At 68.1% G+C, this 55,779-nt stretch carries 54 protein-coding genes and 1 pseudogene (2 of these 55 cut by a window edge); 30 read left to right on the top strand and 25 right to left on the bottom strand.

Annotated elements, in window-relative coordinates; translation table 11 throughout:
- Window positions 1-1,712: the 5' portion of a PacR family protein gene (pacR, locus tag AC5P8R_RS18740; protein ID WP_032956973.1), read on the bottom strand. The gene continues 610 nt to the left of window position 1, outside the view; only the first 1,712 of its 2,322 coding nucleotides appear in the window; its start codon is at window positions 1,710-1,712; its stop codon lies beyond the left edge, outside the window.
- A 331-nt stretch (window positions 1,713-2,043) separates the two neighbouring features.
- Between pacR and AC5P8R_RS18735 the strand changes: the two genes are divergently transcribed.
- From AC5P8R_RS18735 to AC5P8R_RS18720, 4 genes are read left to right on the top strand one after another with little or no spacing between them, the layout of a single operon-like run.
- Complete coding sequence (locus tag AC5P8R_RS18735; RefSeq protein WP_014646012.1) at window positions 2,044-2,625, top strand: nitroreductase family protein; 582 nt, start codon at window positions 2,044-2,046, stop codon at window positions 2,623-2,625.
- Window positions 2,622-3,557 carry a 5'-3' exonuclease gene (locus AC5P8R_RS18730; RefSeq protein WP_049408486.1) on the top strand — a complete coding sequence of 312 codons (936 nt, stop codon included), beginning with the start codon at window positions 2,622-2,624 and terminating at the stop codon, window positions 3,555-3,557. The genes AC5P8R_RS18735 and AC5P8R_RS18730 overlap by 4 nt, the downstream gene beginning before the upstream one ends.
- Window positions 3,554-4,108, top strand: coding sequence for an NUDIX hydrolase (locus tag AC5P8R_RS18725; RefSeq protein ID WP_024957736.1), 555 nt, complete (start codon window positions 3,554-3,556; stop codon window positions 4,106-4,108). Before AC5P8R_RS18730 ends, AC5P8R_RS18725 begins: the two co-directional genes overlap by 4 nt.
- A complete protein-coding gene (locus tag AC5P8R_RS18720) occupies window positions 4,101-4,898 on the top strand; it encodes an N-formylglutamate amidohydrolase (protein ID WP_014646009.1) in 798 nt (265 codons plus the stop codon). The genes AC5P8R_RS18725 and AC5P8R_RS18720 overlap by 8 nt, the downstream gene beginning before the upstream one ends.
- Before the next feature lie 136 nt (window positions 4,899-5,034).
- On the opposite strand, the gene AC5P8R_RS18715 is transcribed toward AC5P8R_RS18720, so the two are convergent.
- Complete coding sequence (locus AC5P8R_RS18715; protein WP_495223721.1) at window positions 5,035-6,453, bottom strand: MFS transporter; 1,419 nt, start codon at window positions 6,451-6,453, stop codon at window positions 5,035-5,037.
- Window positions 6,454-6,558: 105 nt separating this feature from the next.
- Between AC5P8R_RS18715 and AC5P8R_RS18710 the strand changes: the two genes are divergently transcribed.
- On the top strand, window positions 6,559-7,443 hold the full coding sequence (locus AC5P8R_RS18710) for a LysR family transcriptional regulator (RefSeq protein WP_495223728.1): 885 nt from the start codon (window positions 6,559-6,561) through the stop codon (window positions 7,441-7,443).
- Window positions 7,444-7,756: 313 nt separating this feature from the next.
- On the opposite strand, the gene pip is transcribed toward AC5P8R_RS18710, so the two are convergent.
- Both pip and prmC read right to left on the bottom strand, forming a co-directional pair.
- Window positions 7,757-8,698, bottom strand: coding sequence for a prolyl aminopeptidase (pip, locus tag AC5P8R_RS18705; protein ID WP_495223720.1), 942 nt, complete (start codon window positions 8,696-8,698; stop codon window positions 7,757-7,759).
- 48 nt (window positions 8,699-8,746) lie between these two features.
- Window positions 8,747-9,604 (bottom strand): peptide chain release factor N(5)-glutamine methyltransferase, encoded by an 858-nt coding sequence (gene prmC, locus AC5P8R_RS18700; protein WP_495223719.1) that lies wholly within the window; start codon window positions 9,602-9,604, stop codon window positions 8,747-8,749.
- Between the two features lie 322 nt (window positions 9,605-9,926).
- Between prmC and ahpC the strand changes: the two genes are divergently transcribed.
- From ahpC to AC5P8R_RS18675, 5 genes are all read left to right on the top strand, one after another.
- The gene (gene ahpC / locus AC5P8R_RS18695; protein WP_005408159.1) at window positions 9,927-10,490 is read left to right on the top strand and encodes an alkyl hydroperoxide reductase subunit C; all 564 of its coding nucleotides are present in this window, start codon (window positions 9,927-9,929) and stop codon (window positions 10,488-10,490) included.
- 224 nt (window positions 10,491-10,714) lie between these two features.
- A complete protein-coding gene (ahpF, locus tag AC5P8R_RS18690) occupies window positions 10,715-12,307 on the top strand; it encodes an alkyl hydroperoxide reductase subunit F (RefSeq protein WP_014646004.1) in 1,593 nt (530 codons plus the stop codon).
- A gap of 85 nt (window positions 12,308-12,392) precedes the next feature.
- Window positions 12,393-13,355 (top strand): LysR substrate-binding domain-containing protein, encoded by a 963-nt coding sequence (locus AC5P8R_RS18685; RefSeq protein ID WP_014646003.1) that lies wholly within the window; start codon window positions 12,393-12,395, stop codon window positions 13,353-13,355.
- Window positions 13,356-13,478: 123 nt separating this feature from the next.
- On the top strand, window positions 13,479-13,883 hold the full coding sequence (rnk, locus tag AC5P8R_RS18680; protein WP_014036052.1) for a nucleoside diphosphate kinase regulator: 405 nt from the start codon (window positions 13,479-13,481) through the stop codon (window positions 13,881-13,883).
- Between the two features lie 50 nt (window positions 13,884-13,933).
- Complete coding sequence (locus tag AC5P8R_RS18675) at window positions 13,934-14,890, top strand: transaldolase (protein WP_100449361.1); 957 nt, start codon at window positions 13,934-13,936, stop codon at window positions 14,888-14,890.
- A gap of 559 nt (window positions 14,891-15,449) precedes the next feature.
- Here the strand turns inward: AC5P8R_RS18675 and msrA are convergent.
- On the bottom strand, window positions 15,450-16,115 hold the full coding sequence (gene msrA / locus AC5P8R_RS18670; RefSeq protein ID WP_032956996.1) for a peptide-methionine (S)-S-oxide reductase MsrA: 666 nt from the start codon (window positions 16,113-16,115) through the stop codon (window positions 15,450-15,452).
- 30 nt (window positions 16,116-16,145) lie between these two features.
- Window positions 16,146-16,409: a putative signal transducing protein gene (locus AC5P8R_RS18665; RefSeq protein ID WP_014646000.1), complete on the bottom strand. Its 264-nt coding sequence runs from the start codon at window positions 16,407-16,409 to the stop codon at window positions 16,146-16,148.
- 224 nt (window positions 16,410-16,633) lie between these two features.
- On the opposite strand from AC5P8R_RS18665, the gene AC5P8R_RS18660 reads away from it, so the two are divergent.
- From AC5P8R_RS18660 to AC5P8R_RS18635, 6 genes are all read left to right on the top strand, one after another.
- Window positions 16,634-18,382, top strand: a complete 1,749-nt coding sequence (locus AC5P8R_RS18660; protein WP_014645999.1) for a glutamine--tRNA ligase/YqeY domain fusion protein — start codon at window positions 16,634-16,636, stop codon at window positions 18,380-18,382.
- Between the two features lie 43 nt (window positions 18,383-18,425).
- Window positions 18,426-19,079: a hypothetical protein gene (locus AC5P8R_RS18655; RefSeq protein ID WP_053495535.1), complete on the top strand. Its 654-nt coding sequence runs from the start codon at window positions 18,426-18,428 to the stop codon at window positions 19,077-19,079.
- Window positions 19,080-19,127: 48 nt separating this feature from the next.
- Complete coding sequence (locus AC5P8R_RS18650; protein WP_495223718.1) at window positions 19,128-19,850, top strand: DUF6348 family protein; 723 nt, start codon at window positions 19,128-19,130, stop codon at window positions 19,848-19,850.
- A 98-nt stretch (window positions 19,851-19,948) separates the two neighbouring features.
- A complete protein-coding gene (locus AC5P8R_RS18645) occupies window positions 19,949-20,509 on the top strand; it encodes a nucleoside deaminase (protein WP_004154307.1) in 561 nt (186 codons plus the stop codon).
- Window positions 20,493-21,560 carry a 23S rRNA (cytidine(2498)-2'-O)-methyltransferase RlmM gene (rlmM, locus tag AC5P8R_RS18640; protein ID WP_046428937.1) on the top strand — a complete coding sequence of 356 codons (1,068 nt, stop codon included), beginning with the start codon at window positions 20,493-20,495 and terminating at the stop codon, window positions 21,558-21,560. The genes AC5P8R_RS18645 and rlmM overlap by 17 nt, the downstream gene beginning before the upstream one ends.
- 64 nt (window positions 21,561-21,624) lie before the next feature.
- Window positions 21,625-22,023 carry an EF-hand domain-containing protein gene (locus AC5P8R_RS18635; protein WP_169412714.1) on the top strand — a complete coding sequence of 133 codons (399 nt, stop codon included), beginning with the start codon at window positions 21,625-21,627 and terminating at the stop codon, window positions 22,021-22,023.
- Between the two features lie 68 nt (window positions 22,024-22,091).
- Here AC5P8R_RS18635 and AC5P8R_RS18630 read toward each other — a convergent pair whose 3' ends face one another.
- Window positions 22,092-23,273: a UbiH/UbiF family hydroxylase gene (locus AC5P8R_RS18630; protein ID WP_495223717.1), complete on the bottom strand. Its 1,182-nt coding sequence runs from the start codon at window positions 23,271-23,273 to the stop codon at window positions 22,092-22,094.
- The gene (gene ubiH / locus AC5P8R_RS18625) at window positions 23,270-24,478 is read right to left on the bottom strand and encodes a 2-octaprenyl-6-methoxyphenyl hydroxylase (RefSeq protein ID WP_014645993.1); all 1,209 of its coding nucleotides are present in this window, start codon (window positions 24,476-24,478) and stop codon (window positions 23,270-23,272) included. Before ubiH ends, AC5P8R_RS18630 begins: the two co-directional genes overlap by 4 nt.
- 109 nt (window positions 24,479-24,587) lie before the next feature.
- Here ubiH and AC5P8R_RS18620 point away from each other — a divergent pair, with 109 nt between their 5' ends.
- The 10 genes and pseudogenes from AC5P8R_RS18620 to AC5P8R_RS18575 all read left to right on the top strand — a co-directional run bounded on the left by AC5P8R_RS18620 (window position 24,588) and on the right by AC5P8R_RS18575 (window position 34,471).
- A complete protein-coding gene (locus tag AC5P8R_RS18620; RefSeq protein WP_495223716.1) occupies window positions 24,588-25,172 on the top strand; it encodes a hypothetical protein in 585 nt (194 codons plus the stop codon).
- A gap of 8 nt (window positions 25,173-25,180) precedes the next feature.
- Window positions 25,181-25,735, top strand: coding sequence for a cob(I)yrinic acid a,c-diamide adenosyltransferase (locus AC5P8R_RS18615; RefSeq protein WP_049404150.1), 555 nt, complete (start codon window positions 25,181-25,183; stop codon window positions 25,733-25,735).
- 9 nt (window positions 25,736-25,744) lie between these two features.
- Complete coding sequence (locus tag AC5P8R_RS18610; protein ID WP_014645990.1) at window positions 25,745-26,683, top strand: histone deacetylase family protein; 939 nt, start codon at window positions 25,745-25,747, stop codon at window positions 26,681-26,683.
- Between the two features lie 89 nt (window positions 26,684-26,772).
- Window positions 26,773-29,274 (top strand): LPS-assembly protein LptD, encoded by a 2,502-nt coding sequence (gene lptD / locus AC5P8R_RS18605; RefSeq protein ID WP_197602846.1) that lies wholly within the window; start codon window positions 26,773-26,775, stop codon window positions 29,272-29,274.
- A pseudogene (locus AC5P8R_RS18600) lies at window positions 29,271-30,602 on the top strand (peptidylprolyl isomerase); the annotation flags it as partial. The gene lptD and the pseudogene AC5P8R_RS18600, both read left to right, overlap by 4 nt.
- 18 nt (window positions 30,603-30,620) lie before the next feature.
- Complete coding sequence (pdxA, locus tag AC5P8R_RS18595) at window positions 30,621-31,601, top strand: 4-hydroxythreonine-4-phosphate dehydrogenase PdxA (protein ID WP_046428925.1); 981 nt, start codon at window positions 30,621-30,623, stop codon at window positions 31,599-31,601.
- Complete coding sequence (gene rsmA / locus AC5P8R_RS18590; RefSeq protein WP_014645986.1) at window positions 31,598-32,401, top strand: 16S rRNA (adenine(1518)-N(6)/adenine(1519)-N(6))-dimethyltransferase RsmA; 804 nt, start codon at window positions 31,598-31,600, stop codon at window positions 32,399-32,401. Before pdxA ends, rsmA begins: the two co-directional genes overlap by 4 nt.
- A gap of 13 nt (window positions 32,402-32,414) precedes the next feature.
- Window positions 32,415-32,798, top strand: coding sequence for a Co2+/Mg2+ efflux facilitator ApaG/CorD (apaG, locus tag AC5P8R_RS18585; protein WP_008268668.1), 384 nt, complete (start codon window positions 32,415-32,417; stop codon window positions 32,796-32,798).
- Window positions 32,799-32,813: 15 nt separating this feature from the next.
- Window positions 32,814-33,830 carry a symmetrical bis(5'-nucleosyl)-tetraphosphatase gene (locus AC5P8R_RS18580; protein WP_014645985.1) on the top strand — a complete coding sequence of 339 codons (1,017 nt, stop codon included), beginning with the start codon at window positions 32,814-32,816 and terminating at the stop codon, window positions 33,828-33,830.
- The gene (locus tag AC5P8R_RS18575; RefSeq protein ID WP_495223715.1) at window positions 33,827-34,471 is read left to right on the top strand and encodes a DUF1287 domain-containing protein; all 645 of its coding nucleotides are present in this window, start codon (window positions 33,827-33,829) and stop codon (window positions 34,469-34,471) included. The genes AC5P8R_RS18580 and AC5P8R_RS18575 overlap by 4 nt, the downstream gene beginning before the upstream one ends.
- Window positions 34,472-34,560: 89 nt before the next feature.
- On the opposite strand, the gene AC5P8R_RS18570 is transcribed toward AC5P8R_RS18575, so the two are convergent.
- The 9 genes from AC5P8R_RS18570 to AC5P8R_RS18530 form a co-directional block, all read right to left on the bottom strand.
- On the bottom strand, window positions 34,561-35,052 hold the full coding sequence (locus AC5P8R_RS18570; RefSeq protein ID WP_495223727.1) for a dihydrofolate reductase: 492 nt from the start codon (window positions 35,050-35,052) through the stop codon (window positions 34,561-34,563).
- A gap of 5 nt (window positions 35,053-35,057) precedes the next feature.
- Entirely contained in the window at window positions 35,058-35,852 is a 795-nt protein-coding gene (locus tag AC5P8R_RS18565) for a thymidylate synthase (protein ID WP_014645982.1), read from the bottom strand.
- The gene (gene lgt, locus AC5P8R_RS18560; RefSeq protein WP_014645981.1) at window positions 35,849-36,736 is read right to left on the bottom strand and encodes a prolipoprotein diacylglyceryl transferase; all 888 of its coding nucleotides are present in this window, start codon (window positions 36,734-36,736) and stop codon (window positions 35,849-35,851) included. The genes AC5P8R_RS18565 and lgt overlap by 4 nt, the downstream gene beginning before the upstream one ends.
- 95 nt (window positions 36,737-36,831) lie before the next feature.
- Window positions 36,832-37,326, bottom strand: a complete 495-nt coding sequence (locus tag AC5P8R_RS18555; protein ID WP_032955917.1) for a TPM domain-containing protein — start codon at window positions 37,324-37,326, stop codon at window positions 36,832-36,834.
- Window positions 37,326-38,213 (bottom strand): TPM domain-containing protein, encoded by an 888-nt coding sequence (locus AC5P8R_RS18550; protein ID WP_049420663.1) that lies wholly within the window; start codon window positions 38,211-38,213, stop codon window positions 37,326-37,328. The genes AC5P8R_RS18555 and AC5P8R_RS18550 overlap by 1 nt, the downstream gene beginning before the upstream one ends.
- A 3-nt stretch (window positions 38,214-38,216) precedes the next feature.
- Complete coding sequence (locus AC5P8R_RS18545; protein ID WP_032960128.1) at window positions 38,217-38,834, bottom strand: LemA family protein; 618 nt, start codon at window positions 38,832-38,834, stop codon at window positions 38,217-38,219.
- 545 nt (window positions 38,835-39,379) lie between these two features.
- Complete coding sequence (locus AC5P8R_RS18540; RefSeq protein ID WP_495223714.1) at window positions 39,380-40,540, bottom strand: MFS transporter; 1,161 nt, start codon at window positions 40,538-40,540, stop codon at window positions 39,380-39,382.
- Window positions 40,541-40,769: 229 nt separating this feature from the next.
- The gene (locus tag AC5P8R_RS18535; RefSeq protein ID WP_005408127.1) at window positions 40,770-41,519 is read right to left on the bottom strand and encodes a TerC family protein; all 750 of its coding nucleotides are present in this window, start codon (window positions 41,517-41,519) and stop codon (window positions 40,770-40,772) included.
- Between the two features lie 33 nt (window positions 41,520-41,552).
- The gene (locus AC5P8R_RS18530) at window positions 41,553-41,948 is read right to left on the bottom strand and encodes a diacylglycerol kinase (protein WP_014036025.1); all 396 of its coding nucleotides are present in this window, start codon (window positions 41,946-41,948) and stop codon (window positions 41,553-41,555) included.
- A gap of 213 nt (window positions 41,949-42,161) precedes the next feature.
- Here AC5P8R_RS18530 and AC5P8R_RS18525 point away from each other — a divergent pair, with 213 nt between their 5' ends.
- Window positions 42,162-42,863 carry an SGNH/GDSL hydrolase family protein gene (locus AC5P8R_RS18525; RefSeq protein ID WP_014645976.1) on the top strand — a complete coding sequence of 234 codons (702 nt, stop codon included), beginning with the start codon at window positions 42,162-42,164 and terminating at the stop codon, window positions 42,861-42,863.
- 135 nt (window positions 42,864-42,998) lie between these two features.
- On the opposite strand, the gene AC5P8R_RS18520 is transcribed toward AC5P8R_RS18525, so the two are convergent.
- The 3 genes from AC5P8R_RS18520 to AC5P8R_RS18510 form a co-directional block, all read right to left on the bottom strand.
- Window positions 42,999-44,270, bottom strand: a complete 1,272-nt coding sequence (locus AC5P8R_RS18520) for a sensor histidine kinase (protein WP_014645975.1) — start codon at window positions 44,268-44,270, stop codon at window positions 42,999-43,001.
- Between the two features lie 154 nt (window positions 44,271-44,424).
- A complete protein-coding gene (locus tag AC5P8R_RS18515) occupies window positions 44,425-45,138 on the bottom strand; it encodes a response regulator transcription factor (RefSeq protein ID WP_002811889.1) in 714 nt (237 codons plus the stop codon).
- Between the two features lie 87 nt (window positions 45,139-45,225).
- Window positions 45,226-45,867, bottom strand: a complete 642-nt coding sequence (locus tag AC5P8R_RS18510) for an arylesterase (RefSeq protein WP_032956728.1) — start codon at window positions 45,865-45,867, stop codon at window positions 45,226-45,228.
- A 75-nt stretch (window positions 45,868-45,942) separates the two neighbouring features.
- Between AC5P8R_RS18510 and AC5P8R_RS18505 the strand changes: the two genes are divergently transcribed.
- Entirely contained in the window at window positions 45,943-46,590 is a 648-nt protein-coding gene (locus AC5P8R_RS18505; RefSeq protein ID WP_075076551.1) for an ABC transporter ATP-binding protein, read from the top strand.
- On the top strand, window positions 46,587-49,097 hold the full coding sequence (locus AC5P8R_RS18500; RefSeq protein WP_495223713.1) for an ABC transporter permease: 2,511 nt from the start codon (window positions 46,587-46,589) through the stop codon (window positions 49,095-49,097). The genes AC5P8R_RS18505 and AC5P8R_RS18500 overlap by 4 nt, the downstream gene beginning before the upstream one ends.
- A gap of 102 nt (window positions 49,098-49,199) precedes the next feature.
- Here the strand turns inward: AC5P8R_RS18500 and AC5P8R_RS18495 are convergent, their stop codons facing one another.
- The 5 genes from AC5P8R_RS18495 to AC5P8R_RS18475 form a co-directional block, all read right to left on the bottom strand.
- Window positions 49,200-50,135: a DUF6607 family protein gene (locus AC5P8R_RS18495; protein WP_495223712.1), complete on the bottom strand. Its 936-nt coding sequence runs from the start codon at window positions 50,133-50,135 to the stop codon at window positions 49,200-49,202.
- A gap of 73 nt (window positions 50,136-50,208) precedes the next feature.
- On the bottom strand, window positions 50,209-50,808 hold the full coding sequence (locus AC5P8R_RS18490; RefSeq protein WP_169411154.1) for a Hemin transport protein: 600 nt from the start codon (window positions 50,806-50,808) through the stop codon (window positions 50,209-50,211).
- 4 nt (window positions 50,809-50,812) lie between these two features.
- Window positions 50,813-53,005: a TonB-dependent hemoglobin/transferrin/lactoferrin family receptor gene (locus AC5P8R_RS18485; RefSeq protein WP_495223711.1), complete on the bottom strand. Its 2,193-nt coding sequence runs from the start codon at window positions 53,003-53,005 to the stop codon at window positions 50,813-50,815.
- A gap of 153 nt (window positions 53,006-53,158) precedes the next feature.
- Window positions 53,159-53,353, bottom strand: a complete 195-nt coding sequence (hemP, locus tag AC5P8R_RS18480; protein ID WP_005412278.1) for a hemin uptake protein HemP — start codon at window positions 53,351-53,353, stop codon at window positions 53,159-53,161.
- A 193-nt stretch (window positions 53,354-53,546) separates the two neighbouring features.
- Window positions 53,547-54,518 (bottom strand): aldo/keto reductase, encoded by a 972-nt coding sequence (locus AC5P8R_RS18475; RefSeq protein ID WP_329890038.1) that lies wholly within the window; start codon window positions 54,516-54,518, stop codon window positions 53,547-53,549.
- A 193-nt stretch (window positions 54,519-54,711) separates the two neighbouring features.
- Between AC5P8R_RS18475 and AC5P8R_RS18470 the strand changes: the two genes are divergently transcribed.
- Window positions 54,712-55,779 carry the 5' portion of a NupC/NupG family nucleoside CNT transporter gene (locus tag AC5P8R_RS18470; protein WP_014645968.1) on the top strand. The gene runs 231 nt beyond the window's last position, so 1,068 of the gene's 1,299 nt are visible here — the first part of the coding sequence; it begins with the start codon at window positions 54,712-54,714; its stop codon lies off the right edge, out of view.

Raw genomic sequence — 55,779 nt, 5'->3', positions numbered from 1 at the left:
CCTTCTTCGCCCTCGCGCAGCAGCGCCAGGGTCAGGTGGTGCTGCCAGGGCTGGCGCAGGAACTCGGCAATGGCCGGCGGAAGGGTGGCATCACCGATGCGACGATCCAGTTCCGCGCTGGCCCGGCTGCGGGCCATCTCCAGCTTTTCCTGCCCACGCTGCGTCTCCGCGGCACGGCGCTCGGCGATTTCCACGCGGCGGCGATGCTGCACCAGGAACTCGCGGAATTCTTCTTCCAGGGTCAGGAAGATCGCCAGGTTCTCGTTGAACTCGGCCACCAGGCGCTCGATGATCTCCTCGACCTTGGCCATCAGCATGCGCTCGGCCTGGCTCTCGCCGGTGTTGCCCTCGCAGGCCTCGGCCAGCGAATTGAGCAGCTTGCGCGCCGGATGGGTCTTCTGCACGAACATGCGGCGGTCGAGCATGGCGACCTTGACGAAAGGCACGACCAGGCGGCCGATCAGTTCGCGCGAGCGGCCTTCCAGTTCACGTTCGTCCAGCATCACGTCGAACAGCATGCCGACCAGGTCGATGGCATCCTCATCCTGCGGGTCCAGCCGGGTCTGGCCCGGATCGACGCCGAGCTGGGTGGCGCTGGACAGCACTTCGCTCTTCAGCCGCTGCGCCAGCGATTCGCCGTCCTCGCCGATGGCTGCACGCAGCGTCGCGCTCGGCGTGGCCTGCAGCAGCGACAGCACCGACATCATTTCGCGCTGGCTGAGCGGGCGCTGCTGGCCGACCGCCACCTGTGCCGCAGACGTGGCGTCCTCACGCACATGGCGGGTCTGCTGCAGCAGTTCGTGCAACGCTTCCAGCAGCATGCCTTGCTGGCCGGCGTAGGCCTCGCCGGCGGCGCCATCATCGCCGCCCAGGTGCTGCTGCATATGCCCGCGGCGCTCGGACCAGCGGGCGGCAAAGCGCTGCGCCCAGGCCGGTGCGGCCTGCTCGTCATCGCTGAACCCCGGATCGACGCCCGCGCCGTGGCGATGCTCGACCAGGTCATCCAGCATCCCGGTCATGCGCGGATCCGGTGCCGGTGGTTGTGGGCGCTGCGGAGCCCCCATCTGCGACATCACGCCGGCTGCGGCCAGCTGCTCGTCCAGCTTCTCGTAGATGCGGCCGACCGGTGCACGCAGGTCGCGCTCGCACAGCTTGATCAGCACCAGATGCACTTCCGGGGCCAGTTCGCAGCCGGCAAAGGCCTCGTGGATGGCCACGCCCAGATGTTCGGGGCTGATGGGATTGTGGTCGGCGTCCAGTTCCACGCCGCCGATCAACCGGCCCAGGCGGCGGTCCAGCCGCGCCAGCACCGGCTTGAAGTCACGCAGCAATACAGTGGCGAAATTGCGCACCGCCAACCGCGATTCCAGTACGTGTTCGGCCAGCAGGCTCAGGCCATCCTCGGCCGGCCCGGACAGGGTCGCCTCGGCCGACAGCGGCTCACCGGCCGCCAATGCGGCCCACGCCTGCTGCAGGTGGCCGGCGAAGGCGGCAGCGATCTCCTCACGGCGGCGGCGCAGTTCGCGCATCGCGTCCAGGAACAGCAACTGCGACGAGCCGGCATTGCCGGCGCGGTCGAACAGGGCATCGTCGAAACGCGCCAGTGCGGCCCCGAAGGCCTGGCACAGCGCGGGCAGGACCATGTCCCGGGCAAGCTGGAGCTGGGCCGGGTCACGGCCCGGCGATCCCATCGGTGTGGGCACGCTCATCATTCGGGAAGGCTCCCCACCTTCTCTGGTACGACAGACAGCATGGACATCGCGACGACCGGCACACCCCATGTACCGGAACGTCGATGGTAGGCCGGCCAGCCCGTCACGGACAGTGAAACAGTCCTCACTTCAAACCTCATGACCGGCGGCCCGGCAAGAGGGGTATCGTAAGCCGTGCAAGGCCCACGAGGCGAGGGGAAGCGGCTGTCCGTTTCCCGCCAGTGGCATGATGTTCATCACAGTTTGGTATTCAGGGGCCGGACGCGACACAGACGGCGTCATTGACCACCCCGACTATAATCAAACACCCGTGATGACCGGTTCAGACTCCATGCCCGACCCCGCTGCCCTGCTCGCCCTGGATGCCCGCCGCTCAGTGCCTTCGCGGCAACTGGGCGAGCCCGGCCCGGACCCGGCCACCCTGCAGCGGATGCTGGCGTCGGCCGTGCGCGTGCCCGACCACGGCAAGCGCGTGCCGTTCCGCTTCCTGAAGATCGCCGGCGATGCACGTCACACTCTGGGCGACTTCCTGGCCAAGCGCAGCCGCCAGCGCGACCCGCATGCCGGCGAGGCCGTGTTCGAGAAGGACCGCCAGCGTTTCAGCCACGCCCCGCTGGTGATCGTGGTGGTCGCCAGCCCACGCCCGGACCCGAAGGTGCCAGAACAGGAACAGCTGATGACCGCCGGCTGCGTCTGCTTCGCCCTGCTGCAGGCCGCGCAGGCGCTTGGCTTCGGCGCACAGTGGCTGACGGCCTGGATGGCCTTCGATCCGGTCGTGCAGGCCCACCTGGGCCTGGTCGAGGGTGAACGCATCGCCGGCTTCATCCACATCGGCACCGCCAAGGCCGACGTGCCCGAGCGCGAGCGCCCCGACCCAGCGACCCTGCTGCAGGACTGGACGCCGCCGGCATGACCCTGCCGGCACCGCCGCCGTCGCTGTACCTGGTCGATGCCAGCATCTACGTGTTCCGCGCCTGGCACTCGCTGCCGGACCAGTTCCAGGACGCGCAGGGCTGGCCGACCAATGCTGTGCACGGCTTCGCCCGCTTCCTGCTGGACCTGCTGGAGCGCGAGCGCCCGCGGCACATCGCCATTGCCTTCGACGAAGCGCTCGACAGCGGCTTCCGCCACCGCCTGTATCCGGCCTACAAGGCCAACCGTGATCCGGCACCGGAAGCGCTCAAGCGCCAGTTCGTGCACTGCAAGGCGCTGTGCGCGGCGTTGGGCCTTGCCATCCTCGCCCACCACGACTACGAAGCCGACGACCTGATCGGCAGCGCACTGCACGTGCACCGCGGCAGCCATCGCGGGGTGATCATCTCCGCCGACAAGGACCTGTCGCAGCTGCTGCTGGATCACGACGAACAGTGGGACTACGCCCGCAACCAGCGCTGGGACGTGGCCGGCGTGAAGGCACGGCACGGCGTGCACGCGCACCAGATTGCCGATTACCTGGCGCTGTGCGGCGATGCGGTGGACAACATTCCCGGTGTCAGTGGTGTCGGCAGCAAGTCCGCCGCCGTGCTGCTGGCCCATTTCGGCAGCTTGGATGCGCTGTACGAACGCCTGGACGAAGTGCCGTTCCTGCGCCTGCGCGGTGCCGCCCAGATGGCGGTGCGCCTGCGCGAGCAGCGCGAGCACGCCCTGCTCTGGCGCCAGCTGACCACCATCGCGCTGGACGCGCCGCTGGAAGGCAGCCAACCCGGCCTGCTGCGCCAGACCGCCGACCCCGAGCTGCTCGGCGGCCTGTGCCAGACCCTGCGCTTCGGCCCGATGACCCGCCGCCGGCTGTTCGATGCCGCCGGCGTGCCCGATATTCTTCCCACCCACAGCGAGCCCGCATGAGCCAGCGCAACACCGAAGCCCCGCGTGTCGTCTATGAAGGCAAGTACCAGCGCATGCTGGTACGCGGCACCTGGGAATACAGCGAACGTACCCATGCCGGTGGCCTGGCCGCGATCATCATCGCGGTGACCCCGGAGGACAAGGTGCTGTTCGTCGAACAGTTCCGCGTGCCGCTGCAGGCCCCCACCATCGAGATGCCGGCCGGCCTGGTCGGCGACATCCACGCCGGCGAATCGATCGAAGTCTCGGCCGTGCGCGAGCTGGAAGAAGAAACCGGCTGGACCGCCGATCACGCCGAAGTGCTGATGATCGGCCCGACGTCCTCCGGCGCCAGCAGCGAGAAGATCGCCTTCGTACGCGCCACCGGCCTGCGCCGGATCGGCGAAGGTGGCGGCGATGACAGCGAAGACATCACCGTGCACGAGATTCCGCGCGCGCAGGCGGCGGCCTGGCTGGTGCAGAAGATGGGCGAAGGCTATGAGCTGGATGCCAAGCTGTGGGCGGGCCTGTGGATGATCGAGCACCACCTGGACGGGCGCCCGCGTGGCTGACGCCGACCTGCACGTGCTGCCGGCGCTGCTGGGCGCCGACGACCCGGCGATCTATACCCTCCACCGGCCGCAGGGCGCCTCGCCGTACCTGCTGCTGGCCGATCACGCCGGCCAGCAGGTGCCACGCGCGCTGACCGGGCTCGGCCTGGCCCAGGCCGAGCTGGACCGCCATATCGGCTGGGACATCGGCATCGCCGGCACCACCCGCGCACTGGCCGAACGGCTGGATGCATGGGCGATCGAACAGACCTATTCGCGGCTGCTGATCGACTGCAACCGCCCACTGGCCTCGCCGACGCTGATTCCGGAAGTGAGCGACCACACCGTGGTCCCGGGCAATGCCAGGCTGTCGGCTGCACAGCGGCAGCAGCGCATCGATGCGATCCACGCGCCCTACCATGCGCGCATCGACGCGGAACTGGATGCACGCCGCGATGCCGGCCGCCCCACCCTGCTGGTGATGATGCACAGCTTCACGCCAGTGATGAACGGCACGCAGCGGCCGTGGCACGCCGGCGTGCTGTACCACCAGGACACGCGCTTTGCGCATGCACTGCTGCAGGCACTGCGCGATGAAGGCGACCTGGTGGTGGGTGACAACGAACCGTATTCGGTCAGCAGCACCAGCGACTACGCGGTACCGGTGCACGGCGAAGGGCGCGGCCTGGTGCACGTGGAACTGGAGATCCGCCAGGACCTGATCGCCGATGCCGCCGGGCAGCAGGCGTGGGCGGAGCGGCTGGCGCGGATCTTCAGCGCCTTGCAGCCACAGTTGCTGGCGTTCGGTTGAACGCGCGTGGTCCCATCCCGTATCGGTAGTGCCGGCCGCTGGCCGGCAACCTCAATGATCCAACCACCCCGGGGTTGCCGGCCAGCGGCCGGCACCACCGCAGGCGTGGCACATCCACCCACGGCAACGCCTTCAATCATGCCTCGTTGACCGGGCGGACGGCAGCAGCCGATTCGACCGGCGCCGGGCGCAGGCCCAGCGCGATGGCCACGCCGAACGCGGCGAACAGCGCGGCGCCGTACTGCGCATTGACCATGCCCTGCAGCGCATCAGGGCTGGTTGCCTCCTGCGTGCCACGCGCGGCGTTGGCCACCATCACCAGTACCGCCAGTCCCAACGCGCCGCCGATCTGCTGTGCGGTGGCGGCCATGCCGGACGCCACACCCTGCTGCGGCCCCGGCACGCCCTGCCCGGCCACGATCCACATCGCCGTCCAGCTCATGCCCTGGCCCACGCTGAGCACCACGATGCCCGGCAGCAGCGGCCAGTAACCGGCGCCATGCGGCATCGCCAGCGCCACCGCAGTGATGCCGATGGCACCGGCCGCGAAGCCCCAGGCCAGCACCTGCCGTGGCGAACGGCGCCGCAGCATGCGTTCGGCAATGCGGATGCCGAAGGTGCACACCACGGTCGGCAGCAGGAAGGCCATGCCGGCCTGCAGCGGGCTCCAGCCGTAACCATCCTGGAAGTAGAGCGCCAGGAAGTAGTACTGCACGCCATAGCTGCTCATGAAGGCGAAGGTCAGGCCGAGTGCCGCGCGCAGGCCGGGCAGGCGCAGCAGCGCAAACTGCATCAGCGGGTCACGGCTGCGCTTTTCGATCTGTACGAACACCGTCAACAGTACGGCTGAAAGCAGCAGGCAGATGAGCGTGGCGCGGGCCGTCCAGCCCCACTCCGGCCCTTGCACCAGGGTGGTGACCAGCAGGCTGCCGCCGGCGGTGACGGTGAGGCAACCGGCCAGATCGAAGGAACGGCCCTGCACACGCGGGCCATCGGCCGGCAACCACGCGCCGGCCGCGACTGCACAGGCGGTGGCCAGCGGAACGATCACCGCCAGCACCGCCGGCCAGCCGAACGCCTGGGTCAGCACGCCACCGAGCAGCGTGCCCAGCGCCAGGCCGACCGCACTGGCCATGCTCCAGATCGCCAGTGCGCGGTTGCGCACCGGGCCTTCCGCATACAACGTGTTGATCAGCGCCAGCGTGGCCGGGAACAGCAACGCGGCACCGATGCCCTGCGCCGCGCGCGCGATGATCAACAGGGTGGCATTCGGCGCCAGCGCGCCGAACAGCGACGCCAGCGCGAACAGCAGCATGCCCAGCCGGTAGAAGCGGCGGCGGCCGATCAGGTCGGCGGCGCGCCCGCCCAGCAGCAGGCTGCCGCCGAACGCCACGGTGTAGGCACTGACTACCCATTGCAGCTGCTGCGCGTTGATCTGCAGCGCGCGACCCATGTCGTGCAGGGCGACGAAGATGATGGTGGCATCCAGGGCGATGATCAGCTGGGCAGTGGCCAGCAGGGTCATCGCCCAGCGCGGGTACTTGAGGGGAGGCATCGGCGGTCTGGTGCGGTGGGGGAGCGCAGTCTCATTGATGCGACCGAATCAATAAACCCCCTGCCAGCCATATCTGTCATGATTTTCATCATGAATGGAACTTCGATGGACCTCAATGCAGTGCGCATGCTGGTGCAGGTGGCCGAAGCCCGCAGTTTCACCGTCGCCGCCGGGCAGCTGGGCCTGAGCCAGTCCGGCCTGTCGCGCGCGATCGGCCGGCTGGAGGCCACGCTGGGGGTGAAGCTGCTGCAGCGGAACACCCGCAACGTGGCGCTGACCCCGGATGGCCGCCAGTTCGTCGATCAGGTGGCACCGCTGCTGTGTGGCCTGGAGGATGCCGAACGCCAGTTGGCCGACCGTCCCTGCACGCCCGCGGGCACCCTGAAGATCAGCGCGCCCTCGATGTTCGGGCGCAAGGTGCTGGTACCGCTGCTGGCGCCGTTGCTGCAACAGCACCCGCAACTGCAGGTGGAGGCCGTGCTCAATGACCGTCTGGTCGATCTGGTCGAGGAAGGTTTCGATGCCGCCCTGCGCACCGGCGTCATCGCCGACCAGCGCATCGTCGCGCGCCCGCTGCGTCCGCTGCGCTGGGTGACGGTGGCCAGCCCCGCGTATCTGGCCCGCTGTGGCGCACCGGACGATGTGGCCGCGCTGCGGGATCACGCGTGCCTGGCGGTGCGCAACCTGCGCAGTGGCCGGCTGGTGGACTGGCAGTTCCTGCAGGAGGGCCAACTGCGCGACTTCACCCCACCGACGCGGATGGTGTTCGACAGTGGCGATCCGCTGGTGGAAGCGGCCATCGCCGGCATCGGCATCGTGCAGGTGATGGATTTCGCGGTGGCCGACGCGCTGGCTGACGGCCGCCTGCAACGCGTGCTGCAGCCGCTTGAAGGCCGCAGCCGCGCGCTGTCGCTGATCTACCCACCGTCGCGCCAGCACTCGCCGAAGCTGCAGGTGCTGGCCGACGCGTTGCTGGCCGGGGATTGGTAAATCCACGCCATGCGTGGATGAAGGTTTCGGCGCGTCAGAACCCTTGGGTACCGGTAGCGCCGGCCGCTGGCCGGCGAGCCACATCGGGCGGCGGCGAAACGGACCGGTAAGGCATTGCCGGCCAGCGGCCGGCACTACCGATCAGGCGAAGCCATCGGTGGCGCGCACCAGCGCGTCCACGTTCTCGGCTTCGAACGCCGAATGGCCCGAGGCCTTGGCTATCCGGTAGCGCCGGCCGCTGGCCGGCGAGCCACATCGGGCGGCGGCGAAACGGACCGGTAAGGCATTGCCGGCCAGCGGCCGGCACTACCGATCAGGCGAAGCTATCGGTGGCGCGCACCAGCGCGTCCACGTTCTCGGCTTCGAACGCCGAATGTCCCGAGGCCGCGGTGATTTCCAGCTTCGCCTTCGGCCACGCCTTGGTCAGGTCCCAGGCGTTGGCCAGCGGGCAGACCACGTCGTAGCGGCCGTGCACGATCACGCCCGGGATGTCGGCGATGCGGTGCGCGTCGCGCAGCAGCTGGTCTTCCACCTCGAAGAAGCCACCGTTGACGAAGTAGTGGTTCTCGATGCGGGCGAAGGCCAAGGCGAAGTGCGGGTCTTCGTGGCTGTTGATGAAGTCGTCATCGACGTGCAGGAAACTGGTCGCGCCTTCCCACACCGCCCACGCCTTGGCGGCTTCCAGGCGGGTGGTTTCGTCGTCGCTGGTCAGGCGGCGGTGGAAGGCCGAGATCAGGTCATGACGCTCCACCGACGGGATCGGCTTCAGGTAATGCTCCCACGCATCCGGGAACAGGCGGTTGGCGCCTTCCTGGTAGAACCATTCCAGCTCCCAGCGGCGCAGCATGAAGATGCCGCGCAGGACCAGTTCGGTCACGCGCTGCGGATGGGTCTCGGCATAAGCCAGGGCCAGGGTCGAGCCCCAGCTGCCACCGAACACCTGCCAGCGATCGACCTTCAGGTGCTCGCGCAGCTTCTCGATATCGGCGACCAGGTCCCAGGTGGTGTTGTCCACCAGGTCCGCGTGCGGGGTGGATCGACCCGCACCACGCTGGTCGAACAGGATGATGCGGTACTTGGACGGGTCATGGAACTGGCGCATCTTGTCGCTGCAACCACCGCCCGGGCCACCGTGCAGCATCACCACCGGCTTGCCGTCCGGGTTGCCGCACTGTTCGAAATACAGCGTGTGGCGGTCGTCGACCTTCAGGGTGCCGACGTCGTAGGGGGTGATGGCGGGGTACAGCGTACGCATGCTTGCAGCTCCAGGGTGATGCCCTGCCGGGGCAGGAGAACCCCCATTCTAGGCCGGTCGCCGGCCCAGGGTGATCCGGTCGCGCTGCTCCAGGTCCTGCACGGTCTGCACCTCGGCAAAACCGGCGGCGTCGAACAGCGCGCGGATCGCCGCGCCCTGGTCCCATCCGTGCTCGATCAGCAACCAGCCACCGGGCAGCAGATGCGCCTGGCCGCCGTCGATGATGCGGCGGATGTCATCCAGGCCGTCCACACCGGACTCCAGCGCGGAGGCCGGTTCGAAGCGCAGGTCGCCCTGTCGCAGGTGCGGGTCGTCGCTGGAGATGTACGGCGGATTGCTCGCAATCAGGTCGAAGCGCATGCCCTGCAACGGCGCGTACCAATCGTGCCCGCCCTCGGCGAAGCGGACGTTGCGCAGTTCATGGCGCGCAGCATTGCGCACGGCCACGGCCAGCGCACCCGGGCTGGCATCGGTGGCCAGCACCTGTGCCTGTGGCCGCTCGCTGGCCAGCGCCAAGGCGATCGCGCCGCTGCCGGTGCCCAGGTCAGCGAGCCGCAGCGCACGGTCCTGCGGCAGGCGTTCCAGCGCCAGCTCGACCAGCAGTTCGGTCTCCGGGCGCGGGATCAGCGTGGCCGGATCGACCTCCAGATCCAGCGTCCAGAATCCGCGGCGGCCGGTCAGGTAGGCGACCGGCTCGCCGGCCACGCGGCGGGCCAACAGCGTCTCGAAGGCGGCCTGGTCGGCGGCGGCCAGCGGATCGGTGGCATGCGCGAACAGCCAACTGCGTGGGCGTTCCAGCACATGCAGCAGCAGCAGCTCCGCCTCGTGGCGAGCTTCGACGCCGCCCAAGCGGACACTGGCCTCGGCCACGATCTGGCGCAGGGTGGGTTCGGTTTGGAAAGACATTCCGCAATTGTAGAGCCGAGCCCGCGCTCGGCTGCTTCTGGAGCAGCCGAGCGCGGGCTCGGCTCTACAAAATCGGAATCCGTTCAGGTTACGCCGGACGGGATAAGGAGGGGCTATCGGCCCCAGGCAGCGGTCCGGCGAGATTTTCCTTGTCACACAGTCAGTTGCAGGATGAAAGCGGCCGGGTTCAGTGCCTGCTCAGTGCCTTTTGATAGACTACATCTATCAAGTAGATGCAATCAATGCATTGTTCTTATCGCCAGCGAATGGGTAACCTAGCTCCTGTCGATTCACCCACTCCCCTTCACCAAGAGGAAAAATGATGTCCCTCATCAACACCCAGATCCAGCCGTTCGAAGCCAACGCTTACCACAACGGCGAGTTCATCAAGGTTTCCGACGCCAGCCTGAAGGGCCAGTGGTCCGTCCTGATCTTCATGCCGGCCGCCTTCACCTTCAACTGCCCGACCGAGATCGAGGACGCAGCTGACCACTACGCCGAGTTCAAGAAGGCCGGCGCCGAGGTCTACATCGTCACCACCGATACCCACTTCTCGCACAAGGTGTGGCACGAGACCTCGCCGGCCGTCGGCAAGGCCCAGTTCCCGCTGGTCGGCGACCCGACCCACCAGCTGACCAACGCTTTCGGCGTGCACATTCCGGAAGAAGGCCTGGCCCTGCGCGGCACCTTCATCATCAACCCGGAAGGCGTGATCAAGACCCTGGAGATCCACTCCAACGAGATCGCCCGTGACGTGTCCGAGACCCTGCGCAAGCTGAAGGCTGCCCAGTTCACCGCCGCCAACCCGAACCAGGTCTGCCCGGCCAAGTGGAAGGAAGGCGAGAAGACCCTGACCCCGTCGCTGGACCTGGTCGGCAAGATCTAAGGCAGTACCGGCCTGCCGTGGCCCCACGCCGCGGCGCGCCCTTCATCCCCGTGCCGGTCCCCCCGCCGGCGTGGGGGTGAACCCAAGACAGCCAACGCTCGCCCGCCTTGGCCAGCCAGCCCCTTCCACGGTCGCTGTCTTGGGTTCACCCCTACCCCCAGCTGGTCCGCTACCTTGTACAGCGGTGCCACGCCCTCTGTTTGCCTGAAGCCAGGAGAAGACCGATGTTGGACGCCAACCTGCAGTCGCAGCTGAAGACCTATCTGGAGCGCGTGACCCGCCCGATCCAGATCACCGCGCACGCCGACGACGGCGCCAAGTCGCAGGAAATGCTGGAACTGCTGCAGACCCTGGACAGCCTGTCGGACAAGATCTCGCTGCAGGTGCTGCGCGATGGCCAGGGCCGCGTGCCGTCCTTCGACCTGGGCACCCCGGGCCAGGACATCCACCTGACCTTCGCCGGCCTGCCGATGGGCCACGAGTTCACCTCGCTGGTGCTGGCGCTGCTGCAGGTCGGCGGGCACCCGTCCAAGGCCACCGCCGAGCTGATCGAGCAGGTGCAGAACCTGGAAGGCGACTACCGGTTCGAGACCTACTTCTCGCTGTCCTGCCAGAACTGCCCGGACGTGGTGCAGGCGCTGAACCTGGCCGCGGTGCTCAACCCGCGCATCCAGCACGTGGCCATCGATGGCGCCCTGTTCCAGGACGAAGTCGAGAAGCGCGAGATCATGTCGGTGCCGACCGTGTACCTCAACGGTGAAATCTTCGACCAGGGCCGCATGACCCTCGAGCAGATCGTGGCCAAGCTGGACACCAACGCCGGCAAGCGCGATGCCGAGAAGATCGCCGCCAAGGACGCCTTCGACGTGCTGGTGGTGGGCGGTGGCCCGGCCGGCGCTGCAGCGGCGATCTACGCCGCACGCAAGGGCATCCGTACCGGCATCGCCGCCGAGCGTTTCGGTGGCCAGGTGCTGGACACCATGGCGATCGAGAACTTCATTTCGGTGAAGGAGACCGAGGGCCCCAAGCTGGCCACGGCGCTGGAGCAGCACGTGCGCGAGTACGAGGTGGACATCATGAACCTGCAGCGCGCCAGTGCGCTGGTGCCGGCCGGCGAAGACGGCCTGGTGCAGGTGCAGCTGGAAAACGGCGCGGTACTGAAGTCGCGTTCGGTGATCCTGTCCACCGGCGCGCGCTGGCGGCAGATGAACGTGCCGGGCGAAGACCAGTACCGCAACAAGGGCGTGGCGTACTGCCCGCACTGCGATGGCCCGCTGTTCAAGGGCAAGCGCGTGGCGGTGATCGGCGGCGGCAACTCCGGCGTGGAAGCGGCCATCGACCTGGCCGGCATCGTGTCGCATGTGACCCTGCTGGAGTTCGATTCCAGCCTGCGCGCCGATGAAGTGCTGCAGAAGAAGCTGCGCAGCCTGGGCAACGTGACCGTGCTGACCAGCGCGCAGACCACCGAAGTGCTGGGCGACGGCAGCCGCGTCACCGGCCTGGTCTACAAGGACCGCGTCGGCGGCGATGCCCACCGCGTCGAGCTGGAAGGCATCTTCGTGCAGATCGGCCTGCTGCCCAACACCGAGTGGCTGAAGGATGTGGTGGCGCTGTCGCCGCGCGGCGAGATCGTCATCGACGACCGCGGCCAGACCAACCTGCCGGGCGTGTTCGCCGCTGGCGATTGCACGACGGTGCCCTACAAGCAGATCATCATTGCCATGGGCGCCGGCTCGACCGCCGCACTGAGTGCGTTCGACCACCTGATCCGCTCGTCGGTGAGCAACAGCAGCGGTGCCGTTGCTGAAGCAGCCTGATCCACCGTTCCCAGATCACCGGGAACATTGTCTGCCTGTCGGGTAACCACGCCGTCAGCCGGTCCGTTACCCCTGGGGTGTAAGGATGAACCTACGTGATCTGAAGTACCTGGTAGCCCTGGCCGACCACAAGCATTTCGGCCGGGCTGCCGCCTCCTGCTTCGTCAGCCAGCCCACGCTGTCGACGCAGATCCGCAAGCTGGAAGAAGAGCTGGGCCTGCCGCTGGTGGAACGCGCACCGCGCAAGGTGATGCTGACCCCGGCCGGCCAGGAAGCGGCGGCACGGGCGCGGGTGATCGTGTCCGAAGTGGAACAGCTGAAGGAGGCGGCGCGACGCAGCCGCGATCCGGAAGCCGGCACGGTGCGCCTGGGCATCTTCCCGACCCTCGGCCCGTACCTGCTGCCGCATGTGATCCCGCGCATCCGCGAGCGCTTCCCGGAGCTGGAACTGCTGCTGGTCGAGGAAAAGAGCGACGTGCTGCTGGACCGCCTGCGCGAAGGCAAGCTCGACGCCGCACTGCTGGCCCTGCCGGTGATCGACGACCAGCTGCATGCCGAATTCCTGTTCGAGGAACCGTTCCTGCTGGCCGTGTCCGGGCGCCACCCGCTGGCCCGCCGCGAACACCTGGACGTGCAGGAACTGGCCACGCAGAAGCTGCTGCTGCTGGAAGACGGGCATTGCCTGCGCGACCAGGCGCTGGAAGTCTGCCGACTGTTCGGCGCCAACGAGAAGTCCGAATTCCGCGCCACCAGCCTGGAAACCCTGCGGCAGATGGTCGCCGCCGACGTCGGCATCACCCTGCTGCCGAGCCTGTCGGTGCAGCCGCCGGTGCCGCGCTCGAACAACATCCGCCTGCTCGATTTCACCGGCGAAGGCCGTCCCAGCCGCCGCATCGCCATGATCTGGCGCCGCAGCTCGGCCATGAACGACTTCCTGATGGAGCTGGCCGACCAGTTCAAGCGCCTGCCGCAGGCACTGTTCACGCTGGAGGCGCTCGATGCCGGCAGCGATGCACCGGCCCTGCCCGGCCCCGCGCTGAACGGCTGAGCCCCCGCAGCACCGGCCCGGAATCGGCAGGAGTCGATTCCGGCCGCATTTGTCCCCACAATACAGACAGGCGGCGCCAGCAGGTGCCGCCTTTTGCATGGCTTTCAACCAAGGAGCTTCACCATGAACACCGCCAGCGGCCTGCCGCCGTCGATCACCGTTTCTACCTTCGACATGGACCGCCTGGACGCCATGCTCGAATCCCCTGCGCTGAGCCAGACGCCTGCCGCGCTCGCGCTTGCTGAAGAACTCAACCGGGCCACCGTGCTGGCACCGGACCAGATTCCCGAAGGCATCGTCATGATGCATTCGCGCGTGGAGTGCGAAGATGAAGTGTCGGGCGAAAAGCACGTCCTGACCCTGGTCTTCCCCCGCGAAGCCAATGTCGATGAAGGCAAGGTCTCCGTGCTGGCCCCGGTCGGCAGTGCCCTGCTCGGCCTGGCCATCGGCCAGAGCATCGACTGGAACGCGCCCGGCGGCCGCAAGCTGCGCCTGCGCGTGACTGCGGTCCACAACGACCGCCCCTGATTACCGCTGCGCACCGCGCGCGATTCGATCCCCCTGCACCAGGAGCCGTAATGAGTACCCCGTCCAAACTGTCCCAGCTGCGCGAACTGTCCGTGGTCGTTGCCGATACCGGTGACTACGAGGCGATCAAACGCCTGCAGCCGGTGGACTGCACCACCAACCCGACCCTGGTGAAGAAGGCGCTGGACCTGCCGGTCTACGCCGAACTGATCGAACGCGAACTGGCCTGGGGCCGCCAGCAGGCCGGCGACCGCGAAGCCGTGGTGCACGCCGTGGCCGACCGCCTGACCATCGGCGTCGGCGCGCTGCTGAGCACGCTGGTGCCGGGCCGCGTGTCCACCGAAGTGGACGCCGACCAGGCCCACGACACCGCCGCCACCGTGGCCAAGGCCCGCCAGTTCATCCAGATGTACGCCGATGCCGGCGTGCCGCGCGAGAAGATCCTGATCAAGATCGCCGCGACCTGGGAAGGCGTGGAAGCCGCGCGCATCCTGCAGGCCGAAGGCATCGACTGCAACCTGACCCTGATCTTCAACCCGACCCAGGCGCTGGCCTGCAGCGAGGCCGGCGCGTTCCTGATCTCCCCGTTCGTCGGCCGCATCCTGGACTGGTACGTGGCCAACGGCCAGACCCCGGCCAGCATCGACGAAGACCCGGGCGTGAAGTTCGTGCGCGGCGTCTATGCCGAATTCAAGCGCCGCGGTTCGAAGACGGTGGTGATGGGCGCCTCGTTCCGTTCGACCGCACAGATCGAAGCGCTGGCCGGCTGCGACCGCCTGACCATTTCGCCGGACCTGCTGGAGAAGCTGGACGCCGACCACGGCGCGCTGCCGCGCAAGCTGGTGGCCGGCGCCGCCGATGGCGCGGCGGTGACCCCGATCGACGCGGCGACGTTCGCAGCAGACCTGGCGGCCGATCCGATGGCCACCGAGAAGCTGGCGACCGGTATCGATGCGTTTGCCAAGGATCTGGAAGCACTGCGCGAGCGGATCCGCGCGGCACTGTGAGGATTCCGGCCAACGGCTGAGCCCCTCGTGGCAGGTCGGTCGGTCGCGAAGAGCAAAAAGCCGCGCTGGGTCGGGCGGGTTGGGTTCGCGGGAGACGCCGCGAATCCATCCCTGGAGGCTTGGCCGCCGCATCCATGCGGCGGACACTCCCGCGAACCCAACCCGCCCGCCCTCTGACAGTTTCCGGTGGCCACCCGCCACGGAAGAAAGAAGAGCAAACGCGGGTCGCGCGCTTCGCTTGCTTGGAGCGGAGCATGGCTCGGCTCTACAAGGGCAATGCAGAACCAAACAAAAAGGACGCGGCGAAGGCCGCGTCCTTTTTCTTTTCCATCAGTTCGTCACCAACCAATGCTCTTGCCCACCGTCACCCGGAAACTGTCGAAGGTGGGACGGGGGCGGCTGGCAGGACCGTTGGCGCCATGGATGGCGCCATCGAGCCCCCAGGGATGGGTTTACGGCGTGTCCTGCCAGCCGCCCCCGTCCCGCCAAACCGTCAGCAACCCAGAGCCGCTTTGGCTTTGGCTTTGGCTTCTGCCCGCCGCAGGCGGACCACCGCGCGTCAGCGCGGCGCCTCCACATCCAACCCGATCGGGCAGCTCACGCCGGTGCCGCCGATGCCGCAGTAGCCGTTCGGATTCTTCGCCAGGTACTGCTGGTGATAGTCCTCGGCGTAGTAGTACGCCGGTGCCGGGTACACGATCTCGGTGGTGATCGGGCCGTAGCCGGCCGCATCCAGCTGGGCCTGGTAGGCCTCGCGGCTGGCCAGCGCGGCAGCGTACTGTGCCTCGTCGGTGGCGTGGATCGCCGAACGGTACTGGGTGCCGGTGTCGTTGCCCTGGCGCATGCCCTGGGTCGGGTCGTGGCTTTCCCAGAACAGCTGCAGCAGCCGTTCCAGGCTCACCACCGCCGGGTCGAACACCACCTGCACCACTTCGGTGTGCCCGGTCAGGCCCGAGCACACTTCTTCATAGGTCGGGTTCGGGGTGATGCCACCGGCATAGCCGACCGAGGTGCTGTACACGCCCGGCTCGGTCCAGAACTTGCGCTCGGCGCCCCAGAAACAGCCCAGCGCGAAGCGGATCTGCTGCAGGCCGGCGAAGCGGTCCTTCAGCGGATGGCTGTTCACGAAGTGCTGGTTGCTGTGCAGCGGCAATGGCTGCTCGCGCCCCGGCAATGCCTCTTCCGGGCGCGGCAGGCGCTGCTTGAAGGCCCCGATGCCGAGGATGCCCTGGCCAATTCCCAACATGATGCGCTCCTACGCCGGCAGTCCGGCCATATCGTCTGCATCGGAAATGGGGTCGGCGGCGGCCTGGCCCAAGTCCAGCGCCGCGATGATGGCCTCCGCCTGCGGCCGCGCCGCGTCGGGGATGCCGACCCGCAACACACCGAACAACGGCAGCTCGCCCATGCCCCCCAGCAGCTGCTCGCCGAACACGAAGGCGGGGATGCCGGCGTTCTCCAGCGCGTGCTTGACCAGATGGGCGTCGAACAGGTTGTCGGCCTTGTACACGATGTGCATGCGGCGGCTCCTCGGGGCAGGGCTCCAGCATACGCCCGGGGGCTGAATGGTGCCGAGGGTGGGATCCGAGGTTGCCGGCCAGCGGCCGGCACTACCAGAGGGTGGGGCCGGCATTGCAGGCAAGGGGAGTGCCGGCCGCTGGCCGGCATCCCCACACCCCACCGGGCAGCCCTGCCCCGTACGCGCTAGACTGTTGGTCTTTCTGCCTTTCTTTTCGCCGACTCATGTCCGAGCACACCCCCGCCAGCCCCGAGACCCCCGCCGACAGCCACGAAAAGCGCGATTTCATCCGCCAGATCGTGCGCGAGGACCTGGCCAGCGGAAAGCACCAGGCGATCAAGACCCGCTTCCCGCCGGAGCCGAACGGCTACCTGCACATCGGCCACGCCAAGTCGATCTGCCTGAACTTCGGCATCGCCGGCGAGTTCAGCGGCGTCTGCAACCTGCGCTTCGACGACACCAACCCGGCCAAGGAAGATCCGGAATACGTGGCCGCGATCCAGGACGACGTGCGCTGGCTGGGCTTCGAGTGGAACGAGCTGCGCCACGCCTCGGACTATTTTCAGGCCTATTACCTGGCCGCCGAGAAGCTGATCGAACAGGGCAAGGCCTACGTCTGCGACCTGTCGGCCGAGGAAGTGCGCGCCTACCGCGGCACCCTGACCGAGCCGGGCCGCCCGTCGCCATGGCGCGACCGCAGCGTCGAGGAAAACCTCGACCTGTTCCGCCGCATGCGCGCCGGTGAATTCCCGGATGGCGCGCGCACCCTGCGCGCGAAGATCGACATGGCCAGCGGCAACATCAACCTGCGCGATCCTGCGCTGTACCGCATCAAGCACGTCGAGCACCAGAACACCGGCAATGCGTGGCCGATCTACCCGATGTACGACTTCGCCCACGCGCTGGGTGATTCGATCGAAGGCATCACCCACTCGCTGTGCACGCTGGAATTCGAAGACCACCGCCCGCTGTACGACTGGTGCGTGGACAACGTCGACTTCGCCCATGACGACGCGCTGACCCAGCCGCTGGTCGATGCCGGCCTGCCGCGCGAAGCGGCCAAGCCGCGCCAGATCGAGTTCTCGCGCCTGAACATCAACTACACGGTGATGAGCAAGCGCAAGCTGATGGCGCTGGTCACCGAACAGCTGGTGGACGGCTGGGAAGACCCGCGCATGCCGACCCTGCAGGGCCTGCGTCGCCGTGGTTACACCCCGGCCGCGATGCGCCTGTTCGCCGAGCGCGTGGGCATCAGCAAGCAGAATTCGCTGATCGACTTCAGCGTGCTGGAAGGCGCGCTGCGCGAGGACCTGGACAGTGCCGCACCGCGCCGCATGGCAGTGGTCGACCCGGTCAAGCTGGTGCTGACCAACCTGCCGGAAGGCCACGAAGAGCAGCTGACCTTCAGCAACCACCCGAAGGACGAGAGCTTCGGCAGCCGCGAAGTACCGTTCGCACGCGAAGTGTGGATCGACCGCGAGGACTTCGCCGAAGTGCCGCCGAAGGGCTGGAAGCGCCTGGTCCCGGGGGGCGAAGTGCGCCTGCGTGGCGCCGGCATCATCCGCTGCGACGAAGTGATCAAGGATGCCGACGGCACCATCACCGAGCTGCGTGGCTGGCTGGATCCGGAATCGCGTCCGGGCATGGAAGGCGCCAACCGCAAGGTCAAGGGCACCATCCACTGGGTCAGCGCCGTGCACGGCGTGCCGGCCGAGATCCGCCTGTACGACCGCCTGTTCTCGGTGCCGAACCCGGACGACGAATCGGAAGGCAAGACCTACCGCGATTACCTCAACCCGGAATCGCGCCGCACTGTCACCGGCTATGTCGAGCCGGCCGCGGCCAGCGCCGCGCCGGAGCAGTCGTTCCAGTTCGAGCGTACCGGCTACTTCGTGGCCGACCGCCGCGACCATACCGCAGCCACGCCGGTATTCAACCGCAGCGTGACCCTGCGCGATACCTGGTCGGCCTGAGGACCTGCGCGGGCGCCTGGATGGCGCCCGCAGGACCGCGACGATGATCACCGCCCTTTCCGTCCTGCTCTGGTTCATCTCGCAGCATCCGCTGCTGACGTTCTTTGCAGCAATGGTGCTGGCCGGGCTGGTCTCGTGGTGGCGGCGCTTTCCGGGCTACGCCATCGTGGTGTTCCCGCTGGCGATGCTCAACATGTTCCTCGGCCACTTCCTCAACGCCGCCTTCCTCAACGTGGTGGGCGAGCGTGGTGAAGCGGTGATCGTCAAGGCCGAGCGAACCAGCTCCACGCTCAACGAACAGTACATCTGGCGCTACGAAGCGGTGCTGCGCACGGCCGAGGGGCGCGACGTGGACGTGGTGTTCCACACCAATACCGCTTCGCTGTGGCCGCTGGAAAACGCCATCCGCATCCCGGCGCGCGACCAGCCGTTCGTGGTGAAGTACACGCCGGGCTTCCCGCGCAACATCGTCATCCTCACCAACGAGTCACCGCACGGCATCGCCCAGGCCCGGGCCAGCGCGCGCGAGCGGGTGGAAGTGGCGGCGCGCAAGCTGCACTTCAGCCCGGGCAATGCCGAGTTCCGCGCCGACTATCGCCGCGAACTGGAAAGCTGGCTGCGCGACCACGGCAACGACCCGCAGCAGCAGCCTGACGCGCAGCGATATCGCGCCGAGCTCGACGCACTCGACCGCTAGCCCCAGGCCCTGCCTGGATGTTCCGCCCCATCCATCCACAGGCCTGACATGACCACGAGCGCCACCGCCCTCCTCCCGCTGCTGCAGCAGGCCCTGCAGGACACCGGCACCGCCAGCCGCGTCGACGGCAACGCGCTGCTGCTGGACAGCGGCCTGCGCCTGACCCCGCATGCAATGGCCGCGCAAGCGCGCGACAACGGCGGCTGGCAGACCTCCACCGTCATTGAAAGCCAGCATCCGCAGTTGTTCGCCGATGGCCTGTTCGAGTACCAGCACGCAAATGGTGCCGATGAGCAGGCATCGCTGTTGTCCGGCTTCCAGGCCTGGGCCCGGGTGGACCTGGTGACCCTGCAGACCGCGATCGGCGCCCAAGACGCACAGGGCCTGCCGATGATGGGCCTGACCTATCCGGTCGGCGACGAGGGTGAGGAACATCAGCGCACCGTGGTGCTGGGGCCGTTGGCGCACTACCGTGCACAGGAAGTGGATGCCTCCACCTGCAGCGAAGACGATCATGGCTCCTGCCCCTGCTGCCTGTTCACCCGCAGCATGGAGGCCTTCGACGAGCTGCTGAAAGCCCGCCATTTCCTCGCCATCCGCCTGTTCGCCTCGCGCGATGCCGACGGCCTGTGCGAGGCCGATTGCCGGGTCAACGGCCACGACTTCGCCGCCGCCCTGCCCCTGCTGCGCGCCTATGCTGCCAGTTGGCCGCAGGCCGGGCTGGAATTCCGCAAGCAGTACGTGGTGATCCGCACCGGCTCGCCGGGCTGAGCCCGGCCCACGCGCGGTACAGGCCGGTGCGGCTACACTGCGCGCCGGTTTCCCCAAGCAACCGCACTTTTTCCCATCCCACACGAGGCACCCCCGCGATGCTGTACGCGCAAGTCCACCTGACCCTTCCCGCCTGGATCCACGACCAGATCGACCTGGATCGTCGATATCCGGGCGATGAGGCCAAGGTCGCGCTGGCGATCGAGCTGTCGCGGCTGAACGTCGAGCACGCCAGTGGCGGTCCGTTCGGTGCGGTGGTGTTCGGACCGGACGACAAGGTCATCGCCGCCGGCGTGAACCGGGTGATGCCGCACGCGACCTCGCTGGCGCACGCCGAGAACATGGCCTACATGCTGGCCCAGCAGCGCCTGCAGACCCCGCGCCTGAACGCGGTGCTGTCGCCGGTCACCCTGGCCACCAGCTCGCAGCCGTGCTGCCAGTGCTACGGCGCCACCGTGTGGGCCGGCATCGACCGCCTGCTGATCGGTGCCAACTCGGCCGACGTCGAGGAACTGACCCCGTTCGATGAAGGCCCGCTGCCGGCCGACTGGGTGGGTGAACTCAACAAGCGCGGCATCGAAGTGGTGCAAGGCCTGAACCGCGACGCCGCGCGCAGCGTGCTGCGTGCCTATGGGGAAAGCGATGGCGCCCGTTACTGAAACCGGCATCGGCCTGCTGTGCCTGTGCCGGCAGGGCTTCGAGCCCGAGCTGGCCGGCGAGCTGCAGTTCCGCGCCGGTGAAGCCGGTTTCGCCGGCTATGCGCGCACCCAGCGCAATGACGGCTACGTGCTTTTCATGTGCGACGAAGCCGCCGCGCTGGCGCCGCGCCTGCGCTGGCGCGAGCTGATCTTCGCGCGGCAGAAGCTGGTGGTGCTGGCCGAACTGCCGCAGCTGGACCCGGCGGACCGGATCACCCCGATGCTGGAAGTGCTGGCCGATGCGCCGCGCTTCGGCGACCTGTGGGTGGAACACCCCGATTCGGACGCCGGCAAGCCACTGTCCGGTCTGGCCCGTGCCTTCGGCAATGCACTGCGCCCGGCGCTGCGCAAGGCCGGCAAGCTCACTGATAAGCCGAACAACCGCCTGCCGCGCCTGCATGTGGTGTTCGTCGATGGCACCCATGCCTTCGTCTGCGTGGCCGACCCGGCCGACAGCGCACCGTGGGCGCTGGGCATCCCGCGCCTGAAGCTGCTGCCCGAGGCGCCTTCGCGTTCGGCGCTGAAGCTGGACGAGGCGCTGCTGACCCTGCTGACGCCGGAAGAACGCGAGGCGCTGGCCAAGCCCGGCATGCGTGCGGCCGACCTCGGCGCCGCACCCGGCGGCTGGACCTGGGTGCTGACGCGCCAGCACATGCACGTGCTGAGCATCGACAACGGCCCGCTGCGCCAGCACGTGCTGGACACCGGACTGGTCGAGCACCTGCGCGCCGATGGCTTCCACTGGCACCCGGAACAGCCGCTGGACTGGATGGTCTGCGACATGGTCGAGCAGCCGCGCCGCGTGGCCGAACGCATGGCCACCTGGTTCCGCGAGGGCTGGTGCCGGCATGCGATCTTCAATCTGAAACTGCCGATGAAGAAGCGCTGGGACGAAACCCGGCTGTGCCTGGACCTGTTCCAGGACCAGGCCGGCAAGCCGCTGGTGGTCCGCGCCAAGCAGCTCTATCACGACCGTGAAGAGATCACCGTGCTGGCTTCGCCGCTGCGCTGATCCGTCATCGGCGGCACAGGTTGCCGGGAGTACGCTCCCGGTACCCTCTGGCAAGGAGCCTGTCATGAACCTTCCGCGTGCTGCGCTGCTGTTGACCATCCTGATGGCCTCGGTACCGGCCATCGCCCAGCACGGCCCGTCCACGCCGGCGCAGAGCCAGCCGCTGGGCCCCACCGGCGGCGCGATCCGCCAGCAGCCGCTGGATGCCGGCCGGGTCAGCGGCAGCGTCGAGATTCCGCAGCCGGCCGGCGAAGCACAGGTGACCGTGCGTTCGCTGGAACCGAGCAGCGTGGTCGGCCAGTACCGCGTCCATTTCGCCGCGCTAGATGTGAACGGCGACGGTTTCATCAGCCGCGAGGAAGCACAGGCCAATCCGGCGCTGGCCGACGAATTCAATTCGCTGGACCGCAGGCACCGCGGCAAGCTGGACCGCACCGACCTGGCCGGCTGGCTGGTGGATTGAAAAAGGGGACGGAGGGGATTAAGTCGTATGTGCACAAACGACTTAATCCCCTCCGTCCCCTTTTTGCTTCAGACGCCGGCGGCGCGCTTCCAGAACGCCTGTACCAGCGGCGGCCATTTGCCGACACAGCCCAGCGCGCGGCCACGGGCCAGGGTCAAGTGCATCTCGTCGTTGGAGAACAGGCGGTTGATCGCATCGAAGCTGTAGGCGGCGATCTGGTTGTCGCTGCGCCGTTCGCGTGCCCAGCGCTGCAGGCGCTGCGGCGACAGCCGCGGCTGGCCACGGCGCTCGGCCGACGGCGCCAGCCACTGCTGCAGGGCGGCGACATCGCGCAGGCCCAGGTTCACGCCCTGCCCGGCCAGCGGATGCACCACATGCGCGGCATCACCCAATGCCAGTACTCGGCCGGCCACGTAGTGACGGGCCAGTTGGCGACGCAGCGGGAAGGCCGCTCGCGGTGACGCCAGTCGCAGCTCACCCAGCCGTGCCGCGAAGGCGCGGGTCAGTTCCCGGTTGAAGGCGTCCTCGTCCAAGGCCAGCACACGTGCCGCCTCGTCCTCGGGCAGGGTCCAGACGATCGAGCTGCGGCGCTCGGCCACCGGCAGCAGCGCCAGCGGCCCGCCCGGCAGGAAACGCTGCCAGGCGGTGGCCTGGTTGGGAAGATCGCTGTCCACGTAGGCCACCACGCCACGCTGGTGGTAGTCATGCTTTTCAACCTCGATCCCGGCCAGTTGGCGCAGGGTCGATTCGGCGCCGTCGGCGGCCACCGCCAACGCCGCTTCCAGGCGACGCCCGTCATCCAGGCGCAGGCGCACGCCGTCGTCGTCCTGCTCCAGCGCGTCCACCCGTGCCGGGCAGTGCAGCTGCACGCCCGCCGCCGGCAACGCCGCCCACAGGCCATCCTGCAGCAGGCCGTTCTCGACGATGTAGCCCAGTTCACGACGGCCGAAGCGATCGGCATCGAACAGCAGATCTTCGCCACCGGCCGCGTCCCACACCTGCATGCGCCGGTAGGGCCAGGCACGGGCCTGCGCGATCGCCGGCCACACACCGAGGCGGTTCAGCAGCTGAACGTTGTCAGCAGCGAAGGCGAACACGCGCAGGTCAGGCTGTGCGGCCTGCCACGGCGCGGGCTCACGACCTTCCACCAGCGCAACCGACAGGCCGGCATCGGCCAACGCCAGCGCGCACGCGGCACCGACCACGCCACCACCGACGATGGCCACATCAAGGCGCATGCGCCGGCTCATGCGGCTTCTCCGCGGCACAGGCGCGGCACTTCGCCGCGGAAGCCCATCGCGCCACCGACCAGCATCGACTGCACCGAGGCGCGTTGCGCGGCCACCAGGCCGAGGCTGCGCAGCGGCCGCATCAGCGGTGCCGGATTGCTGGTCAGCCGTGCCAAGCCACCCGAGAACGCCACCGTCTGCCGTCGGTCTTCCTGGCGGCGCGCAACATAGGCCTGCAGCAGCACATCGCTGCCGGCATCCTCGTGCGCATCCTCCAGCAGTTCGGCCAGGGTCAGCGCATCGCGCAGGCCCAGGTTGAAGCCCTGCGCACCCAGCGGATGGATGGTCTGCGCGGCATTGCCCAGCAGCACCGTGCGTTCACCGGCCAATGCGCGCGCCAGCACCTGGATGAGCGGGTAAGCGCTGCGCGGGCCGGATTCGAGCAGCCGACCGGCACGCCAGCCGATCGCATCCTGCAGGCGCTGCAGCCAGGCCGCATCGTCCAGCGCCATCACCGCATCGGCCTGGTCCCGCGCCACGCCATGCACGGTGCCGAAGTGGCGGTCGCCGCGCGGCAGCAGGGCGGTCGGGCCGGTATCGGTGAAGCGCTCCCAGGCCGTGCCATCCGGCGCGCGCTGGCTGCGCACGCGGGCCACGAACAGGGTCTGCTGGAAATCATGCCGGTCGACCTCGATGCCCAGCGCGCCACGCACACCGCTGGTCGTGCCATCGGCACCGACCACCAGCCGTGCCAGCAGTACGCGCTCGCCGGTCTCGTCGGCCACCCGCACCTGGCGGTAGCCGTCGACCACCTCGCCCAGGCCCAGGAACCGCATCGGCCGGTAGCGCCGCAGCTGCGGCAGCTCCTGCAGGCGCGCTTCCAGCGCCTGGCCGAAGTCACGCGCGACAACCACCTGGCCGAACCACGGCCGGTCGTAGTCGGAAGCCTCCAGCTGCACGCGGCCGAAATCGCCGGCGCGGCTGACATGGATGCGGCGGATCGGGCCCGGCGCCATCGCCAGCTTCTGCATGACCCCCAACGCGGTCAGCGCGTTGACGGTCGCCGCGGCGAAACTGAGGTTGCGCTGGTCGAACACCGCCGGCAGCTCGCCGGCCGGGCTGGCTTCGAGCAGGCCCACGTCGCGGCCCAACCGGTCCAGGGCAATGGCCAGGCTGGCACCGACCAGGCCGCCACCGACGATCAGCACGTCATGTCGTTCACTCATGGTGTTCATGATACGCGCTCGCCCCGCCCGAACACCCAACAGCCCCCGACCTGCGCCAACCGGCGCGGCGGGCTAGAATGAAACCTGAATCCGCTCCGGGCCCGCTGCCATGTCCGCCACCGCCAACCGTGCCTTCGTCCTGTCCGTACTCGTGCTGTTGCTGGCGGCGACCCGGGTCAACCACTTCGCGGCGATCCCGGATGCCTCCTGGGCGGTGTTCTTCATCGGCGGCTTCTACCTGGCTGGCTGGAGCCGCTGGGCGTTCCCGCTGCTGATGGTGTTCGCGGTGCTGGTGGACTGGATCGTGATACGCAGCAGCGGCCTGGATTTCTGGCAGCACTACTGCGTGTCGCCGGGTTACTGGCTGCTGCTGCCGGCGTATTTCTCGCTGTGGGCCGGCGGCATGCTGCTGGGCCGCAACTACCAGGGGGCACGCTGGCCGGTACTGGCCAAGGGCGCGCTGCTGCTGGTGGCCTCGGTGGCGGTCTGTCACCTGCTCGCGCAGGGCGGCTTCTACTGGACCAGCCGCAATGTGGCCGAACCGACGCTGGCCGGCTGGGCGCAGAACTACGCGCAGTGGTTCGGGCCGTACCTGCGCACCACCGCGATCTACGTGGCGCTGGCCGCCGCCCTGCAGCTGGCCGTGGAGCAGGTGCTGAAGCTCCAGCAGGCCCGCCGCGACATCCGGCACTGAGCCGCGCCATGGGTCATCGCCTCTCGCGCATCTATACCCGCACCGGCGACGACGGCAGTACCGGCCTTGGCGACGGCCAGCGCGTGGCCAAGGATGATGCCCGCGTGGCGTCCTACGGCACTGTCGACGAAGCCAATGCCGCACTCGGCCTGCTGCTGGCCACGGCGCTGCCCGAAGACGTGCGCGCGCTGGTGGTGCATCTGCAGCACCAGCTGTTCGACCTGGGCGCCGAACTGTGCATCCCCGGCCACGCCGCGATCCACGCCGCCGATGTGTCGGCACTGGAACAGCAGCTGGATCACTACAACGCCAGCCTGCCGATGTTGAAGGAATTCATCCTGCCAGCCGGTGGCGAGGCCGCCGCACGCTGCCACCTGGCGCGCACCATCGTCCGCCGGGCCGAGCGCGAGACGGTCACCCTGGCCCGCCACGACGCCGTGCGCAGCGAGGCGCTGCAGTACCTCAACCGGCTGTCGGACCTGTTGTTCGTGCTGGCCCGGGTGCTGGCCCGTGCCGATGGCCATGGCGAAGCGCTGTGGCAGCCACAGCAGCGCCAGCGCTGAGTCGGCACGATGCTGGTCTTCACCCATCCGTCCTGCCTGCTGCATGACCCCGGCCCTGGCCATCCGGAGTGCCCGCAACGCCTGCAGCATGTGCTCGATGCCCTGCACGCCGCCTTCCCCGGCCAGCTGGACTGGCGCGAGGCGCCGCCGGCCAAGTTCGGCGAACTGACCCGGGTCCACGACAGCGCCCTGCTCGACTTCGTGCTGCAGCCGCAGACCGCGCCGCTGCGACAGCTGGACATGGACACCTGGACCTCGCCCGGCTCGGCCAGTGCCGCCGTGCATGCCGCCGGCGCCGGCGTGGCGGCGGTAGATGCGGTGATGCTGGGCGAGGACCCGCTGGCGTTCTGCGCGGTGCGGCCACCGGGCCACCACGCCACCAGCAGCACTGCGATGGGCTTCTGCCTGCTCAACAACATCGCCATCGCCGCCGCCTACGCCCGTGACCGTCATGGCCTGGAGCGGATCGCGGTGGTCGATTTCGATGTCCACCATGGCAACGGCACCCAGGACATCTTCCAGCACGACGCCCGGGTCTCGTACTACAGCACCCACCAGGCCGGGCTGTTCCCCAACTCCGGCCTGCGCCGCGACCGCGGTGCCGGCAACCTGATGAACATCCTGCTGCCCCCCGGCAGCGGCGGTTTCCGCTTCCGCAATGTGTGGGCCGACGAGATGCTGCCGGCCATCGACGACTTCCGGCCGCAGCTGCTGCTGATTTCGGCCGGCTTCGATGCCCACCTGCGCGATCCGCAGGCCGACCTGATGCTGGAAACCGACGATTTCGCCTGGATCACCCGCGAACTGCATGCGCTGGCGCGCCGCCATGCGGCCGGCCGGGTGGTCTCGATGCTGGAAGGCGGCTATGACCTGCAGGCCCTTGCCGAGTGCAGCGTGGCCCATGTCCGGGCCCTGCTGCCCCCCCCACCGGGCAGCGTCTCCGGATGAACCCGAACCGGCAGGATCCGACGCCCTTCATTGCCCCTATGCAAGGGATGGGGCAAGCTACCGTCCGTTTTCGCCCGAATCCGAACCGCGTGCGCCGAGCCCTCCGCCTGCTTCCCCTGCCTCTGAGCATCGCCATCTGCCTGCCGGCAATGGCCGATGAAAAGCCGCTCAACTGGGGCCTGTGCCCGGCTACCGACGTGATTCCCGCGTTCACCGATGCCCCTGTCCCGGTCCCGGGGCAGGACAAGGCCGCCGCCAGCGCCGCGCGCGAGCAGCAGCCGACCGACATCGAGGGTGACCAGCTGCTGGGCACCACCACCGTGCCGCAGTACGAAGGCAACGTGGCCCTGCGCCGTGGCGACCAGTTCGTCGGCACCGACAAGCTCAGCTTCGATACCGAGACCGGCAACTACATCGCCGACGGCAATGTCCGCTACCAGGACTCCTCGATCCGCATGGTCGCCAAGCGCGCCGAGGGCAACCAGGAAAGCGACACCCACAAGATCACCGACATCAAGTACCAGCTGGTGTCGCGCCGCGGCAACGGCGATGCCGAATCGGTCGACCTGCAGGGCGCGGTCGGCCAGATGCACCGCTCCACCTACACCACCTGCGACCCGTCGCAGCCGGTGTGGAAGCTGTCGGCGCCGCAGATCGAAGTGGACAACGACGAAGGCTTCGGTACCGCCCGCAACGCCGTGCTTCGCATCGGCAAGGTGCCGGTGCTGTGGGCGCCGTACTTCAAGTTCCCGATCGACGACCGCCGCAAGACCGGCCTGCTGTTCCCGCAGCTGGGCATGTCCGGCCGCAACGGTTTCGATTACGCACAGCCGATCTACTTCAACCTGGCGCCGAACTACGACGACACGTTGACCCCGCGCTACATGAGCCGGCGCGGCCTGATGCTCGACAACGAATTCCGCTACCTCTACAACGGCGGCCGCGGCGAACTGCTGACCGCGTTCATGCCCAACGACAAACTGCGCGACCGCGACCGCGGCCGGGTGATGTTCGGCGGCTACCACAACCTCGACGACCACTGGCAGGCCCGCGCCAACCTGGCCTGGGTCAGCGACGAACGCTATGTGGAAGACTTCGCCAACCGCCTGGTGGGGGTCACCGCGTCGAACCTGCAGAGCACCATCGGCCTGTACGGCACTGGCAGGAACTGGACGGCCGGCATCATGGCCGACCGCTGGCAGCTGACCGACTACACCCTCAACGAGGGTGCGCTGGCCTACAACCGCCAGCCGCGCCTGTATTTCAACTGGGACAAGCCGGTCCTGCCGTGGCTGGAAACCGGCATCTACGCCGAAGCCGTGCGTTTCACCCACGACGACATCAACTTCAAGTACGGCGCTGATGCGGGACCCGACCTGCAGTACACCCGCAACGGCAGCCGTCAGACCGACGGCATCGGTGTCAGCGGCGGCTCGCGGCTTGATGTCAAACCCTACGTGTCGTTCCCGATCAGCGGCGCGGCCTGGTATGTCACGCCGACCCTGGCCTACCGCTATACCGGTTACCAGCTGGACCGTGGCCTGGTTGATGGCGTGAACGGCATCCGCGGCCAGATCCTGCGTTCGCAGGGCATCGACCCGAACACCGCCACACCGGAACAGCTGCGCGGCAACACCTCGCCCAGCCGCAGCCTGCCGATCGGCAGCATCGACGCCGGCCTGTTCTTCGATCGCGAGACCCGCATCGGTGGCAAGTCCTTCCTGCAGACCCTGGAACCGCGCCTGTTCTACCTGCGCACGCCCTACCGCGATCAGGACGAGCTGCCGATCTTCGACACCCGCGACTTCACCTTCAGCTGGGGCCAGCTGTTCCGCGATTCTCGCTATACCGGCGCCGATCGCCAGAACGACGCCAACCAGCTGACCATGGCGCTGAGCACCCGCTTCATCGACCAGACCACCGGCAAGGAACGCTTCTCGGCCTCCATCGGCCAGATCCAGTACTTCGACGAATCGCGGGTGACCGTCACCCCGGGTGGCGCGCCGGTGGAGAAGGGCAAGTCGGCGTGGATCGCTGACGGCAACTACATGATCAACGACCGCTGGACCCTGGGTGCCACCTACCAGTGGGACCCCAAGTACAAGCGCGAGGATCTGGCCAGCGTCCGCGCCCGCTACCTGATGCCCAACGATGGCGTGATCAACCTCAGCTACCGTTACCGCATCAACTCCGGCGCCCCGGCCACCGCCAACAAGCATGACCGCACGCTGCTGGAACAGGCCGACCTGTCGTTCCTGTACCCGCTGAATGCGCGCTGGAGCCTGGTCGGCCGCTACTACTACTCGCTGCAGGACAAGGAACCGCTGGAGATCATCGCCGGCGTCCAGTGGGACAGCTGCTGCCTGGCCGTGCGTGCGGTCGCGCGCCGCTACGTCCGCAACCGCGAAGGCGAGATGAACAACGCCATCCAGCTGGAGTTCGTGCTCAAGGGCCTGAGCTCCCTGGGCCAGGACACGGACCGTACCCTGCGCCGTGCTATCCTCGGCTACAACCGCGACGACCTCTATCTCGTGCCGCCGAGCAACACCGGGGCGACCCGGGATGACTACGATCCGAACCTGATCCCATGACCAAGCGCTTCCCCGTTCTTCTCGCCTCGCTGCTGGCGGTGTCCAGCGTGTCCGCCCCCCTGCAGGTGCTTGCCCAGGAGGCGCAGCCGCTTGACCGCATCGCCGCCGTCGTCGATGAGGACGTGATCCTGCAGAGCGAGCTCCAGCGTGCGATCGCCAACATCAAGGCGCAGTACGCCGGCCGCGAAAACCAGCTGCCGCCGGAAGACGTGCTCAGCCGCCAGGTGCTCGAGCGCCTGGTGCTGGTCAAGCTGCAGGTGGCCCGCGCCCAGGGCAGCGGCATCCGGGTCAGCGACCAGGAGCTGAACCAGGCGATGAACTCCATCGCCCAGCAGAACGGTTCGAACCTGGACGCCCTGCGCCAGCGCCTGGCCCATGACGGCATCGACTTCAACGATTTCCGCGCCTCGGTGCGTGACGAGATCACCGTGCAGCGCCTGCGCCAGAGCTTCGCGCAGAGCCGCATCAGCGTCAGCGAGGGTGAAGTCGACGCCGCGCTGAAGCAGCAGGCCACGGTGGGCAACCAGTACCACCTGGCGCACATCCTGATCGCCCTGCCCGACGGTGCCAACGCCGACCAGATCGCCACCGGCCAGAAGAAGGCCGATGGTGTGAAGACCCTGCTGGACAAGGGCGAGCTGGACTTCAACGCTGCAGCCGTGCGCTATTCGGACAGCCCGAATGCACTGGAAGGCGGTGACCTGGGCTGGCGCAGCCTGGATGAAATCCCGCAGGCCTTTGCCCAGATGATGGAAAAGATGAAGCCCGGCGAAGTGGTCGGCCCGATCCGTGGCCCGAGCGGCTTCCAGCTGCTGAAGCTGGTAGAAGTGCGTGACGCCAGCTCCGCCGCCGCCGGTGAGCATACGGTCACCGAATTCCACGGCCGCCACATCCTGGTGCGCGTGGACGACCACCAGACCGACGCCGCCGCCAAGGCCAAGATCGACACCCTGCGTGCCCGCATCGCCGGTGGTGCCGAGTTCCAGACCGTTGCCAAGGAATCCTCCGAGGACAACAACAGCAAGGGCCAGGGCGGTGACCTGGGCTGGTTCCCGGCCGACGCGTTCGGTCCGGCCTTCGGCCAGCAGGTGGAAGGCCTCCAGGACGGTGGCGTCAGCCAGCCGTTCCGTACCGATGCCGGTTGGCACATCGTGCAGCGCGTGGCGACCCGCCAGACCGACGTGACCACCGACAACCAGCGTGCCCAGGTCCGCGAGACCATCGGCCGCCGCAAGCTGGAAGACGAGTACAACCGCTTCCTGCAGGAACTGCGTGGCGAAGCCTACGTCAGCTTCCGCAGCGGCGACCGCGCGGAAAACACCGCCACCCCGCCGCAGTCCTGAACGATGCGCCCCGAGCTCGCTCTGGTACCGGGCGAGCCCGCCGGGATCGGCCCGGAGCTATGTGTCCGCCTCGTCCAGCAGCCGCGTGAAGATTGCCGGCTGCTGGCCTTCGCCGATCCGGACACCCTGCACGCGGCCGCGGCCGCGCTGAACCTGCCCCTGCAGCTGCTGCCCGAGGACGCCGAAGCACGCGCCCCCGGCGATCTGCGCCTGCGCGCTGTCCGCAACGCTGCGCCCAGCCGCTTCGGCCAGGCCGATCCGGCCAATGCCGGCGCGGTCATCGGCGCGCTGCTCGGCGCCGGCCAGGCCTGCCTGTCCGGCGAACTGCACGGTGTTGTGACCGGCCCGGTGCACAAGGCGGTCATCAATGAAGGCGGCATCGCCTACAGCGGCACCACTGAACTGCTGGCCGACCAGGCCGGGGTAAAGGTGGTGATGATGCTGGCCAACCACATCGTGCGCGTGGCCCTGGCCACCACCCACCTGCCGCTGCGCGAGGTGGCCGATGCGATCACCGCGCCCGGCCTGGAGCACACGCTGCGCACGGTGCACGCCGCACTGCGCCGTGAGTTCGGTCTGCCTGCGCCGCGCATCGCCGTGCTCGGCCTGAACCCGCACGCCGGCGAAGACGGCCACCTGGGCCGCGAAGAACTGGATCTGGTCATCCCGCTGCTGCAGCGCCTGCGCGCGGAGGGCATGGACCTGGTCGGGCCGCTGCCGGCCGATACCGCCTTCCTGCCCGCCAAGCTGGCCGGCTTCGACACCGTGCTGGCGATGTACCACGACCAGGGCCTGCCGGTACTGAAGTATTCCGGCTTCGAACAGGCGGTGAACCTGACCCTGGGCCTGCCCTATCCGCGCGTGGCGGTGGACCATGGCACCGCGCTGGAGCTGGCCGGCCGCGGCATCGCCGATCCCTCCAGCCTGCAGGCGGCAACGACGCTGTGTGCGCAGCTTGCGCGGCAACGTACACTGGGCGCATGAATTCCCCGCATTCCCCCTCCGGCCCGGTGTTCACCGCACCGGCCAAGAAGCAGCTTGGCCAGCATTTCCTGGCCGACCGCCACTACATCGACAAGATCGTGATGGCGGTCAACCCGAAAGACGGCGACCGCCTGGTCGAGATCGGCCCTGGCCAGGGCGCGATCACCCTGCCGCTGCTGCGCGTGCACCCCACGCTGACGGTGATCGAGTTCGACCGCGACCTGATCGCGCCGCTGACCGCCGCCGCCGAGCCGCTGGGCGAGCTGACCATCGTTCATCGCGACGTGCTGCGCGTGGACTTCACCGAACTGGCTGCCGGCCAGCCGATCCGCCTGGTCGGCAACCTGCCCTACAACATCTCCTCGCCGATCCTGTTCCATGCGCTGGAGCATGCCGCGGTCATCCGCGACATGCACTTCATGCTGCAGAAGGAAGTGGTCGACCGCATGGCGGCCGGCCCCGGCAGCAAGGTGTATGGCCGCCTCAGCGTGATGCTGCAGGCCTACTGCCAGGTGACCTCGCTGTTCGTGGTGCCGCCGGGCGCGTTCCGGCCGCCGCCGAAGGTCGATTCGGCCGTGGTGCGTCTGGTGCCGCGTGACCCGGCCGCGATCAACATCAACGACCACAAGCGCTTCGCCGAGGTGGTCAAGGCCGCCTTCGGGCAGCGCCGCAAGACCCTGCGCAATGCCCTGAACAACGTGGTGTCCGCCGAGCAGTTCATCGCCGCCGGCGTGCGTCCCGATGCCCGCGCCGAACAGCTGGACGTGGCCGAATTCATCGCTTTGGCCAATGCCTCCTGATTACACTGCCGGTATGGAAGACGCTGACGTTTATGCCATCTCCGTCGAAGTCGCGCCGCGCTTCCTCGACGATCAATCCGCGCCGGAAGACGGTCGCTTTGCGTTCGCCTACACGATCCGCATCCACAACCAGGGGCGGGTCGCGGCACGCCTGGTCGCGCGCCACTGGCGCATCACCGATGCCAATGGTCGTGTCGAGCATGTCGATGGCGACGGGGTGATCGGCGAGCAGCCGCGGCTGCGCCCCGGTGAAGACTTCCGTTACACGTCCGGTGTCATGCTGGGGACCGATCACGGGACCATGCAGGGGCACTACGACATGGTCGCCGACGATGGCACCGAATTTGCCGCGCCGGTCGCACCCTTCGTGCTGGCCGTGCCGCGTACCCTGCACTGACACGGAGGCCGAACGATGAGTGTGTGGGCGATCGGCGACCTGCAGGGCTGCTATGACGTCACCCAGCGATTGCTGGAGAAGATCCGCTTCGACCCGGCGCAGGACACCCTGTGGTTCTGCGGCGACCTGGTCAACCGCGGCGGGCAGTCGCTGGAAACGCTGCGGCTGGTGCACTCGCTGCGCGAGCACAGCGTGGTGGTGCTGGGCAACCATGATCTTTCGCTGCTGGCCGTCGGTTCGCGTACCGAAGAGGAACAGCGCAAGGTCAACCCGGACCTGCTGCGCATCGTGCAGGCCGAGGACCGCGACGAACTGCTGGACTGGCTGCGCCTGCAGAAGCTGGTGCACGTGGACCGCGAGCTGGGCTGGATGATGGTGCACGCCGGCCTGGCGCCGAAGTGGACCACGCAGATGGCCGAGAAGCATGCCGCCGAGGTCGAGGTGCAACTGCATGGCGCCGGCTACCGCAAGCTGTTCCGCAACATGTACGGCGACAAGCCGAGCTGGGCCCCGAACCTGTCCGGTTACGACCGCTCGCGCGCGATCATCAACGTGCTCACCCGCATGCGCTACTGCACCCCGCGGGGGCGCATCGGCATCGAGGACAAGGGCACGCCGGGCACGCAGGAACAGGGGCTGTATCCCTGGTTCGAAGTGCCCGGCCGGGTCGAGCGCGACCTCAAGGTCGTCTGCGGCCACTGGTCGGCGCTGGGCCTGACCATCACCCAGGGCGTGCACGCCATCGACACTGGCGCGGTCTGGGGCGGCAAGTTGACCGCGCTCCAGCTTGATACCGACGAGCTGCGCGTGGTGCAGGTTCCGGGCCGCGACGTACCGGCACCCGTGCCCAACGCCCGCCCGCCGGCGCGACCGGCGCACGAGCGCCCCGGCGCTGCGACGCAGGGCAAGGAACAGGGCGGCAACGCCGCTGCCACCCCGGGCAACCGTGGCCCACGCCGCCGTCGCCGTCGTGGTGGCGGAGGGGGCGGCGCGGGTGGCGGCACCCACAACAGTCCCCCGCCGCAGGCGTGACGCGGCGCGGCTGGGCACCAGGGACGGTGCTGCTGACGCTGGCCCTGGCCAGCGGCTGCCAGCCCGGCTCGCCGCCTGCTCCCACGGCTGCGGATGGTGCCGCACATGCGCCGACGCAGCCGCAGGCCCCTTCGCCGCCACTGGTGGCCGCAGCCCGCGCGCAGGTCGGCGTCACCATCCGTTACGATCCTGCTTACCAGGTACTGGCCTATCCCGGCGGCGACGTGCCACTGGATCGCGGCGTGTGCACGGACGTGGTGGTGCGCGCCCTGCGCGATCTGGGCCTGGACCTGCAGGTACGCGTGCATGAGGACATGCGCGGCAGTTTCAGTGCCTATCCGGCGATCTGGGGCCTGTCACGGCCGGACCGCAACATCGATCATCGTCGTGTACCGAACCTGATGCGCTGGTTCGAGCGCCAGGGCTGGCAGCAACCGGTCACGGCCCTCGCCGCCGACTACGCGGCCGGCGACATCGTTGCCTGGAAGCTCAATGGCAACGGCCTGCTGCACGTGGGCATCGTTTCTGACCGGCGCCTGGCCAATGGCACACCGCTGGTGCTGCACAACATCGCGCGCGGCACGCGCGAAGAGAACCTGCTGTTCCAGCACGCGATCATCGGGCATTACCGGATGCCGTAGGCAATCCTGTAGAGCCGAGCCATGCTCGGCTCCGGGATGTGTCCGCGGAAAGCAGCCGAGCATGGCTCGGCTCTACAGGTGCGTTGCGATCAGCGGCGCACGTAGTGCACGAAGCGGAACGCGTAGGCGTGCCGTTCGTCGGCCGGGTGCGGCTCGCTGCTCACTTCCTGCCAGTCCTGCACGTCCACTTCGGGGAAATGGGTATCGGCGGGGACTTCGGCATCGACCCAGGTCAGGTACAGGTCACTGGCCTGGTCCAGCAACTGGTGGAAGATCTCGCCGCCGCCGATGATGCACAGCTCGCGGGCGCCCTCGCCTTCGGCAATCGCCTTCGCCTCGTCCAGCGACGCCACCGCACGCATGCCCTCGAACGGCACCTGGCCGCTGCGGGTCAGCACCAGGTTGGTCCGCCCCGGCAGCACGCGGCCGATCGACTCGGCCGTCTTGCGCCCCATCAGGATCGGCTTGCCCAGGGTGAGCGCCTTGAAGTGCTTGAAGTCATCCGGCAGGTACCAGGGCATGGCATTGCCCTGGCCGATGCCACGGTTGCGGTCCAGCGCCACGATCATCGACAGCTTCAGGGCGCTCATACCGCCACCGGCGCCTTGATCGCCGGGTGCGGGTCGTAGCCGTCGATGCGGATGTCGTCGAACTGGAAGCCGAACAGGTCGGTCACCTCCGGGTTCAACCACAGCTTCGGCAGCGCGCGCGGCGCGCGCGACAGCTGCTCGCGGGCCTGCTCGAAGTGGTTCGAATACAGGTGCGCGTCACCCAGCGTATGCACGAAGTCGCCCACGCCCAGGCCGGTGGCCTGCGCCACCATGTGGGTCAGCAGCGCGTAGCTGGCGATGTTGAACGGCACGCCAAGGAAGATGTCGCCGCTGCGCTGGTAGAGCTGGCAGCTGAGCTTGCCGTCCACCACGTAGAACTGGAACAGGTTGTGGCACGGCATCAGCGCCATCTGCGAAAGCTCGCCCACATTCCAGGCACTGACCACCAGCCGGCGCGAATCGGGGTTGCGCTTGATCTCGTCCACAAGCCACTGCATCTGGTCGATCTGGCGGCCGTCGGCGGTGGCCCAGCTGCGCCACTGCTTGCCGTAGACCGGGCCGAGGTCGCCGTTCTCGTCGGCCCACTCGTCCCAGATGCGCACCTGGTTGTCCTTCAGGTAGCCGATGTTGGTGTCGCCCTTCAGGAACCACAGCAGCTCGTGGATGATCGAGCGCAGGTGCAGTTTCTTGGTGGTGACCAGCGGGAAGCCTTCGTTGAGGTCGAAGCGCATCTGCCAGCCGAACACGCTGCGGGTGCCGGTACCGGTGCGATCACTCTTCTCGGCGCCGTGCTCGAGCACGTGCGCCAGCAGGTCCAGGTAGGGCTTCATGCCTTGCCCTCGGCAGCCACCGGCAACTGCGGCTGCAGCACCGGCGCGCGGCGCGACATCACCAGCAGCACCAGGCCGAAGGCGATCAGCGGCAGGCTGAGGATCTGGCCACGGGTCAGCCAGTCGAAGGCCACGTAGACGCCGTTGTCCGGCATGCGCACGAACTCCACCGCGAAGCGGAACAGGCCGTACATCAACGCGAACAGGCCACCCACCAGGTAGCGGTGGCGCGGCTTGGCCGACACCGCCCACAGCACCACGAACATCACCAGGCCTTCCAGGAACGCTTCATACAGCTGCGACGGATGGCGGGCGTACGGGTTCAATGCGCCGGTGGCGAACTGCGCCTGCAGCGTCGCGTGGTCGAGCTGGTTCAGCGGGGCCGGCAGGCCGGACGGGAACACCACGCCCCAGGTCCCGTCGGTGTACTTGCCCCACAGCTCGGCGCCGATGAAGTTGCCGATGCGCCCGAAGCCCAGGCCCAGTGGCACCAGCGGCGCCATGAAATCCATGGTGTCGAAGAAATGCAGCTTGTGCTTGCGCGACCACCACCAGCAGGCGCCCAGCACGCCCAGCAGGCCACCGTGGAAGCTCATGCCGCCGTCCCACACCTTGAACAGCAGCAGCGGGTTGTGCAGGAAATCGCCCAGCGCGTAGAACAGCATGTAGCCGATGCGCCCGCCCAGCACCACGCCGAGCATGGCGTAGAACAGCAGGTCGGAGAAGCCGTTGGCATCGACGCCCGGCAGGCGCCCCGCGGCAATGCGCGTGCGGCCCAGCAGCCACGCTGCGGTGAAGCCGAGCAGGTACATGATGCCGTACCAGTGCACCTTGATCGGCCCCAGCGAAAGGGCGATGGGGTCGATGTCGTGGAAATAGATCATGGAAAACGCCTGGCGGGAGTACGGGTATTTTAGCGTCCCTGCCCCGCCCGGGGCCGGGGCCGGCACGGGCGGAGGACCACGCCGCAGATCAGGGTTCAGTCCAGGATCTGCGGCGCGTCAGGCAACGCGTCATGCTCGGACCGCGTGGCGGCCGGAAAGTGCCCTTCGATCAGGCTGGAGACCTCGTCGATGGCATCCTGCAATGCCTCGACCGGATGGGCCCCGCGCAGGCCCTCGCGCAGGTGGGTGCAGACCCGCTGCCACTGCGCCGGGCTGACCCGGCCGTGCAGGCCACGGTCGGCAACGATCTCGATCGCGTGATCGGCCAGCAGCAGGTAGATCAGTACGCCGTTGTTGTGGGCGGTATCCCAGGTTCGCAGGCGCGCAAAGGCATGCTCGGCGGCCTGGCGCGGGGTCACCCTGTGCCACAGCGCCCCCAGCGGCAGGTCCGCTTCCACCGCGAACATCACCTGCCCGCCGTGGCGCTGCTCACCGGCCGCGATGGCCTCGGTGATCGCCTGCAATGTGGCCGGCGGGAAGGCACGCCGCACCGAGGGCGAGAATACATGGCGGAACAGACGTTGGATCATCACCAGCCTCCCGAAGCGCCACCGCCACCGGAACGGCCGCCGCCACCGCCCCAGCCACCACCACCACCGAATCCACCGCCCCCGCCGAAACCGCCTCCGCCACCCCAGCTGCCACCGCCCCAACCGCCACCGCCGGCAAAGCGACCCGGGTGGCCGGACAGCATCGCCACGATCAGGCCGACCACGCCGGCCAGGCCACTGGCCAGCAGCGTGGAGGTGAACAGGAATGCTGCCAGCGCCGCACCCGCGCCGCCGAGCAGGCCGCGCAGCGGACGCGGCACGCGCGAGAAGACCCCGCGCAGGATGCTGCCGGCGAACACGCCGATGAACAGCGCCAGGAACCAGGTATCGCCACCACCACCGGGCTCGCGCCCGCGATGGCCGCTGACCGGTGCCGGCAGCGGTTCGCCGTCGATCAGCTTGACCAGCACCGCCGTGGCATCGGTGATGCCGCCGGCATAGTCGCCGCTGCGGAAGCGCGGGACCAGGTATTCCTGGATGACCCGGTTGGCGATGGCATCGGGAATGGCGCCTTCAAGGCCGTAGCCCGGCTCGATGCGCACGCGCCGGTCATCCTTTGCCACCACCAGCAGCACGCCGTCATCCACGCCCTTGCGGCCGATCTGCCATTGGTCGAAGACCCGCGTGGTGTACTGCGCGATGTCTTCCGGCTGGGTGGTGGGCACCACCAGCACCTGCAGCTGGCTGCCTTTGCGCTGCTGCAGCTCGATCGCCTGCTGCACCAGCGCCTGCTTCTGCGTGGCGTCCAGCGTGCCGGTGGTATCGACCACCGGCGAGTCCAGCGCAGGAATCGGCGCCAGCGGCTGTGCCTGCGCTGCCAACGGCAGCCACAGCAGCAGGGCCAGCAGCGCAGTGGCCAGGCGCATCGGTCAGTGACCCGGCTGCGGTGCCGGCTGCTGCTGCGCGTTGCCGAAATCGACCGCTGGCGCGTTGGAAATCTGCGCTTCGTTGTCCACCGTGAAGTTCGGCTTGGTCTTGTAGCCGAAGATCTTGGCGGTGATCACCTGCGGGAACGAACGGATGTAGGTGTTGTAGTCCTGCACCTGCTGGATGTAGCGGCCGCGCGCAACCGTGATGCGGTTTTCGGTGCCTTCCAGCTGGGCCTGCAGGTCGCGGAAGTTCTGGTCGGACTTCAGCACCGGGTAGTTCTCGGTGACCACCAGCAGCCGCGACAGTGCGCTGCCGAGTTCACCCTGGGCCTGCTGGAACTGCTTGAGCGAGGCTTCGTCGTCGGCGTTGACGTTGATCTGGCCGACGCGCGAACGAGCGTTGGTGACTTCGGTCAGCACGCGCTCTTCCTGGCTGGCAAAGCCCTTCACCGTCTGCACCAGGTTGGGCACCAGATCGGCGCGGCGCTTGTACTGGTTGAGCACTTCGGACCAGCTGGCCTTGACCGCCTCATCCTTCTGCTGGATGGCGTTGTAGCCGCAGCCGGACAGCAGGGAGGCCAGCAGCATCAGGGGCAGGACACGGGTGAACAGGCGCATGGCGGAGGTTCCGGGTGGGCTTGGCGCCGAGCATGCCACGGTTCGGGTGAAAGACCGGCCATCGGGCACCGCCCCCTCCGCGGTGGGTGGCAAGGAAGCGTTATCGGGGTCGGCCGGGAGGGTGGGTTGGCTGGGGGGCGCTGCAAGTACGTCCATGTAAGCTCGGTCGCCGCATCCATGCGGCTCACGCCCCCAGCCAACCCACCCTCCCGGCCACGGACAATTTCCTGCACACCGCGGGAGGATCAAAAGAAAAAATCAAAAGCAAAAGCCGGTTCTTCAGGCATTCGTGTCGACCAAGGTCGACACCTACCAGAGCGGAACGCCGTTACGACAGATCGCGGGAATCTGTCGAAGGCGGGGTGGGTCCGGTTGAGGGGGCGTGAGCCGCATGGATGCGGCGACCGAGCTTACATGGACGTACTTGCAGCGTCCCCCTCAACCGGACCCACCCCGCCAACCCACGGAATGCAGGCTTTTGCCGTTGACGTTGACGTTGATTCGGCGGGTGCAGGGCTGCAAGCCCTGCCGGAATCCAACACCCCTCAGCAGGCCTCAGCCACCGCGGTGCGGGGACGCCCCAGCCACGCCAGCAGCAGACCCGATGCCGCCAGCAGGCCACCGGCCACCGGAATCGCGGCATAGCCCAGGCCCGAGCTGATCACCGCACCGCCCAGCGCCGCACCCACCGCATTGCCCAGGTTGAACGCACCGACGTTGATCGACGACGCCAGGCCCGGCGCCTCGCTGGCCGCCTGCATCACCCGGATCTGCAGCGGCGGTACGAGGGCGAAGGTCGCCGCGCCGAACAGCAGCACACCGAGGGCGGCGGTGGCGTGGCTCATGAAGGCCAGCGGCAGCACGAACATCAGCACCGCCAGGACGGCCAGCAGGATCCGTGTGGCGCCATCCAGCGACCAGTCGGCCATGCGCCCACCGATGCCGTTGCCGAGGGTGAAGCCGATGCCGATCAGCGCCAGCGAGATCGCGATGAAGGTATTGGAGGCGCCGGTCAATTCGGTCAGCACCGGTGCGACGTAGGTATAGAGGGTGAACATCGCACCGGCGCCGAGCACGGTGGTGGCCATCGCCAGCAGCACCGGCGGCTGCAGGATCGCCTTCAGTTCGCGGCGCACGTCCGGGCGCAGCCCCGGTGCAGATGCCGGCAGCGCGAAGCCCAGCGCGGTGATTGCGATCAGGCCCAGCGCCGCAGTACCGGCAAAGGACAGGCGCCAGCCCAGCTGCTGGCCGACCCAGGTCGCCAGCGGCACGCCGCCGATGTTGGCGATGGTCAGGCCCATGAACATGGTGGCCACCGCCGCAGCCTGCTTTTCCTTCGGCACCAGGCTGGCGGCGACCACCGCACCGATGCCGAAGAAGGCGCCGTGGTTGAGGCTGGTGACCAGGCGCGACAGCAGCAGCAGCCCGTAGTTCGGCGCCAGCGCGGACAGCAGGTTGCCGACCACGAAGATGGACATCAGCAGCATCAGCGCGGTGCGCTTGCCGAAACGGCCCATCAGCAGGGTCATCACCGGCGCGCCCAGCATCACGCCCACGGCGTAGGCGGTGATCAGCATGCCGGCGGTGGGGATGCCAACGCCCACGCCGTCGGCGATGACCGGCAACAGGCCCATCGGGGCAAATTCGGTGGTTCCAATGGCGAAGGCGCCAACGGCAAGCGCCAGCAAGGCGGCTCTGGAATTCATGGGGGGTTTCCTGGGGGGCGGGAATCGGGAGTGCGTAGCCTGCGCGCTTTGCTGCGCCGGATTAAGCCTCGGCCCGGGAAAACACTGTTGATCCTGATTCACAAGTGGAGGCCGGAACGCCGCCGCAAGTGCAAAAACCGCAGCGCCGTTCGTTGTAGAGCCGCGCCCCACAACGCAGAACCCCCGGCCAGGCCGGGGGTTCTGGGTGACACACGTGCCAATGGCGCGCTTACCAGTTGCCGGCGCCCGGCACGTTGTGTTCGCGGGCGCGGCGGCGCATCAGCAGGTTCAGCCACTCCACCAGCACCGAGAAGCCCATCGCGGCGTAGATGTAGGGCTTGGGCACGTGAACGTCCAGGCCGTCCAGGATCAGCACCGCACCGATCATCAGGATGAAGGCCAGGGCCAGCATCTTCACGGTCGGGTTGGCGTCGATGAAGCGGCCCAGCGGGTTGGCGGCCAGCAGCATCACCAGCACCGACAGCAGGATGGCCGCCACCATCACCGGGATGTGGTCGGCGATGCCCACGGCGGTGATCACCGAGTCGAGCGAGAACACGATGTCGATCACCGCGATCTGGGCGATCACGTAGCCGAACACGGCCGAGGCCTTGGTGGTGCTGGGGTCTTCGTCCTCGCCACCGCTGATCAGTTCCTTGATCTCCATGCAGCCCTTGATGATCAGGAACAGGCCACCAACGATCAGTACCAGGTCGCGGATGGAAATGCCCATGCCGGCCACGGTGAACAGGTTGGCCGCCATGTGCGCCAGGTAGGCCAGCGAGACCAGCAGGCCGATGCGGGTGATGCAGGCCACCGCGATGCCCAGCTTGCGTGCGAACGGACGACGCTCTTCCGGCAGCTTGCTGACCGCGATGGAAATGAACACCAGGTTGTCGATGCCGAGCACGATTTCCAGCGCGCTGAGCGTGAACAGGGTCACCCAGGCATTGGGGTCGGCGAGGAACTCAAAGGACATGGAAACTCTTCAAGGCATTGGGGGAATGGGGTTTCAGCCGTAGCTGCCGGCCAGCGCGTGCGGAACCACGACCAGCGCCCAGCACAGCAGCACGTTCATCATCAGCACGAACACCGCTGCCGAGCCCATGTCCTTGGCGCGGCCAGCCAGCTCGTGGATCTCGCTGCCGTAGCGTTCGATCACCGCTTCGATGGCCGAGTTGGCAAGCTCCATCGCCAGCACCAGCAGCATCGAGCCGATCAGCAGCGCGCGTTCGACCGGGGTCTGGCCCAGCCAGATCGCGACCGGAGTCAGCATCACCAGCAGATATACCTCCAGCCGGAACGAGGACTCGTGCAGCCAGGCGGCGCGCAGGCCCTGCCAGGACCAGCGGGCGGCCTGGAAGATGCGGCGCGGACCGCGGGGCATGTGGCCGAACTGATCAGCCACGGGTGGAACATCCAGCAACAGGGGCGCGGCGCAGCGACCGCTCAGACGCACGGCAGGAAATCATGGGTGCACAGGAATAGGCAGATGGCCGCCATTTTGCCACAAGGCCGCCAACCGCACCCCGCACCGGCCCGCTGAACGGCCTGCCAGGGGCAAGCACCGGGCTGGGCCGTGCTTCTATGATGGAGCTCCCCTTGCCTGCTGGAGCGCCTGATGTCCCGTCGCCGTACCTGCCTGCTGATGCTGGGCCTGCTGACTGCCGCACCGCTTGCCCAGGCCCTGAGCCCGGCCAGGCCGCCGCAGGTGCCCGAACAGGTCTCCAATGTGGCCTGGGCCGGCGACATGGCCCGCTTCGCCAGCGCCGACCAGGCCAACCCGCCGCCGCGTGGTGGCATCGAGTTCATCGGCAGCTCCTCGATCCGCTTCTGGGAGAGCCTGGCCACCGACTTCCCCGGCCAGCCGGTGTTCAACCGCGGCTTCGGCGGTTCGGAAGTGCGCGACAGCACCTGGTATGCCGGCCAGATCGTGGTGCCGTATGCGCCGTGCAAGGTGTTCTTCTACGCCGGTGACAACGACCTCAACAGCGGCCGCAGCGCCATGCAGGTGCGAGATGACGTGGTCGCCTTCGTGCAGCGCGTGCACCGCGACCTGCCGAAGACCAGGGTCGAGTACCTGTCGATCAAGCCGAGCCCGTCGCGTGCGCACCTGCTGCCGGCGATCAACGAAGCCAACGCGCTGATCAAGGCTGCGCTGGCCAGGCTGCCCAACACCGGCTTCACCGACATCTACACGCCGATGCTCGGCGCCGATGGACAGCCGGACGCGACGCTGTTCCGCGAGGACATGCTGCACATGACCCCGGCCGGCTATGCGATCTGGACCAAGGCGCTGGCGCCGAAGGTCAACTGCAACTAAGGCACTGTGGACGTCGGGCATGGCCCGGCGCTACCGCACCCCATCCACGCATGGCGTGGATCTACCGACATTTCAGCGGGATGGGGTCAGAGCCGGTTGCGCCGCAACGGGATCCGACCCCGGCAGGTCGCCGCGTTACCGGAAGACCACCGTGGCTTCGGTGCCCTTGCCCGGCTGGCTGGCCAGGCTGACCTTCCAGCCGAAGCGGTCGCACAGCCGGCGCACGATCGACAGGCCCAGGCCGGTGCCCTGCGGGCGGCTCGGCTCGGCGCGGTAGAAGGGTTCAAACGCGCGCGACAGCGCCTCGGCGGACATGCCGATGCCGGTGTCGCGCACCACCACCCGGTCATTGAGCACGTGCACGTCGATACGCCCTTCGTCGGTGTAGCTGCAGGCGTTGCGCACCAGGTTGCTGACCACCACCTGCAGCACCCGCGGCGGCGCGTGCAGCTGCACCGGGCCTTCGCTGTGCAGGTGCACTGACACCAGACGCGTACCCAGCAGTTCGTTGGCGTTGTCCACCTCGTAGCGGACGATGTCGTTGACGTCGAACAGCTCGATCTGGGGTTCGACGTCGGCCTCGCGGGCCAGGATCAGGAACGCGTCGATCACCGCTTCCATGTCACGGCCGGCGCGCTGGATGCGCTGCAGGCTGCGGCGCAGGCGCGGCTGCAGGGTTTCATCGCCCAGGGCCATGTCGCTGGCCACGCGGATGACGGTCAACGGCGTGCGCAGCTCGTGGCTCGCATCGCGGGTGAAATTGCGCTCGCGCGCCACATGCGCGCTGACCCGGTTGGCCAGCGAATGCAGCGCGGCCGCCAGCTGCCGGGTCTCGCCCTGCATGTCCGCGGGCAGCTTGTTCGGTTCCAGGTCGGCCGCCTCCGGGTGACCCGGGTCCCAGCGCGAGACGCGCCGTGCCAGCCAGTTCACCGGCGACACCAGGCGCTTGGAGGCCCGGTAGGTGACCCAGCTGGCGCCATACACCGCCAACAGGGTCAGCAGCACCGGCACGATGCCGAACCAGAACGCCAGCATCTCCGCACGCGAACGCAGGAACACCAGGTACAGGCGGCCGGCCGGACGCACATCGACCAGTACCAGCTGGTCATCCTTGGGCAGCTCGTGGAAACCGGGTTCCAGGTTGCGCAGGTTGGCCGGCAACGACAGCGCCGACTGCCCGCTTTCCAGCAGGTAGCCGCGGATGTTCTGGGTGTTGGGCGGTGGCTGCACCGGCGAGGCCTCGTGCAGCGTCCAGTAATAGGCCGCTTCCTCGCGCAGGGCGGCGCCGACCAGGCTGTGCTTGATCACCAGCGAAACCAGCCAGGCACCGAGCAGGATGCCCAGGCTGGCCAGGACTGCCTGCAGGATGAAGGCGATACGGATCTTGCGCGGCAGGCCGTGCGGCATTGCGGGGTCCCGGTCAGAGCGCTGCGATTATAGGCAGCGCGCTGCGCCGTAGTCGTGCACGGAGGATGACCGGCGGCAGTGCCGGCCGGTCATCCGTGCCCGGTGCGGGGGTCGTTGCCCGGCCGGGCCTGATGCTGCACCGGCCTGGCCCCGATCAGGCCATCGGCTGGGCGATATCGGCAATGCGGTAACCGGCGCTCTGCACGGTGTGCAGCAGCGGACGGTCGAACGGCTTGTCGATGATCTTGCGCAGGTTGTACAGATGGCTGCGCAGGGTGTCCGAATCCGGCAGGCCATTGCCCCAGATCTCGCGTTCGATCTCCTGGCGGGTGACCACGCGCGGCGATTCGCGCATCAGGATGGTCAGCAGGCGCAGGCCGATCGGCGACAGCTGCAGTTCGGTACCGGCACGGGTGGCCCGCATGCTGACCGGATCGAGCACCAGGTCGGCGACCTTCAGCACTTCCGAACCCACCTGGCGGCGTTCACGGCGGATCAGCGCGCGCAGGCGGGCTTCCAGCTCCTGGATCGCGAACGGCTTGGTCAGGTAGTCATCGGCGCCGAAACCGAGGCCGGTGAGCTTGTCGTCCAGCGTGTCGCGTGCCGTGAGCATCAGCACCGGGGTGGACTTGCGCGCATCGTTGCGCAGGCGACGGCATACTTCGATGCCATCCAGGCGCGGCAACATGAGGTCGAGCACCACGACGTCATAGCTGTTCTCCGCCGCAAGGCGGTAGCCATCCAGGCCGTCCTGTGCATAGTCGACTTCGAAGCCGCGACCTTCCAGGTATTCCCCGATCATCTCGGAGATGTTGCGGTTGTCTTCGACCACCAGCACCAAGCCGGAGGTCTCCTTCGTCTGACGCATGTGATTCCCTCTAACTTCAGCTTTGTGAAACATGCCGGATCGACGGTGGACGCGATGTGAAGTTCCGTCAAGAGGGTTGTAAATCGTTCAGAGCAGGGGCCGCAGGAGTGGCCAGACGTTGTCCAGCACCCTCGATTGCGCCTGCGCCGTGGGGTGCAGGCCATCGGCCTGCATCATGCCCGGCTGCAGGGCCACGCCCTCCAGCAGGAACGGCAGCAGCGGCACCTTGTACTGCGTGGCCAGCGCCTTGTAGGCCGCCGCCAGGCGCTGGCGGTAAGCGGGCCCATAGTTGGGCGGCACGTCGATGCCCAGCAGCAGCACCCTGGCGCCGGCCTTCTGGCTGGCCTGTACCATCTTTTCCAGGTTGCCCTGCACCTGTGCCGGGGTCAGCCCGCGCAGCGCGTCGTTGCCGCCCAGCGCGATCACCACCACCGTCGGCTTTTCCTTCGCCAACAGGCCCGGCAGGCGGGTCAGCGCGCCGGCCGTGGTTTCCCCGCTCATGCTGGCATTGACGATGCGCGCCGGTGTTTTCGACTGTTGCCTGACCCGCTGCTGCAACAGGCTGACCCAGCCGGCGTCGGCAGGGATATTGTGGGCAGCACTGAGGCTATCGCCGAGCACCAGCACCGTACCTGCCGGGTCTTTGGCTCCGGCCAGCCCGGGCAGCAGCAATCCCAGCAGCAGCACCATCATCGCGCCGGCTCGCCGGCTCCATCCCGTCTTGCGCATTGGAGTCTCCTCATCGACAGCCTGTCCCCCCGCAGCACGCCCGTCGCCATCGCCGTCGACCAGGTCGGCAAGTCCGTGCAGGGCCCGGAGGGTGAAGTCCACATACTGGACAACATCACCCTGACCGTCCATGAAGGCACCAGTGTGGCCATCGTCGGCGCTTCGGGGTCCGGCAAGACCACCCTGCTCGGCCTGCTGGCCGGACTGGACCTGCCCAGCCGCGGCCACGTCGCGCTGGCGGGCCAGAACCTGGGCGACCTGGATGAAGAAGCACGGGCCCAGCTGCGCGCGCGTGCGGTCGGCTTCGTGTTCCAGAGCTTCCACCTGCTGCCGGCGCTGACTGCCGCCGAGAATGTCGCGCTGCCGTTGGAACTGGCCGGACGCGAGGACCGGGCGCGGGTGGACGAGGTGCTGGCGCAGGTCGGCCTGGCCCATCGCGCCCGCCACTACCCGCGCCAGCTGTCCGGCGGCGAGCAGCAGCGCGTGGCGCTGGCACGTGCCTTCGTCACCCGCCCGCGCATCCTGTTCGCCGACGAACCGACCGGCTCGCTGGACCATGCCACCGGCCAGCACATCAGCGACCTGCTGTTCGAACTCAACGCCGGCAGCGGCACCACCCTGGTCCTGGTCACCCACGACCTGCGCCTGGCCCAGCGTTGCCAGTACATCCACCGCATCGATGACGGCCGCCTGCTGCCGGTCGAGCGTGGGGCACAGGCATGAACGTGCTGCGCCACGCGTGGCGCGCGCTGCGCCGCGAGGCGCTGGCCGGCGACCTGCTGACCGTGTTCGCCGCGCTGGTGCTGGGCGTGGCGGTGATGACTGCGGTGGGCACGCTGGTGAACCGGGTCAACCTGGCGCTGACCGGCAGCGCGGCGGAAATGCTCGGCGGCGACCTCGGCATCGCCGGGCGCGATGATCCGCCGCAGGCATTCGCCGATGAGGCGCAACAGCGCGGCCTGGCGCATACCCGCATCGCCAGCTTCGGCAGCGTGCTGTTCAACGGCGATGCCAGCCAGATGGCCAGCATCAAGGCGGTACAGGCAGGTTATCCACTGCGCGGCACGCTGCGGGTCCGGGCCACGCCCGGCGGTGCGTTGATCGCCGATGCCGGCATGCCGCCCAAGGGCCAGGCCTATGCCGACCCACGCCTGCTGCAGGGGTTGGGGCTGAAGGCCGGCGATGACCTCGAGTTCGGCGCCGGCACGCTGCGCATCGCCGGCATCATCGAGGCCGAGCCGGACAGCGGTGGCGACCTGCTGACACTCTCGCCCACCCTGCTGGTCAACCGCGCTGATGTGGAGGGCACGGGCCTGCTCGGCCCGGGCAGCCGTATCAACTACCGGCTGATGTTCGCCGGCGCAGCGGAGCCGATCGCGGCGCTGCGCCAGTGGCTGCTGCCGCAGGTGAAAGGCCTGCGCCTGCTGAGCGTGGACGACACCCAGCGTGGCGTGCGCCAGGCATTCGATCTGGCCGGGCGCTTCCTCGGCCTGAGCGCGCTGCTGGCGGTACTGCTGGCCGGTGTGGCCACCGCGCTGGCGGCCAACCGCTTCGCCCTGCGTCGCATCGACCAGGTGGCGATCCTGCGCTGCCTGGGCGCACGCCAGCGCGACATCCTGCTGGGCCTGGCGCTGCAGCTGCTGATGCTGGCGGTGCCAGCCTGTGCGCTCGGCATCGGCCTGGGCATGGCCGCGCAGGAAGGCCTGGTGCAGGTGCTGGGCAGCCTGGTGCCGCAGCGCCTGCCGCTGCCGGAAGCGATGCCGGCGCTGACCGGTGCCGGCATCGGCCTGCTGCTGCTGTTCGGCTTCGGCCTGCCACCGCTGCTGCGCCTGCGCGGGGTGCCGCCGATGCGGGTGCTCAACCGTTCCTTCGCCGCCCTGCCGCCGGCGTCGCTGCTGGCCTATGTGGCGGCGCTGGCGGCCAGCCTGCTGCTGGCGGTGCAGGTCACCGGCGATCTGAAACTGGCGCTGTGGGTGCTGGGCGGCCTGGCCGCGCTGGCGCTGGCGGCCGGTGCGGTCGGCTTCGTGCTGCTGCAGCTGCTGCGCGGCCTGCAGCACCGCCTGCATGGCAACTGGCGGTTGGGCCTGGCCGCGTTGACCCGGCGCCGGCTGCTGGCGGTGATGCAGCTGGTGGGGCTGTCGCTGTCGCTGTGCGCGTTGTTGCTGCTGGCGGTGACCGGACCCGGCCTGCTGCAGCAGTGGCGCGAGCGCCTGCCTGCGGATACGCCGAACTACTTCCTGATCAACATCCAGCCCGAACAACGCGACGGTGTGCTGGCCGCATTGCGTGGACTGGGCGCCGGCGACGCCAGTATCGAGCCGATGGCGACCGGCCGCCTGATCGCGATCAACGGCAAGCCGCCGCTGCGCGTGGACCAGACCGCCGCCGAGGGGAACGGCGCGAACAACGGCCCGCGCGAGGACGACGACGAGAACCGGCCGCTGAACTTCAGCTGGCGCAGCAGCTTCCCACCCGCCAATGCGCTGCTGGAGGGCCGCTTCTGGCAGGCCGGCAGCACCGCGGCGGAAGCCTCGGTGGAAACCGGCTGGGCGCGGCGCTACGGCGCGCACCTGGGTGATCGCATTACGATTTCCGTAGGCGAGCAGCAGCGCGAGTTCACCGTCACCAGCATCCGCAAGGCGGACTGGAACACATTCCGCCCGAATTTCTTCGTGCTGTTGAACCCCAATGCGGTGGGCGATACCCCGCACAACCTGCTGTCGGCCTTCCATCTGCCGTCCGGCAACGCGGCCGGGCTGGGCGAGCTGGTGCGCGCGCAGCCGAACCTGTCGCTGCTGGACGTGGACGCGGTGATCTCGCAGGTGCGCGATGTGATGGAGCGCGTGGCGCAGGCAGTGCAGCTGGTGATGGTGTTCAGCCTGCTGGCCGGCGTGCTGGTGCTGCTGGCGGCGCTGCAGGCCACCGCCGGCGAGCGCCGCTACGACAGCGCGGTGCTGCGCACGCTGGGCGCGACCCGGCGCCAGCTGCGCGGCGCGGTGCTGGTGGAGTTCGGCGCGCTGGGCACGCTGGCGGCGTTGCTGGCGGTGGGCGCGGCCGCAGCGATCGGCGTGGCGGTGTCGCAGAAGGTGTTCGAGCTGCCCTTGCTGCCGCCGTGGCCGGGCCTGCTGATCGGCGGCGTGGTCGGCATCGGCTTGAGCCTGCTGGCGGGCTGGTGGGGTACGCGGGCGATCCTGCATACGCCGCCGGCATTGGCGCTGCGCGAGGCCTGAATCGGTTGCGCCTCCGGATGGCGTGCCGAGCAAGCCCGGCCCCCACCGGCAGCCGGTGAATGCGGTGCCGGGTACCCCCGGCACCTCTCTCCATCGCGGCGATCAGCCTTCCTTCGGCGCCTTTTCCACGTACTTGGCGAACACCTCGTCGATCTGCTTGTCCTTCACCTTTTTGCCGGACTGGATCGCTTCGGCCTGGGTGAACAGCGGAATGATCATCGCCATGCCATCGATCTTGGTCTTCAGGTGCACGCCCGGGGCCTGGCCGAGGAAGCCGTCCCAACGCTGGCGCACCTTGGCCCAGTAGCCGGCAGTGGCCTTCCAGTAGTCACGCGCCGGGGTGAAGTCGACCTCGGTGGTCTTCACGTAGTCGTTGAAGCCGAACTCGCGTGCGATCTCCACCTGGCTGCCGTCGGCGTTGCGCTGCACCTTGGTGTTGAACTGCTCGTGGGTCCAGCCATTGGGCGTGAGCGTGTGGCGGTTGACGACGGCCAGCGCGTTGTAGTCGCTGCGCTTGGTGTACTCACGGCGCGGCAACGGGCGCCAGCTGAGGTCGCTGGTCCAGCTCGGCACGTTGTTGGTGTAGGTCCATTTGCCGGTGCCGCAGTAGCGCGGTGCGTCGCTCACTTCGTACACGCACTGGGTCCAGGCGCCCTGGTTCACCGCTGCGGGAATGCGGCGTACCTGCCAGGTCTGGTCGGCGCTGAACTCGAATCGGTTCGGTGCTTCGTAGACCCAGTCCTGCCGCCAGTGCTTGGTGATGTGGCCGCTCCTCTCGTCCAGCAGCAGGTGCTGCAGCACGATACGCTTCGGCGTGTCCTCGACCACGATCACCAGTTCGTTGCCGCCGCTGCGCATCGCCGGGGCGCGCTCGTAGCCGGGCTTCAGCCGCACGGTCTCGTCGAATGCGAAATCGACGGTGTACTCGCCCTGCATGGCAAGGATGCTGTCGTGGTCGCGGGCGATGCCGGAGGGCTGCGCGCTGGCCACGCCGCTGGTGGCGAGCAGCAGCAGGACGCTGGCTGTCTGGAGCTTCATCGGGGTCTTCCTTCGGGGTTGCAGATGCAGTGAGAGGCCGTCCGTGGCCGGCAGGCGTTCCATCGGGAAAGGGTTACAGCCGGATCAGCGGCAGGTCGCCGGGAACCCGCGGCGCCGAGCGACGTGCAGCATCGGCGCAGCAGCAATCGTCGATCGCCAGCTCGCCTTCGGCACCTTCCAGCCGCGCGATGCGACGCGCGGTGGCTGCGCCCAGCGAGGACAACGTCGACAGGCTTGCAGCCAGGGTGCGGCCGTCGTCGGCGGCATGCAGGCGCAGCGCGCACAGTCGCCAGCGCTGGCCACCGAGATGGCCGGCCAGGCGCCGCCACAGGCGTTCGCCGACACTGCCCTCGCTGTCATGCTCCGGGCCCGGCGGCAGCGCCGCGACCAGCCGGTCCCAGGCCAGGAAATCGCTGTCGGGCAACAGGTACAGCCGCCACACGCAGCGGCCGCGGGCATCGAGGAAGCACAGGCTTTCGCGCACGCCCTCGCTGTCCACGCCCTGGCAGGCATGCACGCGTACTGCCTGGCGCCAGCCACCGAGCTCGTTGCCGTCGGCGCGGTACAGGCACAACACGGTGCCGAGCGTGGTCAGCTGTGCCGGCGTCGGCCAGGCCGCGCTGCCCTGCGCGGCGATGGCGTCGTTCCTGCGTGCGGACAAGGCTCGGCTCATGAGGTCACCAGGAAACGGCAAGGCTGGCGGAGAGGGTGCGGCCCGGGTTGGTATAGCGGTCCAGCACGCGGCTGCCCGGCGACAGCGTCGAACCCACGTTGGACCAGTCGATGTAACGCTTGTCGCCCAGGTTGAACACGCCGACGTTGAAGGTGGCGCCCGGGGCGAAGTTCCAGTGCGCCATCAGGTCGGCCACGCCGTAGCCGGCCGGGCGGTACACCGTGGCGGCGGTGACGCGGTCCTTGCGCTTGACGAAGGTACCGGCCAGTTCGACGCCCCAGGTGTCGGTGTCGTACATCAGGCCGACGGTGCCACGCAGCGGGTCGACCGAATCCAGCGGGGTGTCTTCGGTCCTGTTGTCGCCGCGCGACCAGGCCACCGAGCTGCGCAGCGCCCAGCCCTGCAGCGCCGGGCTGATCTGGCCGAAGTCGACGCCGGCCTTCATTTCGGCACCGTAGATGCGCGCATCCGCGATGTTGCGCGACTGGAACACCATCAGGCCCTGGGCGTTGGTGCCGACCAGCGACTGCGACTCGATGAAGTCCTTGTACTCGTTGTAGTAGCCGCTGAGGCTGACGTAGGCCGCTGGCGACAGGAAGCGCAGTCCCAGCTCCATGCCGTCACTGGTTTCCGGCTTCAGGTCCGGATTGGGAATGGCGGTGTAGCCGAAGGCGAAGTTGGTGAAGCCCAGGTTGACGTCGTTGTACGGCGGCGAGCGGAAGCCATGCGAATAGCCGGCAAACAGCGACCATTCGTCGGTGAAGCGATAGACCATGCCCAGCTTCGGCGAGACGCTGGTCTTGGTCAGCCTGGCCACCGCAACGCCGGGATTGTCGTCGGCGAAGATGCTGTCCACCTCCGGCTTCAGCTCGTAGCGGTCCACGCGCACGCCCGGCACCAGCGACAGCTTGCCGTTGGCCATGCGCATTTCGTCCTGTGCGTACAGGCCCAGCTCGGTGGTCTTGCTGATCGGGAAATCGCGCACCGGGAAGGCGTCGGGCAGGATGGTGGTGCTGGTCTGGCCATTGGCCAACACCTGGTAGCCGTCGCGCTTCTGGCGGATCTCGGTATGCGCGCCCTCGAAACCGTAGGTCAGCGCGTGTTCGACGCTGCCGGTGCTGAACGCCTTGTTGAACTGCGCCTGCAGGCCGCAGACGCGCTGGTCGAAGTTGAACTCGCGGTGGCGGCGGCTGCGGTTGGCGCGGTCCTCATCCGTGATCTGGGTGGTTTCGCTGTGCTGGGTATACAGCTGCCAATGCAGGCTGTCGGCGAAGCCCTTGTCCAGCGCATCCATTTCATGGGCGAACGACACGCGGGTGCGGTTCTGCGTATCGCGCGCCTTCATGCCGGTGGTGGTGGTGCGGTCGATCGAGGACAGCACGTTGGTATCGGTGTTGTCTTCGTTGCCTTCCACGGTCAGGCGGAAGCGCTGGGCCTCGCTCGGCGCATAGACCAGCTTGGCCAGGCCACTGCGACCATCGCGGTCCTGCGGGTTGGGCGCGGTGCGGGTATTGTCGAGGCTGCGTACATCACCCTTGTTGCCGGTTTCCTGGCCCTGGCGATGGTTGATGTTGACCATGCCGCTCCAGTGTTCGCCGCCGAACGCGCTGGTCACGCCGCCGAGCAGGCCCTTCCACTCACCGTCGTAGCCGAACTTCAGGCCGACGTAGCCGTCCTTGCCATCCTTCAGATAATCGGCCGGATCCTTGGTGACGAAGGCCACCACACCCCCGAGCGCGTCGGACCCATACAGCGAGCTGGCCGGGCCGCGCACGATCTCCACGCGCTTGAGCGTATCCAGATCGGTGAAGTTGCGGTTGGCGTTGGAGAACGAGCCGATGTTGAAGCTGGTGGGCATGGCGATGCCGTCGGTCTGCACGCGCACGCGGTTGCCGTCCAGGCCACGGATGCGGATGCTGCCAAGGCCGAAGCGCGCGGCGCTGCGGCTGACCGACAGGCCCGGCTCGTAGCGCAGCAGATCCTTGATGTCCTGCACCAGGTGCCGGTCCATCTGCTCGCGGTCGATGACGTCCACGGTGGCCGCCACATCGCTCACCGCCCGCTCGGTGCGGGTGGCGGTGACCTGCACACGGTCGAATTCGCGCGCATCGGGCGCGGCGGTGGCCGCGGCAGCAGCATGGGCAGACAGCGGCAGGGCCATCCAGACGGCAAGGCAAAGGGCGGTAGGGCGGGTCATCGGGTTCGTTCGGTCAGGCAGGGGAACCCCCGGTTACCGGCACACCCGGAGGGTGCACGCGGTAGACCGAGGGGGAGAGAGCGGGAGCGGACCGATCGCCCACCCTGCCGGCGCGGCCGGCAGGAGGGAGGGGGGCGGGCGACCAGGCCGCGATTACTTGGTCAGGATCAGCTTGTCGTTGCTGGTGTGCCGCAGGCGATAGAAGCGGTCGCCGTGCTGGATCAGGATTTCACGACGGCCCTTGAGCAGGGCTTCGCTGTCGATGACCTCTTCCGGCGGAACGACACGGACCGGACGATCGCGGAGGGTCAGCGTTTCGGGGCGCAGCAGTACAGGTTGAGCATTCATGAGCATCTGGACTCGTGCGAGGGACGAGTCAAATGATAATGATTCTCAGTTGACAATCAACAACCATTCTCAATTTGATTGATGAGATTAATGATCGAATTCTGAAATTCGATAGATCATGTCAATCAAATGGCGACCCAGCCGTATAGAGTCGACTCTACCGAGGCCCCCGAGGCCCGGTCGGCCCCCGGGTTCAGGCGAAGGCGGCTTCGACGTCGGCCCAGCCGGCGGCGTCGACCTGCTCCAGCACCTCCAGCGCCTGCAGGTTCTGCAGCAGCTGGCTGACCCGGCTGGCACCGAGGATCACGCTGGAGACGTTCGGGTTGCGCAGGCACCAGGCGATGGCCAGCGTGGCCGGCGCCTGCCCCAGCGCACGCGCCACCTCGCTGAAGCGGCGCACCTGGGCCAGGCGGGCCTCGGCGTCGTCACCCAGCACCAGCGCCTGCAGCCATTCCATGCCCTCGCGGCCCAGCCGCGCATCGGCCGGAATGCCCTGGTCGTACTTGCCACTCAGCAGGCCCGAGGCCAGCGGCGAGAAGATGGTGGTGCCCAGGCCGGCACCGGCATACAGCGGCGCGTACTCGACCTCGACCCGTTCGCGGTGCAGCAGGTTGTACTGCGGCTGCTCCATCGACGGGCCCTGCAGGTTGCGCGCCTCGGCGATGTCCAGCGCCTGCTGGATCTGCACCGCCGACCACTCCGAGGTCCCCCAGTAGAGGATCTTGCCTTGCCGCACCAGGGTATCCATGGCATGCACGGTCTCGGCGACCGGCGCGTCCGGATCCGGGCGATGGCAGTAATAAAGGTCCAGGTAGTCCACCCGCAGGCGCTTGAGCGCCGCATGGCAGGCGTCGGTCACATGCTTGCGCGACAGGCCGCGCTGGGTCGGCCGTGGGTCCTTGGCGCTGCCGAAGAACACCTTGCTGGAGACGCAGAGGCCGTCGCGCGGCAGCCGCAGGTCGGCGATCACATCGCCCATCACCTGTTCGGCGCGGCCGTTGGCATAGCCCTCGGCGTTGTCGAAGAAGTTGACGCCGTGGTCCCAGGCGGCGGCCACCAGGTTGCGGGCCTCGTCGCGCGGGATCTGGTCACCGAAGGTCACCCAGGCGCCGAAGGACAGGGCGGAAATCGGCAGGCCGGTGGAGCCCAGGCGACGGTATTGCATGCGAATCTCCTGCTGCGGGCCCGCATCCGGGCCGGGATCGAGCCCCATTCTACCTGCCGCCGCCGGCCGCAAGCCCTTGCCGTTGCTGGCCTGATCGGTACCGATAGATGCGCGCACGCTGCTTTTTCTTGCCCCGGCCCCTGCCCTGCACTAGGCTTCCCGTTTTTCGCGACGCCCCAGGGGAGTCACTCACATGGTCGAAGGTTTGGGCAGGATCGGCTTCGGCCTGTTCGGGTTGGCGGTGCTGATCGGCATCACCTGGTTGTTTTCCAACAACAAGCGTGCGGTTGACTGGAAGCTGGTTGCCACCGGTATCACCCTGCAGATCGCGTTCGCGGCGCTGGTGATCCTGGTGCCGGGCGGCCGCGACGTGTTCGATGCGCTGGGCAAGGGCTTCGTCAAGGTTCTCAGCTTCGTCAACGAAGGCTCGGGCTTCATCTTCGGCTCGTTGATGGACACCAAGAACTACGGCTTCATCTTCGCCTTCCAGGTGCTGCCGACCATCATCTTCTTCTCGGCGCTGATGGGGGTGATGTACCACCTCAACGTCATGCAGGCGATCGTGCGCGTGATGGCGTGGTCGATCACCAAGGTGATGCGCGTGTCCGGCGCGGAAACCACCAGCGTCTGCGCCAGCGTCTTCATCGGCCAGACCGAGGCGCCGCTGACCGTGCGCCCGTACATCGCCAGGATGACCCAGTCCGAGCTGCTGACCATGATGATCGGCGGCATGGCCCACATCGCCGGCGGCGTGCTGGCGGCCTATGTGGGCATGCTCGGCGGTGGCGACCCGGCGCAGCAGGCCTTCTACGCCAAGCACCTGCTGGCAGCGAGCATCATGGCCGCACCGGCCACCCTGGTCGTGGCCAAGCTGCTGATTCCGGAAACCGGCACCCCGCTGACCCGCGGCACGGTGAAGATGGAAGTCGAAAAGACCTCCAGCAACATCATCGACGCGGCCGCTGCCGGTGCCGGTGACGGCCTGAAGCTGGCGCTGAACATCGGCGCGATGCTGCTGGCCTTCATCGCCCTGATCGCGCTGCTGAACGCCCCGTTGACCTGGATCGGCGAGGTGACCGGCCTGGCCGCTGCCATCGGCAAGCCGACCAACCTGTCGACCATCTTCGGTTACGTGCTGGCCCCGATCGCCTGGGTGATCGGTACCCCGTGGGCTGATGCCACCACCGTCGGTTCGCTGATCGGCCAGAAGGTCGTGATCAACGAATTCGTCGCCTACACCGAACTGTCGCAGATCGTGAAC

Source organism: Stenotrophomonas sp. YJH_SMC_73 (genome assembly GCF_059370155.1).
Note: the sequence above shows the minus strand (reverse complement) of the source record. Positions and strands in the feature narration are given on the sequence as shown.

Bases quoted from the DNA above. Each gene is read 5' to 3' on its own strand.
- AC5P8R_RS18735 (WP_014646012.1), top strand. From the start codon at position 2,044: ATGCCCGACCCCGCTGCCCTGCTCGCCCTGGATGCCCGCCGCTCAGTG.
- AC5P8R_RS18730 (WP_049408486.1), top strand. From the start codon at position 2,622: ATGACCCTGCCGGCACCGCCGCCGTCGCTGTACCTGGTCGATGCCAGC.
- AC5P8R_RS18725 (WP_024957736.1), top strand. From the start codon at position 3,554: ATGAGCCAGCGCAACACCGAAGCCCCGCGTGTCGTCTATGAAGGCAAG.
- AC5P8R_RS18715 (WP_495223721.1), bottom strand. From the start codon at position 6,453: ATGCCTCCCCTCAAGTACCCGCGCTGGGCGATGACCCTGCTGGCCACT.
- AC5P8R_RS18710 (WP_495223728.1), top strand. From the start codon at position 6,559: ATGGACCTCAATGCAGTGCGCATGCTGGTGCAGGTGGCCGAAGCCCGC.
- pip (WP_495223720.1), bottom strand. From the start codon at position 8,698: ATGCGTACGCTGTACCCCGCCATCACCCCCTACGACGTCGGCACCCTG.
- prmC (WP_495223719.1), bottom strand. From the start codon at position 9,604: ATGTCTTTCCAAACCGAACCCACCCTGCGCCAGATCGTGGCCGAGGCC.
- ahpC (WP_005408159.1), top strand. From the start codon at position 9,927: ATGTCCCTCATCAACACCCAGATCCAGCCGTTCGAAGCCAACGCTTAC.
- ahpF (WP_014646004.1), top strand. From the start codon at position 10,715: ATGTTGGACGCCAACCTGCAGTCGCAGCTGAAGACCTATCTGGAGCGC.
- AC5P8R_RS18685 (WP_014646003.1), top strand. From the start codon at position 12,393: ATGAACCTACGTGATCTGAAGTACCTGGTAGCCCTGGCCGACCACAAG.
- rnk (WP_014036052.1), top strand. From the start codon at position 13,479: ATGAACACCGCCAGCGGCCTGCCGCCGTCGATCACCGTTTCTACCTTC.
- AC5P8R_RS18675 (WP_100449361.1), top strand. From the start codon at position 13,934: ATGAGTACCCCGTCCAAACTGTCCCAGCTGCGCGAACTGTCCGTGGTC.
- AC5P8R_RS18665 (WP_014646000.1), bottom strand. From the start codon at position 16,409: ATGCACATCGTGTACAAGGCCGACAACCTGTTCGACGCCCATCTGGTC.
- AC5P8R_RS18660 (WP_014645999.1), top strand. From the start codon at position 16,634: ATGTCCGAGCACACCCCCGCCAGCCCCGAGACCCCCGCCGACAGCCAC.
- AC5P8R_RS18655 (WP_053495535.1), top strand. From the start codon at position 18,426: ATGATCACCGCCCTTTCCGTCCTGCTCTGGTTCATCTCGCAGCATCCG.
- AC5P8R_RS18650 (WP_495223718.1), top strand. From the start codon at position 19,128: ATGACCACGAGCGCCACCGCCCTCCTCCCGCTGCTGCAGCAGGCCCTG.
- AC5P8R_RS18645 (WP_004154307.1), top strand. From the start codon at position 19,949: ATGCTGTACGCGCAAGTCCACCTGACCCTTCCCGCCTGGATCCACGAC.
- rlmM (WP_046428937.1), top strand. From the start codon at position 20,493: ATGGCGCCCGTTACTGAAACCGGCATCGGCCTGCTGTGCCTGTGCCGG.
- AC5P8R_RS18635 (WP_169412714.1), top strand. From the start codon at position 21,625: ATGAACCTTCCGCGTGCTGCGCTGCTGTTGACCATCCTGATGGCCTCG.
- AC5P8R_RS18630 (WP_495223717.1), bottom strand. From the start codon at position 23,273: ATGAGCCGGCGCATGCGCCTTGATGTGGCCATCGTCGGTGGTGGCGTG.
- ubiH (WP_014645993.1), bottom strand. From the start codon at position 24,478: ATGAGTGAACGACATGACGTGCTGATCGTCGGTGGCGGCCTGGTCGGT.
- AC5P8R_RS18620 (WP_495223716.1), top strand. From the start codon at position 24,588: ATGTCCGCCACCGCCAACCGTGCCTTCGTCCTGTCCGTACTCGTGCTG.
- AC5P8R_RS18615 (WP_049404150.1), top strand. From the start codon at position 25,181: ATGGGTCATCGCCTCTCGCGCATCTATACCCGCACCGGCGACGACGGC.
- AC5P8R_RS18610 (WP_014645990.1), top strand. From the start codon at position 25,745: ATGCTGGTCTTCACCCATCCGTCCTGCCTGCTGCATGACCCCGGCCCT.
- pdxA (WP_046428925.1), top strand. From the start codon at position 30,621: ATGCGCCCCGAGCTCGCTCTGGTACCGGGCGAGCCCGCCGGGATCGGC.
- rsmA (WP_014645986.1), top strand. From the start codon at position 31,598: ATGAATTCCCCGCATTCCCCCTCCGGCCCGGTGTTCACCGCACCGGCC.
- apaG (WP_008268668.1), top strand. From the start codon at position 32,415: ATGGAAGACGCTGACGTTTATGCCATCTCCGTCGAAGTCGCGCCGCGC.
- AC5P8R_RS18580 (WP_014645985.1), top strand. From the start codon at position 32,814: ATGAGTGTGTGGGCGATCGGCGACCTGCAGGGCTGCTATGACGTCACC.
- AC5P8R_RS18565 (WP_014645982.1), bottom strand. From the start codon at position 35,852: ATGAAGCCCTACCTGGACCTGCTGGCGCACGTGCTCGAGCACGGCGCC.
- lgt (WP_014645981.1), bottom strand. From the start codon at position 36,736: ATGATCTATTTCCACGACATCGACCCCATCGCCCTTTCGCTGGGGCCG.
- AC5P8R_RS18555 (WP_032955917.1), bottom strand. From the start codon at position 37,326: ATGATCCAACGTCTGTTCCGCCATGTATTCTCGCCCTCGGTGCGGCGT.
- AC5P8R_RS18550 (WP_049420663.1), bottom strand. From the start codon at position 38,213: ATGCGCCTGGCCACTGCGCTGCTGGCCCTGCTGCTGTGGCTGCCGTTG.
- AC5P8R_RS18545 (WP_032960128.1), bottom strand. From the start codon at position 38,834: ATGCGCCTGTTCACCCGTGTCCTGCCCCTGATGCTGCTGGCCTCCCTG.
- AC5P8R_RS18540 (WP_495223714.1), bottom strand. From the start codon at position 40,540: ATGAATTCCAGAGCCGCCTTGCTGGCGCTTGCCGTTGGCGCCTTCGCC.
- AC5P8R_RS18535 (WP_005408127.1), bottom strand. From the start codon at position 41,519: ATGTCCTTTGAGTTCCTCGCCGACCCCAATGCCTGGGTGACCCTGTTC.
- AC5P8R_RS18525 (WP_014645976.1), top strand. From the start codon at position 42,162: ATGTCCCGTCGCCGTACCTGCCTGCTGATGCTGGGCCTGCTGACTGCC.
- AC5P8R_RS18520 (WP_014645975.1), bottom strand. From the start codon at position 44,270: ATGCCGCACGGCCTGCCGCGCAAGATCCGTATCGCCTTCATCCTGCAG.
- AC5P8R_RS18515 (WP_002811889.1), bottom strand. From the start codon at position 45,138: ATGCGTCAGACGAAGGAGACCTCCGGCTTGGTGCTGGTGGTCGAAGAC.
- AC5P8R_RS18510 (WP_032956728.1), bottom strand. From the start codon at position 45,867: ATGCGCAAGACGGGATGGAGCCGGCGAGCCGGCGCGATGATGGTGCTG.
- AC5P8R_RS18500 (WP_495223713.1), top strand. From the start codon at position 46,587: ATGAACGTGCTGCGCCACGCGTGGCGCGCGCTGCGCCGCGAGGCGCTG.
- AC5P8R_RS18495 (WP_495223712.1), bottom strand. From the start codon at position 50,135: ATGAAGCTCCAGACAGCCAGCGTCCTGCTGCTGCTCGCCACCAGCGGC.
- AC5P8R_RS18490 (WP_169411154.1), bottom strand. From the start codon at position 50,808: ATGAGCCGAGCCTTGTCCGCACGCAGGAACGACGCCATCGCCGCGCAG.
- AC5P8R_RS18485 (WP_495223711.1), bottom strand. From the start codon at position 53,005: ATGACCCGCCCTACCGCCCTTTGCCTTGCCGTCTGGATGGCCCTGCCG.
- hemP (WP_005412278.1), bottom strand. From the start codon at position 53,353: ATGAATGCTCAACCTGTACTGCTGCGCCCCGAAACGCTGACCCTCCGC.
- AC5P8R_RS18475 (WP_329890038.1), bottom strand. From the start codon at position 54,518: ATGCAATACCGTCGCCTGGGCTCCACCGGCCTGCCGATTTCCGCCCTG.